This window comes from Citrobacter sp. Cm046 (genome assembly GCF_030333065.1).
In the GTDB taxonomy this organism is placed as follows: Bacteria; Pseudomonadota; Gammaproteobacteria; order Enterobacterales; family Enterobacteriaceae; genus Citrobacter; species Citrobacter murliniae.
In genome coordinates this window covers 173015-230685 of the sequence record NZ_JAOWGP010000044.1, presented here as the reverse complement: position 1 = coordinate 230685, position 57671 = coordinate 173015, and the positions used below count along the sequence as shown (strand labels likewise).

The 57671-nt window shown below is 45.2% G+C and carries 50 protein-coding genes and 5 pseudogenes (2 of these 55 running past the window's edge); 35 read left to right on the top strand and 20 right to left on the bottom strand.

The annotated features are described in order from the left end of the window. Together ychF and OGX98_RS19020 are read left to right on the top strand one after the other, a co-directional pair. A protein-coding gene (gene ychF, locus OGX98_RS19025) for a redox-regulated ATPase YchF (RefSeq protein WP_200011009.1) crosses the window boundary here: on the top strand, nucleotides 1-808 show its 3' portion. 287 nt of this gene lie to the left of the window's left edge; 808 of the gene's 1095 nt are visible here — the last part of the coding sequence; its start codon lies off the left edge, out of view; the stop codon is at nucleotides 806-808. 215 nt (nucleotides 809-1023) lie between these two features. Further along, a complete protein-coding gene (locus OGX98_RS19020; protein ID WP_286595778.1) occupies nucleotides 1024-2217 on the top strand; it encodes a tyrosine-type recombinase/integrase in 1194 nt (397 codons plus the stop codon). 318 nt (nucleotides 2218-2535) lie between these two features. On the opposite strand, the gene OGX98_RS19015 is transcribed toward OGX98_RS19020, so the two are convergent. Beyond that, nucleotides 2536-3417 carry a hypothetical protein gene (locus OGX98_RS19015; protein ID WP_286595777.1) on the bottom strand — a complete coding sequence of 294 codons (882 nt, stop codon included), beginning with the start codon at nucleotides 3415-3417 and terminating at the stop codon, nucleotides 2536-2538. A 281-nt stretch (nucleotides 3418-3698) separates the two neighbouring features. After that, a complete protein-coding gene (locus OGX98_RS19010) occupies nucleotides 3699-4307 on the bottom strand; it encodes an alpha/beta fold hydrolase (RefSeq protein WP_286595776.1) in 609 nt (202 codons plus the stop codon). Nucleotides 4308-4776: 469 nt separating this feature from the next. Here OGX98_RS19010 and OGX98_RS19005 point away from each other — a divergent pair, with 469 nt between their 5' ends. Continuing rightward, the gene (locus OGX98_RS19005) at nucleotides 4777-7266 is read left to right on the top strand and encodes a hypothetical protein (RefSeq protein ID WP_160873321.1); all 2490 of its coding nucleotides are present in this window, start codon (nucleotides 4777-4779) and stop codon (nucleotides 7264-7266) included. 404 nt (nucleotides 7267-7670) lie between these two features. Beyond that, nucleotides 7671-9023: a hypothetical protein gene (locus OGX98_RS19000; RefSeq protein ID WP_160873320.1), complete on the top strand. Its 1353-nt coding sequence runs from the start codon at nucleotides 7671-7673 to the stop codon at nucleotides 9021-9023. Between the two features lie 457 nt (nucleotides 9024-9480). Here OGX98_RS19000 and OGX98_RS18995 read toward each other — a convergent pair whose 3' ends face one another. Continuing rightward, complete coding sequence (locus OGX98_RS18995; RefSeq protein WP_286595775.1) at nucleotides 9481-10953, bottom strand: hypothetical protein; 1473 nt, start codon at nucleotides 10951-10953, stop codon at nucleotides 9481-9483. 1046 nt (nucleotides 10954-11999) lie between these two features. Between OGX98_RS18995 and OGX98_RS18990 the strand changes: the two genes are divergently transcribed. Together OGX98_RS18990 and OGX98_RS18985 are read left to right on the top strand one after the other, a co-directional pair. Further along, complete coding sequence (locus tag OGX98_RS18990) at nucleotides 12000-12452, top strand: hypothetical protein (RefSeq protein ID WP_160873318.1); 453 nt, start codon at nucleotides 12000-12002, stop codon at nucleotides 12450-12452. 70 nt (nucleotides 12453-12522) lie between these two features. Beyond that, nucleotides 12523-13665: a restriction endonuclease gene (locus OGX98_RS18985; protein WP_160873331.1), complete on the top strand. Its 1143-nt coding sequence runs from the start codon at nucleotides 12523-12525 to the stop codon at nucleotides 13663-13665. 55 nt (nucleotides 13666-13720) lie between these two features. Here the strand turns inward: OGX98_RS18985 and OGX98_RS18980 are convergent, their stop codons facing one another. The 4 genes from OGX98_RS18980 to OGX98_RS18965 all read right to left on the bottom strand — a co-directional run bounded on the left by OGX98_RS18980 (nucleotide 13721) and on the right by OGX98_RS18965 (nucleotide 16610). Beyond that, the gene (locus OGX98_RS18980; RefSeq protein WP_286595773.1) at nucleotides 13721-14182 is read right to left on the bottom strand and encodes a hypothetical protein; all 462 of its coding nucleotides are present in this window, start codon (nucleotides 14180-14182) and stop codon (nucleotides 13721-13723) included. A gap of 8 nt (nucleotides 14183-14190) precedes the next feature. Then, the gene (locus OGX98_RS18975; RefSeq protein WP_286595772.1) at nucleotides 14191-15408 is read right to left on the bottom strand and encodes a DUF927 domain-containing protein; all 1218 of its coding nucleotides are present in this window, start codon (nucleotides 15406-15408) and stop codon (nucleotides 14191-14193) included. Between the two features lie 165 nt (nucleotides 15409-15573). Further along, a complete protein-coding gene (locus OGX98_RS18970; RefSeq protein ID WP_286595770.1) occupies nucleotides 15574-16362 on the bottom strand; it encodes a hypothetical protein in 789 nt (262 codons plus the stop codon). A 53-nt stretch (nucleotides 16363-16415) separates the two neighbouring features. Continuing rightward, complete coding sequence (locus OGX98_RS18965; protein WP_160873316.1) at nucleotides 16416-16610, bottom strand: helix-turn-helix transcriptional regulator; 195 nt, start codon at nucleotides 16608-16610, stop codon at nucleotides 16416-16418. A 232-nt stretch (nucleotides 16611-16842) separates the two neighbouring features. On the opposite strand from OGX98_RS18965, the gene OGX98_RS18960 reads away from it, so the two are divergent. After that, the gene (locus tag OGX98_RS18960) at nucleotides 16843-17457 is read left to right on the top strand and encodes a hypothetical protein (protein ID WP_286595767.1); all 615 of its coding nucleotides are present in this window, start codon (nucleotides 16843-16845) and stop codon (nucleotides 17455-17457) included. Between the two features lie 243 nt (nucleotides 17458-17700). Here the strand turns inward: OGX98_RS18960 and OGX98_RS18955 are convergent, their stop codons facing one another. Then, on the bottom strand, nucleotides 17701-18498 hold the full coding sequence (locus tag OGX98_RS18955; protein ID WP_146106770.1) for a phytanoyl-CoA dioxygenase family protein: 798 nt from the start codon (nucleotides 18496-18498) through the stop codon (nucleotides 17701-17703). A gap of 167 nt (nucleotides 18499-18665) precedes the next feature. Between OGX98_RS18955 and OGX98_RS18950 the strand changes: the two genes are divergently transcribed. Beyond that, nucleotides 18666-19727, top strand: coding sequence for a 2OG-Fe(II) oxygenase (locus tag OGX98_RS18950; protein WP_162897454.1), 1062 nt, complete (start codon nucleotides 18666-18668; stop codon nucleotides 19725-19727). Nucleotides 19728-19752: 25 nt separating this feature from the next. On the opposite strand, the gene OGX98_RS18945 is transcribed toward OGX98_RS18950, so the two are convergent. The 4 genes and pseudogenes from OGX98_RS18945 to OGX98_RS18930 all read right to left on the bottom strand — a co-directional run. Further along, nucleotides 19753-21315, bottom strand: coding sequence for a DUF4135 domain-containing protein (locus OGX98_RS18945; protein ID WP_162897455.1), 1563 nt, complete (start codon nucleotides 21313-21315; stop codon nucleotides 19753-19755). Nucleotides 21316-21988: 673 nt separating this feature from the next. Next, complete coding sequence (locus tag OGX98_RS18940) at nucleotides 21989-22387, bottom strand: hypothetical protein (RefSeq protein ID WP_146106769.1); 399 nt, start codon at nucleotides 22385-22387, stop codon at nucleotides 21989-21991. A 193-nt stretch (nucleotides 22388-22580) separates the two neighbouring features. Continuing rightward, nucleotides 22581-22834 (bottom strand): annotated as a pseudogene (locus OGX98_RS18935) (integrase); the annotation flags it as partial. Beyond that, a pseudogene (locus OGX98_RS18930) lies at nucleotides 22824-23348 on the bottom strand (tyrosine-type recombinase/integrase); the annotation flags it as partial. The pseudogenes OGX98_RS18930 and OGX98_RS18935, both read right to left, overlap by 11 nt. Before the next feature lie 170 nt (nucleotides 23349-23518). On the opposite strand from OGX98_RS18930, the pseudogene OGX98_RS18925 reads away from it, so the two are divergent. Together OGX98_RS18925 and OGX98_RS18920 are read left to right on the top strand one after the other, a co-directional pair. Continuing rightward, nucleotides 23519-24186, top strand: a pseudogene (locus OGX98_RS18925) (tyrosine-type recombinase/integrase); the annotation flags it as partial. Nucleotides 24187-24611: 425 nt separating this feature from the next. Next, nucleotides 24612-24794, top strand: coding sequence for a hypothetical protein (locus tag OGX98_RS18920; protein ID WP_087653034.1), 183 nt, complete (start codon nucleotides 24612-24614; stop codon nucleotides 24792-24794). Between the two features lie 246 nt (nucleotides 24795-25040). On the opposite strand, the gene OGX98_RS18915 is transcribed toward OGX98_RS18920, so the two are convergent. Then, on the bottom strand, nucleotides 25041-26294 hold the full coding sequence (locus OGX98_RS18915) for an MBL fold metallo-hydrolase (protein WP_160873323.1): 1254 nt from the start codon (nucleotides 26292-26294) through the stop codon (nucleotides 25041-25043). An 885-nt stretch (nucleotides 26295-27179) separates the two neighbouring features. On the opposite strand from OGX98_RS18915, the gene OGX98_RS18910 reads away from it, so the two are divergent. Then, nucleotides 27180-27983 (top strand): hypothetical protein, encoded by an 804-nt coding sequence (locus tag OGX98_RS18910; RefSeq protein WP_286595760.1) that lies wholly within the window; start codon nucleotides 27180-27182, stop codon nucleotides 27981-27983. A 272-nt stretch (nucleotides 27984-28255) separates the two neighbouring features. Here OGX98_RS18910 and OGX98_RS18905 read toward each other — a convergent pair whose 3' ends face one another. Then, complete coding sequence (locus tag OGX98_RS18905; RefSeq protein WP_286595757.1) at nucleotides 28256-29881, bottom strand: hypothetical protein; 1626 nt, start codon at nucleotides 29879-29881, stop codon at nucleotides 28256-28258. 107 nt (nucleotides 29882-29988) lie between these two features. Here OGX98_RS18905 and OGX98_RS18900 point away from each other — a divergent pair, with 107 nt between their 5' ends. From OGX98_RS18900 to OGX98_RS18890, 3 genes are all read left to right on the top strand, one after another. Then, on the top strand, nucleotides 29989-30360 hold the full coding sequence (locus OGX98_RS18900) for a hypothetical protein (protein ID WP_111967345.1): 372 nt from the start codon (nucleotides 29989-29991) through the stop codon (nucleotides 30358-30360). Nucleotides 30361-30770: 410 nt separating this feature from the next. Continuing rightward, nucleotides 30771-31181, top strand: coding sequence for a hypothetical protein (locus OGX98_RS18895; protein WP_048221354.1), 411 nt, complete (start codon nucleotides 30771-30773; stop codon nucleotides 31179-31181). A gap of 161 nt (nucleotides 31182-31342) precedes the next feature. Further along, nucleotides 31343-31732 carry a hypothetical protein gene (locus OGX98_RS18890; RefSeq protein ID WP_048221353.1) on the top strand — a complete coding sequence of 130 codons (390 nt, stop codon included), beginning with the start codon at nucleotides 31343-31345 and terminating at the stop codon, nucleotides 31730-31732. A 140-nt stretch (nucleotides 31733-31872) separates the two neighbouring features. Here the strand turns inward: OGX98_RS18890 and OGX98_RS18885 are convergent. Continuing rightward, a pseudogene (locus OGX98_RS18885) lies at nucleotides 31873-32429 on the bottom strand (nucleotidyltransferase family protein). A 580-nt stretch (nucleotides 32430-33009) separates the two neighbouring features. Between OGX98_RS18885 and OGX98_RS18880 the strand changes: the two are divergent. The 5 genes from OGX98_RS18880 (at nucleotide 33010) to OGX98_RS18860 (ending at nucleotide 38199) form a co-directional block, all read left to right on the top strand. Beyond that, entirely contained in the window at nucleotides 33010-33186 is a 177-nt protein-coding gene (locus tag OGX98_RS18880; protein ID WP_286595755.1) for a hypothetical protein, read from the top strand. Between the two features lie 201 nt (nucleotides 33187-33387). Then, on the top strand, nucleotides 33388-35490 hold the full coding sequence (locus tag OGX98_RS18875) for a TonB-dependent receptor (RefSeq protein WP_286595754.1): 2103 nt from the start codon (nucleotides 33388-33390) through the stop codon (nucleotides 35488-35490). Further along, entirely contained in the window at nucleotides 35490-36443 is a 954-nt protein-coding gene (locus OGX98_RS18870; RefSeq protein ID WP_225760985.1) for an ABC transporter substrate-binding protein, read from the top strand. Before OGX98_RS18875 ends, OGX98_RS18870 begins: the two co-directional genes overlap by 1 nt. Continuing rightward, complete coding sequence (locus OGX98_RS18865; RefSeq protein WP_200011020.1) at nucleotides 36440-37189, top strand: class I SAM-dependent methyltransferase; 750 nt, start codon at nucleotides 36440-36442, stop codon at nucleotides 37187-37189. The genes OGX98_RS18870 and OGX98_RS18865 overlap by 4 nt, the downstream gene beginning before the upstream one ends. 2 nt (nucleotides 37190-37191) lie before the next feature. Beyond that, on the top strand, nucleotides 37192-38199 hold the full coding sequence (locus OGX98_RS18860; RefSeq protein ID WP_048221349.1) for a FecCD family ABC transporter permease: 1008 nt from the start codon (nucleotides 37192-37194) through the stop codon (nucleotides 38197-38199). A gap of 248 nt (nucleotides 38200-38447) precedes the next feature. On the opposite strand, the gene OGX98_RS18855 is transcribed toward OGX98_RS18860, so the two are convergent. Both OGX98_RS18855 and OGX98_RS18850 read right to left on the bottom strand, forming a co-directional pair. Beyond that, complete coding sequence (locus tag OGX98_RS18855; RefSeq protein WP_052369285.1) at nucleotides 38448-38939, bottom strand: hypothetical protein; 492 nt, start codon at nucleotides 38937-38939, stop codon at nucleotides 38448-38450. Then, nucleotides 38940-39749, bottom strand: a complete 810-nt coding sequence (locus tag OGX98_RS18850; protein ID WP_045443754.1) for a winged helix-turn-helix domain-containing protein — start codon at nucleotides 39747-39749, stop codon at nucleotides 38940-38942. Nucleotides 39750-40163: 414 nt separating this feature from the next. Between OGX98_RS18850 and OGX98_RS18845 the strand changes: the two genes are divergently transcribed. The 4 genes from OGX98_RS18845 to OGX98_RS18830 are packed head-to-tail and all read left to right on the top strand — an operon-like array spanning nucleotide 40164 to nucleotide 45087. After that, a complete protein-coding gene (locus OGX98_RS18845; RefSeq protein WP_286595750.1) occupies nucleotides 40164-40751 on the top strand; it encodes a fimbrial protein in 588 nt (195 codons plus the stop codon). A 53-nt stretch (nucleotides 40752-40804) separates the two neighbouring features. Continuing rightward, nucleotides 40805-41500, top strand: a complete 696-nt coding sequence (locus OGX98_RS18840) for a fimbrial biogenesis chaperone (RefSeq protein WP_045443760.1) — start codon at nucleotides 40805-40807, stop codon at nucleotides 41498-41500. 15 nt (nucleotides 41501-41515) lie between these two features. Beyond that, nucleotides 41516-44008 (top strand): fimbria/pilus outer membrane usher protein, encoded by a 2493-nt coding sequence (locus tag OGX98_RS18835; protein WP_286595748.1) that lies wholly within the window; start codon nucleotides 41516-41518, stop codon nucleotides 44006-44008. A gap of 14 nt (nucleotides 44009-44022) precedes the next feature. Then, nucleotides 44023-45087 (top strand): fimbrial protein, encoded by a 1065-nt coding sequence (locus OGX98_RS18830; RefSeq protein WP_286595882.1) that lies wholly within the window; start codon nucleotides 44023-44025, stop codon nucleotides 45085-45087. 91 nt (nucleotides 45088-45178) lie between these two features. Here OGX98_RS18830 and OGX98_RS18825 read toward each other — a convergent pair whose 3' ends face one another. Further along, nucleotides 45179-45631: a hypothetical protein gene (locus OGX98_RS18825; protein ID WP_286595746.1), complete on the bottom strand. Its 453-nt coding sequence runs from the start codon at nucleotides 45629-45631 to the stop codon at nucleotides 45179-45181. Between the two features lie 55 nt (nucleotides 45632-45686). Here OGX98_RS18825 and hyaA point away from each other — a divergent pair, with 55 nt between their 5' ends. The 9 genes and pseudogenes from hyaA (at nucleotide 45687) to cbdX (ending at nucleotide 54083) form a co-directional block, all read left to right on the top strand. After that, the gene (hyaA, locus tag OGX98_RS18820; protein ID WP_045449661.1) at nucleotides 45687-46808 is read left to right on the top strand and encodes a hydrogenase 1 small subunit; all 1122 of its coding nucleotides are present in this window, start codon (nucleotides 45687-45689) and stop codon (nucleotides 46806-46808) included. Then, the gene (hyaB, locus tag OGX98_RS18815) at nucleotides 46805-48598 is read left to right on the top strand and encodes a Ni/Fe-hydrogenase large subunit (protein ID WP_286595744.1); all 1794 of its coding nucleotides are present in this window, start codon (nucleotides 46805-46807) and stop codon (nucleotides 48596-48598) included. Before hyaA ends, hyaB begins: the two co-directional genes overlap by 4 nt. A gap of 77 nt (nucleotides 48599-48675) precedes the next feature. Continuing rightward, nucleotides 48676-49350, top strand: coding sequence for a Ni/Fe-hydrogenase b-type cytochrome subunit (gene hyaC, locus OGX98_RS18810; RefSeq protein ID WP_286595743.1), 675 nt, complete (start codon nucleotides 48676-48678; stop codon nucleotides 49348-49350). Continuing rightward, nucleotides 49347-49940 (top strand): hydrogenase 1 maturation protease, encoded by a 594-nt coding sequence (hyaD, locus tag OGX98_RS18805; protein ID WP_286595741.1) that lies wholly within the window; start codon nucleotides 49347-49349, stop codon nucleotides 49938-49940. The genes hyaC and hyaD overlap by 4 nt, the downstream gene beginning before the upstream one ends. Then, nucleotides 49934-50338 (top strand): hydrogenase-1 operon protein HyaE, encoded by a 405-nt coding sequence (hyaE, locus tag OGX98_RS18800; RefSeq protein ID WP_286595740.1) that lies wholly within the window; start codon nucleotides 49934-49936, stop codon nucleotides 50336-50338. The genes hyaD and hyaE overlap by 7 nt, the downstream gene beginning before the upstream one ends. Next, a complete protein-coding gene (locus OGX98_RS18795; RefSeq protein ID WP_286595739.1) occupies nucleotides 50335-51192 on the top strand; it encodes a hydrogenase expression/formation protein in 858 nt (285 codons plus the stop codon). The genes hyaE and OGX98_RS18795 overlap by 4 nt, the downstream gene beginning before the upstream one ends. 100 nt (nucleotides 51193-51292) lie before the next feature. Next, a complete protein-coding gene (gene appC / locus OGX98_RS18790) occupies nucleotides 51293-52837 on the top strand; it encodes a cytochrome bd-II oxidase subunit 1 (protein WP_286595738.1) in 1545 nt (514 codons plus the stop codon). An 11-nt stretch (nucleotides 52838-52848) separates the two neighbouring features. After that, nucleotides 52849-53981: pseudogene (appB, locus tag OGX98_RS18785) on the top strand (cytochrome d ubiquinol oxidase subunit II). 12 nt (nucleotides 53982-53993) lie between these two features. Further along, nucleotides 53994-54083 (top strand): cytochrome bd-II oxidase subunit CbdX, encoded by a 90-nt coding sequence (cbdX, locus tag OGX98_RS18780; RefSeq protein ID WP_286595737.1) that lies wholly within the window; start codon nucleotides 53994-53996, stop codon nucleotides 54081-54083. A gap of 126 nt (nucleotides 54084-54209) precedes the next feature. On the opposite strand, the gene OGX98_RS18775 is transcribed toward cbdX, so the two are convergent. After that, nucleotides 54210-54413 carry a 2-hydroxymuconate tautomerase family protein gene (locus OGX98_RS18775; protein ID WP_045443799.1) on the bottom strand — a complete coding sequence of 68 codons (204 nt, stop codon included), beginning with the start codon at nucleotides 54411-54413 and terminating at the stop codon, nucleotides 54210-54212. 103 nt (nucleotides 54414-54516) lie between these two features. Beyond that, nucleotides 54517-55707: an MFS transporter gene (locus OGX98_RS18770; protein WP_225760997.1), complete on the bottom strand. Its 1191-nt coding sequence runs from the start codon at nucleotides 55705-55707 to the stop codon at nucleotides 54517-54519. A 108-nt stretch (nucleotides 55708-55815) separates the two neighbouring features. On the opposite strand from OGX98_RS18770, the gene OGX98_RS18765 reads away from it, so the two are divergent. From OGX98_RS18765 to OGX98_RS18755, 3 genes are all read left to right on the top strand, one after another. After that, nucleotides 55816-56688 carry a LysR substrate-binding domain-containing protein gene (locus OGX98_RS18765; protein WP_045443805.1) on the top strand — a complete coding sequence of 291 codons (873 nt, stop codon included), beginning with the start codon at nucleotides 55816-55818 and terminating at the stop codon, nucleotides 56686-56688. A 266-nt stretch (nucleotides 56689-56954) separates the two neighbouring features. Next, nucleotides 56955-57485 (top strand): Csu type fimbrial protein, encoded by a 531-nt coding sequence (locus tag OGX98_RS18760; RefSeq protein ID WP_045443808.1) that lies wholly within the window; start codon nucleotides 56955-56957, stop codon nucleotides 57483-57485. Nucleotides 57486-57499: 14 nt separating this feature from the next. Further along, nucleotides 57500-57671, top strand: the 5' portion of a protein-coding gene (locus OGX98_RS18755) for a fimbrial biogenesis chaperone (protein WP_045443811.1). Its footprint extends 551 nt past the window's final position; only the first 172 of its 723 coding nucleotides appear in the window; the start codon lies at nucleotides 57500-57502; the stop codon falls past the right edge of the window.

The window sequence follows — 57671 nt, the reverse complement described above, 5'->3', positions numbered from 1 at the left end:
AACCGAAGCTATCGGTCACGTAGTTCGCTGCTTCGAAAACGACAACATTATCCATGTTAATAATAAAGTGGATCCGGCTGACGATATCGACGTTATCAACACCGAACTGGCTTTATCCGACCTTGATACCTGTGAGCGCGCTATCCACCGCGTGCAGAAGAAAGCCAAAGGTGGCGACAAAGACGCTAAAGCAGAACTGGCTGCACTGGAAAAATGTCTGCCACAGCTGGAAAACGCCGGTATGTTGCGTGCACTGAAAAACCTGACTGACGAAGACAAAGCGGCTATCAAATACCTGAGCTTCCTGACCCTGAAGCCAACTATGTATATTGCCAACGTCAACGAAGATGGTTTTGAGAACAACCCATATCTCGATAAAGTTCGTGAAATCGCCGCCGCTGAAGGTTCTGTGGTCGTTGCCGTTTGTGCTGCAGTTGAATCCGATATCGCAGAACTTGACGATGCCGATCGTGACGAATTTATGGCAGAGCTGGGTCTGGAAGAACCGGGCCTGAACCGCGTGATCCGTGCCGGTTACGAACTACTTAACTTGCAGACCTACTTCACCGCTGGTGTGAAAGAAGTCCGCGCATGGACAATCCCTGTTGGTGCCACCGCGCCACAGGCTGCCGGTAAAATCCATACCGACTTCGAGAAAGGCTTTATCCGCGCACAAACCATCGCGTTTGAAGATTTCATCACCTACAAGGGTGAGCAAGGCGCGAAAGAAGCCGGTAAAATGCGTGCAGAAGGTAAAGATTACATCGTTAAAGATGGCGACGTAATGAACTTCCTGTTCAACGTCTAAAATAAAATTTGTTGTCTCGTGAGGTTTCATCGAATCTCATGAAAATCACAAAACACTATAAAATCCACGCAATTGCGTGGATTTTTCATTTCATAATGTCTCAACTCATCTCGTAAAAACGCTGTCAAAAATGAGTACATTGATGAGTACAACATTCTTCCATCTTCATTTTAAGTGAGTACAATAGCGGTATAAGAAATAGACAAGGACTCGCTATGCTCACTGATACGCAATGCCGCACTGCTAAGCCGAAAGAAAAACTCTATCGACTCAATGACTTCAATGGTCTCTACCTCGAAGTGAAACCCAACGGCAAAAAGGCATGGCGCTATCGGTTTAAACTCAACGGCAAATCCAGCATGTTCGCGTTGGGTGAGTACCCAACGGTCAAACTTGCCGAAGCTCGCGAAAAATGTGAGCAAGCGCGTAAACAAGTCGCGAATGGAGTTAGCCCGACACAGGCTCGCCAGTTAGATAAGATCCGCAAGGTCAACGACGCATCCAACACCTTTGAGCTGATCGCTAAAGAGTGGTTGCAGATGAAAGACTGGGCCGAAATCACCAAAACGCGGCGACTGGATATGCTTGAACGTGTGGTTTTTCCCGCCATCGGTAAGCTCCCTGTCAGAGAGATCACTCCACACCATATACTTAAAATTCTTCAGGAAACCGCTAAACGAGGAGCACCAACAGTTGCCGCTGAAGCCCGACGTACCATTTCATCGGTTTTCGAGTTGGCAGTAGCAACGCTTAGAGCTGACAGCGATCCTGTCTGGCCTGTACGCAAGGCGCTTCCGGCGAATAAGACACAGCACAAACAGGCATTGAACCCACAGCAAATCGGGAAGCTATTAAGCTGTTTTGATAACAGTCGCGGCTCATATCAGGTTAACTATTGCATGTGGCTAATGTGGTGGACGCTGGCGCGGCCAGCCGAAGCCACCGAGGCTGAATGGGCAGAATTCGATCTCGATAATGCGCTATGGACCATTCCGGCGACGCGCATGAAAGCTCGTAGGGAACATGTTATTCCCCTCCCCTCTCAAGCCGTCAACATGCTCAAAACGCTACAGAGATTAACCGGGCATCGACAGCACCTTTTTCCGGGACGAGATAACCCACGTGGTCCGATGACATCACACTCGCTGCGTCAGCTACTTAAAAGCCTCGGCTGGAGCGGAACTTATAGTCCACATGCAACCAGAACTACAGGAAGTACCCGTTTAAACGAGATGGGCTATCGGCCTGATGCTATCGAGGCTCAGCTTGCGCACGCTGATACCAACAATGTTCGCCGCACTTACAACCATGCGACGTATCTTGATGAGCGTAAAGTGATGATGCAGGAATGGGCTGATAAGCTTGATGGATGGGTAAGCAGCACTGACATCAGTGTTGATGTTTCATAAACGCTGATGCATTGGTGTTTTATTATTGATTAATATAGATATTTATTGAAATTTAATTCAAATCTACAATTCAACCTATAGTATATGCAAACAGCGCATACCAGATGCCCATAGTTTTCGGGATCTTTATTCATGGCGCATCGCCAGATACTTACAAGCCCTATAAGAACCCCCTTCCCACTTAATGCCCTACAAAAAATCTTTCTGTGTACAGCATGTAAGCTCTACGAACGTCTGCTGGGTGCCAGGAACGGAAGTTGGAGTGCCAGAGACTCCCTAAAAGTTGATGGTTCGTTTTGCAGGGATACTTACAAATGGTCAGTTCCAGTATTCATATTTCGCCGTCATTACTGCGTTATGTTTGTCTACATACTGTTTACCTGTCCGATCAGTTGGGGTGATTGTGATATCTATATTGGCATGTGTGCATTCTCCATGTGAGTTCCACTCCTCGCAGGTGGTCAGATTTTTTTCGATGGTGAAATACGTCTGGGTCTTGCTCAGGGTCAACTCACGGCCCTCGTTATCATAGCCATACTCTTCTATGGTTGAGGGTGATTGGGTTTTGAACAGGCGATGATTGCCATCATAACTATATACAATCGTATTATTATCTATCGCCATACTTCCTTTGCTTGCCGCGCTTGCCAGTAATCCTGATGAATTGAAGGCGTAGTCGATTGTGCCCACTACGGTTTTGTCTTTATCTTCAGGTTTTGTGGCCGCGATAACCGAACGATTAACTGCACGGCTGATAATTCCTTTATCGTTAAGCAGGTACATTCCCTCAAGAGTCTGCCGATATGCCTGCGTGGTTTTCTGACTGTTTTTATCGGCTATGACGCCGTTTGAGTCCACCTGGATGCGCCAGCCAAATTCCGTTTTATTCAACTGAATTTCAGAGGTTGCCGTGAAAACTGTTTTCTGGCCTGTTGAGGTTTTGACCTCTTTCATACGGCCGCCAATTAATTCACCGCATTGACTGAAGTTGCTTTGAACCGATGTGCGGAGATACCCGTCAGGACTATCAATAGTGATTGATACAGATTTGGGAATTTCAGTTCTTGTCGGCTCGCTCAGAAGGATGAAGTTGTTCAGTTTGTTTTTAGCGAAGGTTTCCGCAGTGCATTGTGCTGCATAAGTCTGAAATGTGCAGAGGGATAAGAGAGTAATTAACAGTTTTTTATTATTGAATGACATTATTTGTTGTCCTCATGAACCGATCAGTTATCCAGATTTGGTTACGTTGGCGAAGTTTTGTTTCATCGGCTGCTTGTCTGGTTTGGCTCACTTGTCAATCAGTGGCTTCACTGTAATCTGGCTATATGCTTTGTACAATAAGGTCGCTCCTCGCTCACAGCGGACCTTCAACTCAGTTAGCTTGCCCGCTTCGTGCCAACAGCGGACGTAGCCTGCACGCTCTCTTTTTTATTAAAATCGACTTTAAATCGGCATAGGGATCGTACGATATATTGCTCTATTCAATTAGATAAACAATGCTTAAAGGCCGAGCGTACGTTTTCATATAGCACAGGTGTGAGCATTAAATTTTCCCAAATATTATTATGTCCAGCCTCGGGAATGATCAGAAGTTGCTTTTGACAACAGCATGATGCAGAAGACAGCAGTTTTTCTGGTATTTCTGAGGGGATGATTGCATCATTTTCGGCAGCAATAACCAGTAAATTCCCGTTAAACTCAGCAGCTATGTCCCATGCATCTGTATGTTCCCAGCTCCGGTGTTTGCGTATGATTGCAGAAAAATCAGGACCAAACTTAATCTTATATGCAGGTGTTGAGTAGACACCGGGAACCATGAGGATGAGAGATTGGAACTGAATCGCTTTACTAAGCTGAAGTGCATTGTAGGCTCCCATACTGACGCCCATACAACCTGTAAGCACCAGTCCCTGGGAAGCAATCACCGCCTCTGCTTGCATCGTGCGATTAAAAAGAGAAGATTCGTGAATGTCCCCCCCAGTCTCACCATGACCTAAAAAGTCAAATATCGTCGTTCCAAAGCCTAAGGTATCCAGAAGATTTCGGTATTTGTAGAAAACGGTCCGATCTTTACCGCCGCCATGAAGCATAAGGACATGTCCATTGCATCCAAATGTGCTTTCAGCGTGAATCATTTTGCCATGAAACGGGACCTGGAAATAGTGACTAGAAATCATCTGCGTATGTGTTTTTGGAGTAACGATTTATTCGTTGTATCAAACCCGATCTCACCATGCAATGTCAGATTGAATCGCCACTGCTTTGGTCGACCTCTTGCCCAATCGATGTGCATCGGTATCTTCCGCTTCTCGCTCAAAGCGGACATTCAACTTCGTTAACACGTCCGCTCCGTGCCGGAAGCGGGCGTTATTAACTGAACGTAGATTTAATTTTAGGCGTAGATCAATAGCCTCTTTTTCCACAAAACATAATGCTTAAACCATTTTTAAACGGGAGGTAAATCAAAGTAGAATGCTGGTAAACGCTCAGTTACGCGGTGCGTGACAAATCGGTTATACAACCTCAAAGTGAACGTACTACATTCTGACAGGAAGAATTATGGCTCATATCAGCGCCGTCGTAACCCTACGACCAATTCGATTCGCATTCCTCGTTAAACCTAATGACAGTAAACGGTTATTGGAAATCTTCCAAATAAACACATGCCTTTGGGGTGGTAAATTTAACCCTATCATTCCAATTTTTGGGCATGTGCCTAAATGGTGGGATAGGGATGACTACAAACCTGAGAGCGCTTTGCAGATCGTCAATGGCTATCTTGATGCTTTCGAACCTGATTTCCTTGTAGAAGCTGAAGCAGGGCTGGCTAAAGGGTTTGGCTATGACCCAGACCGAGTACTGCAACTTTCAGCCATGCTAAGGCGATCTGATGAACTACGGGATCAAGCTGGGCTTGATGTCTTCGATCTATATAAAGATCTGTATAAGAAACAATTTCAATTCGTGCGTCGACATGAGCACAATATCGTGGAACTACTACCTCGGACGAATGCATTGAAGTCGTTTTGTGCTTGCCTATCCGGCAGCTTCCCTGAGGATGAAGACCTTAAATATTTTGGCCAAGGGTTCTGTGATGCTTTTGATCCCAAACAGGTTGAATTATCCCCAGAAGTTCTAGTAGACCTGTACAAGGATGGATTTAATTCAGCACTACAAATCGGTCACTCGAATATTGAGGTTAATTATCATGACAATGCGGATCCAACGCTCTTTGTCATGGATGCACATGACTCGCGCGATCTTATTGACTTCTGGAACCTTCGCGCCATGCGGAAATATGTCCGACCAATTCCAGTCCAATGGATTGATGCGCTTTCCCCATACTGCAGAGAATACATTGAACATTGCCATCGTCCCGTTCGAGGGAATCAATTTGGCTTAATGAATCATGCTACTGTAATGTTCGCAAGATCTATCCCTACTGCGAATATCGAACAACTTTACGCCGACTATTTGCGGGTTAATCAAGATGAGGCAAATAGGCGTCAAGATTGGTATCCACCGATTTGGCGACCATCATCTGGTTTTACAGTTCGCACTACTCGACCTACTCTATCATGTGCAGAAAAAAAGTTTGACACACAAATCGAAGGTGACCGAACCGAAGTTCGATTTGATTATCTCCATCCAGAATTCACTGAAAGATATGGTGCTAATGATGCTCGCTGGGTGAACGTCGTGAAATTAAAAAATTGGGCAAATACCAGTCGGGCTGCAACCGTTTATCCATGTAATTACAGGTCACCCAAAATACCACGTTTCCAGTCAATACAAAGGAGCATCTTATCTACAACTGAAGGTTTTGTTGTATTTTGCCGTTTCCATAATATGTCTGATCTCTGGCGTTTGAGTGACGGCACAACTGCGATAAGTGAATGGCTAAAAAACAATGGAGTTGAAAGCCAAATCTCCGATGCAGGACAAGCTACACAGCAAATCATTAATACGCTCGGAGGTTTCAGGGGAATTAGTAGTTTTGCCCATGCAGAGATAGTGAAACTTCTCAATAAAATTTCTCGACGCCCTATTTCACCCTCAATTCAACACCAAGAATTTCAGAACAAAATTAATAATGTGGTGAAGGGGGATATATGGCGAAATAAAAATGCTGAAACTTTAGTTGAGCTTGGTGCTGTTGAGCTTGGCTTGGAGTTGAAGTGTGCAAAATGCTCTACTTGGGGATGGCACGCGCTACGCGAACTGGATCTTGTAGTAGCATGTGGCCTTTGTCTAAATAAGTTTAGCTTTCCAATGATCGATCCAAGTTCGAGTCAATTGTCCCGTTGGGCTTACAGGTTGATAGGCCCCTTTGCACTTCCCGATTATGCTCGTGGGGGATACGCCGCATCCCTAACGCTAAGATTTCTCGCCAACATATTTGGAAATCATGATACCACTATTACATGGTCAACCGGCCAAATACTGACATTGGCCCCAAAGCAACATATTGAAGCTGACCTAATACTCTGGCACCGACGCAAAATTTTCAATGAGCTGGATCACCACGCAGAACTCGTATTTGGAGAGGCAAAAAGCTTTAGGGGAGAGAATTCCGAAGAGAAAAAAGCGGTTGCTGATGCATTTGAAGTTGAAGATGTAGAAAGAATGAAACAACTTGCTATCCGCTTCCCTGGCGCGATTTTGGTTTTTGCAACCATGAAGCAGGCAGGAGATCTTTCCCCGGCTGAAATTCAGCGGATTAAAAAACTCGCGTCTTGGGGGCGTGAATACATCCGCGAGCGCCGACAAACAAGGGCTCCCGTAATACTCTTAACTGGTCTAGAGCTGTTCGCGCCATATTCGCTTTCTCAAGCCTGGGATGCTGCAGGTGGCCGCCATGCTGAAATGGGAAAAGGACACTTCGGCTATACAGATAATCTTCGCGTTCTGGCCGATATGACACAGCAGTTATACCTTAACATGCCGGCATATAGCGAATGGTTACGAGCAAAGTGGGAAAAAAGAAATCAGCGTCGTCAAGTGCGACAAGCTGCTGCGGTGCCAGCACGAGATGCTGGAGATCATTAATGTAATCCAAGAGTGCGGAAAACCGGATGCTAAATCCTCCGGTTTTCCACATGAGCACAATGTCTGCTCCTTGCTCACAGCAGACCTTCAGCTCAGTTATCTTGTCCGCTGTGTGCCACAAGAAGACATTGATTTTGTTAGGCTTGCTCAGAACTGTACTTTGTAAACAATAAAATTCATTCAAAATAAAATATGGGGCATATATCTTTGTAGGTTCGTTGGGATAAATTACCACCTTATATCGCCATGTTTTAAATCATAAAATATCATTGAAATCCAATTCATCTAGCCACTACATTTCTTTTTTATCTGTTGCCTCGTTGTTCTCGCCTGTTGATTATTGTTTTTCATAAAAATAATAATTATAATTAGCCATAATTTAAATATTATACAGGAGGGGTAAGATGTCATATCATCAGCTAAAAAAAACCAGAAAAAACATCCTTGCATCTGCAGATGTTTCTGGTTCCTATGATTTTTGGACAACGATAATATGCTTGGACTCTATATCCAGCCCAACAATAAAGAAAATTGAATCATTATGTGATAAATACCATTCTGAATTTAATGACTCTAAAAACATACCAATTGATGATTTCAAAAGTGTCATTGATGTCAAATCCTTAGCAAGGCATGAATTTACACATTATATTGACTGCACATCAACTCTATGGGGGTTTAAATATTTAAAGTTATTATCCTCAGCGTATGCATGCAATACTGATATCTATCAAAATACAGATGAAGAAAACTTCCACATTGCTAAAAGCCTTGAACACTTTTTAAGGTTTATTCGACTTCCGAAATATTTTACTGAATTAGGTTCAGCAGACGGAGGCAATTGTTTATGGAGGTATACAGAAACAATTGGACATAGATTTACTCCGACAGGGATGGTATCAGATCATCCTATTTTATTTATGAGATTCATGGACGAAAATCTTCAATTAATAGTCAGATCACCTATTTCTATATTGTCAATTCTTGAGTGTTCAGCAATGGCTCAGGAGGTTCTATTTAAAATGCACTCTCTCAAAAGTCGTTCTACTTTTGCTGAATATAAAGTTGAATTAGCACAATATGAAATAGAACTTAAGAAATATTTCTATGATAAGTCGCTCACTGAATATTCAGCTTGTGCACATCTCATTGCATCTAAACTTAAAATAAATTCAATTTTCGAAGTGTTTGAATTATGCTCGCTTCTGTGTCGTTTTGTACTCAATACATCAGATGAGATATATGATTTAATCCTCAAAAGGTGCAACTTTGCTGAGATTCTAAATATACCAGTCGGTCATGAATTTGAAAAAAGATTTAGAAAAGGCTTTGAATATCGAGAACCGGGATTTCTTTTGTATTTGTTATGCAAAACCTTTCAAAATGATTATGATTTTAGTATATCAGCCACATCAATATATAAAGGTTATTTAAAACTTGGCGTAACAAAGCTAGAATTTATGAATAGTGTCTCTGATGAAAAAATTAAACTCATGGAATATTTAACACTTTCTTCAGAATCATATATTTTAAAAATAGCGGTTAGAGGCCTTGAAAACTCTGAATTAATCAAAGATGAATCATTTATTCTTCCATTCGATTCAATGGAATTGCCTCCGGTATATTTAGGCGATGCAACTATCTATGATTTTTTCCAAACGAACATCACAAAGAATCCTGATTATGATCTGGAAGAATTATATTTAAGATTACACAAAGGACAGAGTTGGGTGGAACGTTTTATTGAAGCTTGCTAACTGCATCCTATAACCTAATTATAGGTTTATTATGTAAAAAACCATCTGTAAGCTAGGTGGTTTTTATTGATTCGTGGGATTGCAATCTAAAATTCCTAAAAATAAATCTCAATTTTTAAGCCAGATAAGTAGAATATTGCAAATCTGTTACTCACCATCTTTATATAATCCAGATTACGTTCAAAAATAAAGGATAAAGTAAATATGTAAATCCCACTCAACCGGGGCACTCATTTTTAGAAATCGTCCACTAGACTGATTATATCTTGGATTAGCCCCTATTTGAGTAATACGCTGTGTGTTCGTTAAGACCTTGCCGACTATAAGAACAATTATGAACTTCCGCTTCTCGCTCAGAGCAGACGTTCCTTGTATCTGGTTATGTTGACCCTTGGGCAAGAGGTCATCACACTGAGTTTATCAACCGGTGATGAGCCTTAGCTAACTGATTGGCCCTTTAATGTTTTTTCTCAATCAAAAGATATGGATGAGACCAGCCAGTAACCTCTTCATATGAAACAAACCCATCATGCTCCAGTGCGCATACCCCCGTGTGGCTGATGACGTAATCGTATACAGCCCGGCTTTCCAGGCCCTGTAGCATGTGCGACAACAACTTCCGGCGCATCACATCCGACTTCCAGCGTTTACGTGATGCCATATCTTTGTAGGTGATATTGAAGGGCTGGCCTACCGCGTTGGTAACGCATTTCCCGTAACGATTGGTTTTTGCTATGCCTTCGTAATGATCCAGCAGTAAAGCCAGATCTCGCCTCAGGGGTTTCAGAAGGTGCTTCCAGCGTTTCAATACTCGCTTTGCTTCTACCTTACCTAACTCACGGTTCAACAAGCGTCTTGTGCTGGATTTAAGCGATAGCGTAACGAACCCGGCGTTGAATACGCTGGAAAACCTGAATTGCTTTACCAGTTCTTCAGCAATACGCAATATTCGGCAGATATAGCCCGTTTCTAGCAACTCCAGCGACCTGGCCGAAATGCCAATACTCAACAACTCATGTCGTAGTATCTCAAGCTGGCATCCCTTGATGTCATAGTTCACACCACGTGCCAGACACGCCCACTTCATTTTAGACGGCAGACTTTGGAAGCCCGTACCAGCCTCAAAGGATCTTCCGCCAATGTACGCGGTTTTATATGATTGCCTGTTAGAAACCGTTAACGACGATTCCTTCACCAGCTCCACGCCTGTTTCAGCCAGTCGCGACAGGAAGTTGAAAATGAAAATTTTGTTCTTCTTCGTGGGATTCTCGTTATAGTAATCCAGCAATGCATCCAGATTGATTTCAAGCGGCTCAAGGTTGTTCCACACACTCACTACCCGTTCCCTGAAGGCAGCGTTAGGGATATCGCGTCTAGACTGTTTATGTTTAGCATGCTGCCCATGGTCGATTGCGACTCCAATCATTTCATCTAATGAGTAACTTTTACGCTTGGTGAAAATGTCAGTCAGATAATGGTAACGATCCTGGCGGCTAAGGTATGCCTCTCTGTCGTTGCCAAACAACTTACGCAGAAAACGTTGAGAAACAGCATATTCCCGGCATAAATGGTTAGTATTTGAATACCCGGTTAGCTTGATAATTCCCTCGCTTGCCAGCGCCTCCATTGCACGCTCATAGGCTGGCCCACTTTTCTTAAATACGCCGGGAAGTTTCTCTCTACCCAGCTCAAACGGTACTGGCACAGAATAAGACCATTTTTTATTCGCCTTGATCTTTGCTTTCTTCTTATTCTTACGACTACAGGTAGCCACACATATAACATGCTGAAGGAATACTGCTATATTGCGATAAAATGGACGCCGTAAACTTGGCACACCATTATAAGGGACGCTGAAAACTACCGTCTTGAAATAATCCAGCGTTGAATCTGTCACAAGGATATTGTTGTGTGTAATATATGGTTTCATAATTCACCTGTATATATAGGCAGAGCACCATGCCCTGACCCCATTTATTTACAACTGAATTACTCAAATCTTGTGTGAACCCAACAAGGTTCAGATGCTAGATAATGATCATAATATTGGAGGCTGGAGCCTCATGATAGCTGATACTGGATAATGGCTATAGTATGTAATGATATATATACAATAATATAGAGATAGAGTGTATACAGAGCATAATAGATACGTCTATATACCTTGTAGACGTAAATAGCGATTAAATATCAGCTTAGCCAGAATGGGATTAGCGGATACGTAAAACGTTACCGGTTATTAAGCGGTGCAACTCCCTCCCGGTGATATTCAATAGCGGTCATAGGCGCATGTACACATTCTGGAATTTGATCTTTTGAAACCTCAACTTTGCTCAAAACCGCCGATCCTTGCAATTGTCAGAGTCAAGGAAAACCATAGGCGGTTTCCTCCTACCATTGTACGAGGTGCGGATCTGACCCAAAAAGATACCGGTAGTTAGTCGGTCTACCACGCCAAAATCCGGCGACGTTGGGCGGTCTGGAAGAGTGTTTTTTTGCAGATCTCTCATTTCGGTTCTGCCTGCTAGCCAATCAATCAGCGAAGTAACTGGCCTGTGAATCTGCCGGACTGGTCACCATACAACAGACTGATGACGAAGCGGAATACAGCCCCCCTTGCTTATGGCCGAATTGCTGGTGAAGAACCGCAACCCGGCTCAGCGCTGAATGCAGAATTGCACAGTCAGAGACCAGGCTCGCCCACGAAGCCGCAATCACTCAATCACTTTTCCATAGCGCCAAATGTTTTCATCATGGTTAGCCTGCCAGTGCTGAGTAGTGTTGATCACCCATTTTCAGCAACTAGGCGAGTTAACGCATCTACATACCTTCCCGATATCCTCTTTGAACGATTTCAGCGAAAAGTTCATCAACAAACCTTGTTGCGATTATGGGTATTCAGCGACAGAATGGTCATCACAATCGATCCGCATTTCAACAGATTTCGATCACTTACAACGTAAGGTTAAGAGGCTTATGAATACCGATTTGATGCCCAATTTCTGGAAGCTGTCACATGGCTGGAAGGAGTTCTCATTCCTGGATATGGTCGAATGTATTGATGAAAAGCTCGTCTACATTCACCGCACGACCGCTGGTAAAGGGCAGTCTTCCATCAGCCAGGCAGAGGAGTTTTTAAACGCTCCGATTGGTGATTACTTCTACCTGACCCACGGTAATCAGGGTGTATACCTGCTTGGTCAGTTCACTGGCCCGGTTAACTACTTCACTAAACACAGTGATGGTTGGATGGACAGGCCATTCCGGCTGATTCACAAAGCCAATGCCAGAGAGGCGTATTATGGTGTCGAGAAATGGTGGACACCTAATCACAACTCTACCTTTGTTAAGGTTCCGCACCACGAATATGATTTATTTGAAGAACTGATATTGACGCCCTATTTCAATATTAACCTAAAAGATTTTTAGATAAATCTCAAGGATGATTCCCCAAGAAGAAAATCACTAAGCAATCAATGTAAAATAATAAGGGATAATGATGATTTATCAATGCTATTCATGTTCTAGAACAACCTTCGAAACAAGTTGTCCGTGGTGCTCTCCAGAGGTATCTGGAACATTTCGGCAAATGACACCATTAGATCCATCCTATTACCCTGATTTCCAGTACCAGTCTAAAGGCATCATAAAAGATTTATTTGGTAAGAAGAAAGAGCAGTCTCAACTCAATGCCCTACTTGAAAATGTTCTTTTGAAATATGCTACACTGAAAGACCCCTATTTTACTAATTTCATTCACACATCAAGATTTTCGTATAACAATCAGGATAGCAACAGTAACATAAATAGTGAACGCAATAGTGATTATTCAGAGATCAGATTATTCCAGGAAGTACTGATTAGAAAAGGGTTCAACGAACTGGAGCAGTTACCATCATTGTTAGATAAGCTATTGCTGACAACTTCATTCAACTCTACTTATTCAGGGTTTGCCCGTGAGGTTAAGCGCCATATCAAGCCAACCCTTACCGAGACATTAAAATCATGGATAGAAGAGGCCGGTACAACTTATCGTGCAGATCTTTCGTTATTCCTGTATTACCTTTGGAGTAATAAGATTCAGTACCCTGCTATAGCATATAACGAGCAGGCAGAAAGTACACCAGGCACATCATTATTATCATTTGACTCTATCGAAAAATTCCTTGCTATCTGTGAGAGTATATATTTTGATATTTTAGTGGACAGATTAGCTAGCCGCCTTGAACATTTTAATCCAAACAAATTTGTCACAATGTATCTTGTCGATGCAATGGATGGGTTCCAGTTTGAGGCCTTTCTGGTTGAAATATTCCAGACTATAGGATATGACGTTAAAGAAACAAAGAAAACACAGGATCAGGGGGCAGATTTATTCGTTACCCGCTTCGGGAAGAATATGGTTATACAGGCAAAAAATTATTCTGGCTCAGTTGGCAATTCTGCAGTGCAGCAGGCAATTTCAGCAAAAGCATTTTATGGGTGTGATGAAGCAATGGTTGTGACAAACTCTTACTTCACCCGATCCGCTAAGGAATTAGCTGATTCCGCAATGGTTCGTTTGATTGATAGAAAAGAACTTCAAAACTATCTGGATGATTACAATCAGAAAATAATTGAAGATTTCCAGTCAGAATCATGAGGTAAAAATGGAGTGGTTGTAAGCCACTCCATTCAACCCTTATCAGGCCGTAAAACTATTGTGTCATAAACTTATCAAGATTTTTGCAAATAAAACAATAGCGACGGCCAACCTGCTTACGTTTATAAATAATCTGAATGGTACTGTACTCCTTTTTCACATCGGATAATAAAACCCCTTGTTTTGTTAATAATGTCAGAATGCCCTTACGCTGAGATTTCAGCAAGCAGTTATGTACCAGATCCTTATCAACTGCATATACCGTACATCCTTTAACTTTGTGGATAATGACCGGTGCCTTTTTAATCGCCGTTTGGGTTATGCGATCATTTCCAATCAGATTTAAAAGATCATCCTTTTTGAAAAAATCAATAATTGCATCAAACGAACGACCTAATGGTGACTTCATTACCTCAGGTTCAGATAAAACCACCCCAAGGGAGTCCAGGTAGCAGGTTGAGATCCCCTTCATAACATCCTGCTTTGTAAAGGGTAAAACACCATATTTCACAGCCATGGAACCTGCTACATAAGCGATGGCAAAACGTTTGGCGAACGTACCTGAATGCCGGAGTTACGATCGACCTGATGCTTGTTGAGGAAGAACTCAATGCCTTTTTCGAGCTTCCGTTTCACACTCTCACGATCATCCTGAATATCCGCTACCAGGCGCTTGAGAAAGGCAGGTTTGGCACTGCCGTAATATCGGTGAGTTGCATCCTTGATCGCATGAACAAGTTCATTGCTAGAATTAATACCATCTGGCAGTGATTCAAAGATCCCCATTTCAGCACCAGCATCTGCATTAACGTCGATTACACGCACATTTTCGCCTTCAAGGCGCTCAACGTTCCCGGAAGCAGCAAGTTGTTGAAGGCTGCACTCACCCGTACTGAAAATACTTACCTGCCATTCAGCAACTTTGTTCTCATACATTGCAGAGCGTGTTTTCCCTTTCCCTCCTGAAAGCGTATACACACGGTTTTGCATAATCTTAGCAGCTGCCAGTACGTCTTTATCTAACAACTTCGACTCATCAAGAACCAGGTAGCTGTCGTTATGGGCCACGGCAATCTCCTCAAGCCCCTTATCCGTATTGTTCCACAGTACGACAACATCTTTAGGTGATCCTGCTAATGATGCAAGCATGTAGGCACTGGACGTTTTTCCTATACTACTCATCCCCCACAAATGAAACCCGCCCCCTTCCATACCTGAAAGCTTAAGGAGAAAACCTGAAAATCCACAACACAGAGCCAACATAATACGCGAGCTATGTAGCGCATATGGAGCGACATTCATTTTCCATAATTTTAATGTCTCCTGTTTATCCTCGACTGGTAAATGATTTTTAGCACCAGGATGCAGTACAGGCTTATCCCCTTTAACTTTGCCAATAGCTATATCGTTAACACGCAAATAAACATCACCATAAAAACCTGGCTTATAGCACAGTGTGATTATTTTATCGGTTTCCTTAATTACTTCTTGATGAGCTTGAATCCAGTATTCTTTAGTCACATTGGGATTATGCCCACACTTTAATAACGTTTTCTTTAACTCTAATACACTGACAAGTGCCTTGGCTGGTACAAGCACACGGGTCGACTCCATCTCTTTGAAATCAGTGATTTTAATAAGTCGGTATGCAACTGGACATAATTCTGAAATTTTTGTACGAGCCAACAATGTAACAAGTAACTTTTCTTCTTTATTATTCAATATCTCTTTATATTCTTTCATTTATAGTTCCTTATCGTATTTAAAGATCACATCATAGCTGCAGTAATAAACATCAGAATTAAGGCGTGAGAGTTCCCCTGTATGATTTCTCACACACCTCTATTATTTTAATTAAAATTGCAGAAATAGTTTACAGCTGATACATATCGCTAATAGATCATGACATTATTTTAATATCAAATGGTCACCATACTTCCTTACTTTATACATAAAGGTTAATGTCTGTATTCCCTGCTTATCCATCATAACTAAAGAATGAGCATGCTGTTTTGGGCGTAATCTGCGTTTTATTGTCCGACGCTTAGGTTTAATACTTTTATTGTTGATAAATATAAGCTTGTTTTCTTTATACGATTCAACGCGCCACCATATAGCCTTGAACAAGTAACTTATTTGTTTCTCCGGGTTGTCTATTCCTGTATCAAACATTGGTCTGGAAATGACACTCTTTCTGGCCGACATATTGCGCTTGTTTTTCATTCTGTTCCGAAGTTTATTTAATGCCTCCTCTTCATTGAAAGTGATTAAGTGAAAATGAGGTAGCCACAATCCAGTGTCTGTGTGGTAATCCATTTCGAAACCACCAATCACCATATACCTGAATCCACATTCTTTTAACCACCGCCGGAGACGTGCAATCAGTGCATCTGGCGACCATATGCGTGCTTCTGCATCTGTGAATGCATCCTGGTAGAAAATCAATGTCACATTGCGCCACTTGTCTGTCTTGCTGCATAAGCGCAGAACTTCACGGGTCATCTGCAACCGGTATTCCCTGCGGCATTCCGGGCATGCTGCGCTGTTACAGGGGTATTTCGGGTTGCATTCCGTTAATTTTGCATAGAGCGCTTTGTAACGAGCTCCGGTATATGTGGATAAACTGGCTATCCTGAACTCCCTTTCCTTCCTTGCCTGCTCTGGTGTTTCAAAGCCCGGTATGGACAATGCCAGCATCTCGAGTTCCTGCGACAGTCATGCCAACGGGGTTCGCTTGTTCAATATCAACATCATTCCTCTTTTTTTGATGGCCTCTCATTAATCCATTTATAAATATCCTCCTCATACCATGCAACAGCGCGACCGCCTGTTACTGACACCTGATGCGGAAAATTATTGTTAGCGAGCATTCTGTATAATGTCGCACGGGACATTGCACATAATTTTGTCACTTCATCTATTTTAATTAAACGGCCTTTGTTCATAAGTCCTCCTGCGTTTCGTTGAGAATATAATAGCGGCCTGAACGATGCTTGCAATAGGCCATTCTAGCCCACAAATTAATGTGCTTCTCACCCTTTTATCAATTGATGAGTAAAGATTGCTTTAAACATGAAGATGGATTATTTATGTGAGAAGCATATGAATAATTTTTACGCACTTACAAAAATAAGATAATATTTTAATCTACCAAAAACATAAATCACGGAATTTAAAATGGAAAATGTTACGTCATATATTAATATTCAGGATATTGATGAAAAAATAGTTAAACATTCGGAAGATCCGACTGAAGGAACTCATACCAAGAAGACAAGAAAATCCCGAAATGCCCGTTACAAGAGTAAAACAGAGTCAATCCATGAGAAATCGGGGTTCACAACGCTAAAGCTGCGTGTCGGGCAGGATGTCATGCAAAAGCTGGAGGAAATCTACCGAGATCATCGGGGCTATGAACTGAATGAAACCCGTAAAGATCTGGATGCCCTCAGCAAAGTCGTCAGCTACTGCGTGAGTAAGTTCTATAAGGAAATGTATTTGCAGAAAAAAAAGGGCTCATTGCCTGACATTCTCCCAGCAAAGACGCCGCGCGCGCAGGAACTGTACGATCTGCATCAGGCTGTTGCCTACAGGGCCTTGTCAGGTTTGCCCCATCAGCTAATTGCCATCGAGATGCAAAACGACAGATACCAGTCTCCCGCGAATATCATTGCCAGTCGGCGGGGTTCACGCAAAATGCCATTACCTTGGGATGTTTCTCAGGTTGATGATCTGCTTAACATTCAGTGGGTTAATAGAGAAATCGAGGCATTAAATAAAAAGGGGATTTAACTTTCCCAATTATCTGGTGTTTCATCACGACTGATTTGAGCGTGTCAGGAAATTGGTTTTGTAAACAAGTGATTGGTATAGGGTTACCACAGAACGGGGCATGTTACTGCAACAGGGTTACCAAAACCGAAACCTCGGTAATACTTTGGTTTTCATGTCCTCATCACGATAGTCAACAACTGGTGGCGATAGCTATACTCAGTTTGGCAGTGCTATTTAGTATTTAGCCAGTGAGCATCAACCTTACGATGTCCCTGCTGTTATCCACGACTCGACTGGGTGCATAAATATCGCTGTACTACCAGTAGAGCGATTATCAACGTTGGGTGCTCCATAACCATCGACCATGTCTCTCTTATATACTAATCTAAATTGCAAAGCATATCTGTCTAATCCAGAAGAATTACGTGTAGTTCCATGCAAATGAGCTGCCGAAAATAAAAGATTGTCTCCTGCGGCAGCAGAAAATTTATACCTAGAACCAAGAATATTTTCCAATGGGACAGGATGGGAATTGGTGCATGTTTTAGGGTCGATTTCAACATTTAAGTTGAATGTGTCAGATGAGTTCACGATTGGTGAACCAAAGTAGTCGGGATAAAACTCGAACGACTTAGATTCATCAACATCATAAATTGGTATCCACACATTGATCTGGCACTGTGGCTCTCCATACCAAGTGTCTCGATGAGCACCATACATTAAAACAGGTAAAGGTTCGTCCATGGATAGATTCGGTACACAACGAATTCGAGGAGTATCTAATATAATACTATAGGGATCAATCCCAATTTCAGAAATTACAGCGACGCTGCATCTTCTAACAAAACAGCTTTGAAAAATTTTTTTTGAAAAATTATCTATACGTCTCATCACCTCATCCCCCCCTAGTGAAAAAGATGCGACTTCGGGCGAAGAGGACTCAGGGAAAAGTTCATAAAGGTTACTTTTTATTATGGAATTTAGTAACTTTGAAGATGTACCACCTTTAAAGATGGGTAGATCGCCTTTGTATATGTCATGCTTATTGAAAACATTCATTTGCTTCTCCAAATTCATCTGGATTAACAAAAAATTAGGCCTACGTATAGAAGTGATATCGCCATTTTTAATGATAGAGTACATTCTTGATTTTCACAAACAGCAAGCTAAGCTTATGTTGTAAGGTATTGGCCTCATGTCCCTATTAAATAAAAATGGAGAGAGTTATGATACCGAGTTATGTAGTTAAAGAATATGATACCGCTCAAGAACTTTACGCAAAACATGATTTTGCGGGAGCAGCAAAGATTTGCTTTAATCTATTAACAGGAAATAGTAATTCTGAGGATCTCAATTATTTCATGTCAGCAATAGCTAGACAGCGGGGAAATCTCCATGCCGCTTTACACTCTGCTTTCAAAGCCCACCTTATAAATAATAATAGTGTTAAAAACCTAATTGCTCTTTCTGAAATTTCATATGATATGGGAGATTATGAACAAGCGCTAATCTTCGTGGAGGCGGCTAAAAAAATAGATAGCGGACATTTAAGAGTTATAGCAATTCAGGTTAGAATTAATTTAAAACTGAAACTCATAGATGTGGCCGAAACTTACCTCGCCGAGTATGAGAAGAGGGACGTAGCACAGAGTGAAAAAGACCACCTACGACTAGAATTTGAATTGCAAAAAACATGGCTGCTTACAGCCTGTAAAGAGCAGCAGTTATTGAACAAGACTGATGAGATGTTTAAAATTGTTAGCGATTGTCTTTCCACTAACGAAAAGAATTATCTTATTGTAAAAGCCCAGTCGAGTAAACTACTTCGAGGCACAATAATCGGCCATGACCAGTTAGCCTCTATTAGTACAGAAACTAGAAGAGCAAACATCCTATCCTTAAATATTACGCCTGAATCAAAAAAGATCTACGAGAGTGTTTATACCGCGGTCCTAAAGACAAGCACCGACTTGGGGGTAAAGCTCTCAGGCCCGGCTGGGCCACTTCAACTTACAGAGTACCTATCAACAGAGTTGGGATTCTACGATTGGCACATAGATACTGGGATTGGCGCATATAAAAAAAGAGCAATTTCAATTTCAATTCTGCTCAGCAATAGTAATGACTTTACCGGAGGGGAATTAATATTGTTAATTGATGGAAAATTGAAACCTATGCAGTTATCAGCAGGAGATGCAGTTATTTTTAAATCAAACACTCAACATTGCGTGAGTGAAGTAAGAAATGGTATTCGGTACTCGTTAGTAGGTTGGTTTGATGTTGCTTAAAATAATTATTCGACATATTGTTCAATCAGCCTCGTCCTAATATTATTTTGGTTAAATCACAAATAAGGTCATCCAAAGGCTCCAGAAAGTAAGAACCAGGTCGAATCCTTTCCTGAAAGGCCGAAATAGCGCTTTTTTGGAAATAATCATCACAGATCATTGTCGAACCAGAATACAGAGAGCATTCATCGACTTTAGCGTGAAACATTGGCACATCACCGACATAAATGCTATTCATTTCGGCGGAGATAACATCGCAGTTATTCTCATGAAGCATAAAACTAGAATCTTCAAGATTAGATGGAAAAATGTTTTTTTGAATTAAACCATTTCTAATCAGAATATATTCTTTTGTTGGTCTTAAAAACACACGCGATTCAAATGTGTTATCAATCATATCAATCAATGATGCTCCACTTGTTTTAGATAACCAACGACGAAGGAAGGAATGAGACTCCATAAAACCATTTAGAAAGTACTCAATATATTTTAACCCATTTACTACCACACCTACTTCATCATATAAAGCGTTTCCCCTGATGTTATTACGATGGGTGATTCTGCTCAATATTCTCATTCCAGATAAATTATTTCTGCATATCACTTTCTCAGTGTATTTAGTAATAATAGTTCTCATGTGAAAACCGGATATATCATCTGAAATGACATTATTATTATCGTATGTATAGAGACCTACCAGACCGGTCCTTAGTATTTCCCATATTCTCGATTGATTTTGCGATGTGTTCGGTTGAAGTATACCCTCAGCATCAATAACGATAGGCCCGCCGTGATCAGAAAATATATTTTCATGATGAAGATCTGTCATTCCAAACAACCAAGAAAGGCATAACAGTGATCCAGCATAATAATGATACTGCTCTGCATCAATCTTTGATGCTTGCCTACTCCGAACCAAACCTACAGACCAAGTATAATCCGGGCGGCTTATAACCTCTAACGTATTTAAATTAGCAGGAAAACCCTCCGAGATAACAAGTCCAATAAATTCGCTTAAGAGTTTTTCCGCTTGACCATTTCTAGGCTTATAATACAAAACAGTATTTTCAATCACTATTTTTGCGACTGTCTTCCCCTCACCATGCGAATCAGATAGCCCACTAGCAATCTCATTTATCACCATGCAAGGAGTGTTTTTGTTAGTTTTTTTTATAAATTTTTCAATTACATAGCGATCAACAAAAATATGTTCGAGAATCAAACGTAATGAATCAACCCAGTATTTAGCCCGCTTCAATAAATGTGTAGTTAGTCGATCGTAATCAAGCTGAGATATCTGGATTTGCAATGGTTCTATACTTTCCATTGATCCTAGGGAAAATTTATTTAGAAGAATATCTTGACGATCAATCTTAGAACTCAACGCCAGAATGCATATATCTTCAAGCTCAAAACAAAGATTTAGTACACTATTATAGATTGCATCATCAAAGATTACAAAACACTTTTTTGCTTTAGTAAATGAAGTGCTGAAAAGTAATTCGCTTACTGCTTCTTTGACGATGTGTTCGTACACAAAAGAGAACGCATGACTCTGAAAATCAAAAGACTGCAATCTATTGTTCATCCCCTTCCCCTTTCTACTGCCTTTAAGACAAAAATAGATAATCTGCACCTTAAAAAACTGAGACAAGCTATAATTAAAGATGACACATCCATGCATTACATGGGAGTTTAAAAATGACCATATCAAAAAGTGATGTTTTTTTTCCCGTAGTGTTGGAAAATTTCCTTAGTGAACATCATTGCAAATTATTAACTCGTTGGATGCTACGTGAAGCTATTCATACAAGAAGACCAAAGGGAGATTCCCAAGTTTCAAAATGTATTTCGTTTCCCCAGCCAATCTTTCAAGAGGGACTATTACACCAGTATGGCTCTAAGCTGTCGTCAACTCTAAACTTGCAACTGAGCCCATCTTATGTGTATGCGAGACTTTACCTCTATGGGGCCTTTTTACCAAAGCATACTGATAGAAAAGAATGTGAGTTGACCGTATCTATTTGCCTTGATAGTTCGACCAAACGCAGTTGGCCATTATATATAGAAATTTGCCCTGGCAAAATTTTAGAGGTTTTACTCGCGACTAATTCAGCCGTTGTTTTTGACGGCAGAAGATTTTCGCACTGGAGAAACCAACTAGAGCAGGATTGGAACTCTCAACTTTTCCTGCACTACTACATCAAATAGTGAAGGTGCTGATACCGCTCGTTGCACCAGCACTCTGACAAAAATGAAATTTAATCACCTGGCGTGCTGGGATTACAAGGTGCGCTAGGTCCACGAATGGTTGATCCCGGAGTACTAGGATAGCAAGGTTGATTGGGCCCGCGCGTAATGTCTCCGGGAGTACTAGGATTACATACTGGCGTACCTGGAGTAGCCTCAGGACTAGTATTGTGAGAAATGACGCTCATCTGTTGAATGTCCACTTCACTTATCCAAACACCATCATCTAAATCAGACCATATAGAAGCACACACATATGCTTCGTCAAAAGATAATTTCAAGTTTTTTTCAACTGCCATTTCTTGTATTAATTGAGCAATTATTTCTCGGGCCCTAGATAAAAATTGCTCTTTAAACAATAAATCAGATTTAAGTAGCTGGGAGATTTTTTCGGCATCTTGTAAAGACATAGATTTCTCCACAAAAATTTTGATTGTAAAAATGTTAGCGAAAGGCAGCCTTGTTACCATTCAACTTTAGCTCAACCTAACGTTCTTGCAAATTTTAGACTTTGTAACGTCCCGTTTCACTCGTAGCGTTTAACGAACATTCAACTTTGTCTTCCTTAGACATTTCTACCGAGCCACTAATTAAACAATCCCAGTGAGCTTTGATAGCCTCATTCCCCGCCAGTTCGTCCGGTGGAACGTCATCGCATTCTATCGATTGCTGAATCAACATTTAGCGGTAAGGCTGAACAACGCGCTTAGGGAGGTTTGCTACAATTTCCATCACTTGCTTAATGTCCTGCTTGGTGTATACCGTTACATCAGTTTCCCCCACAAAACAGTTAGCAACACTTCCATTTATCGCCCATTTGCCATTGAGATCAATTTCGTCCAGTTATCACCAGCATCGCAACCTCTGTGATGCTTTAGCTTTCATGTCATCATCACGATAGTCATAGCGCGTCGTCGTGGATATGTTGCTGTGACCTGCCAACTGGCGGACGGTGTTGATATCCACGCCCTGCTCCAGTAAACGGGTGATGAAGGTGCGCCGCATATCATGCGGGGTAAAACGTGCTATGCCTGCCGTTTGCTGTAACTCAGCCAGGATACCCGTTAACCCGGTTGTTGTCAGAGGTTTGGTGGCGGTCTTCCCGTTGCGCTGAATACGGCTGAACAGTGCGTTTTCAGCTTCGTTTGCGCTGACTTTAACCCATGCGCGGATGGCCTTATCCACTGCATCCGCCACATGAATTTCACGGTATTTACGCCCCTTCCCCTGCCTCACCGTCAGGATGCCATTGTCATAGTCCCGGCGCTCAAGTTTGACCAGTTCCCCGGCCCGCAGGCCTGTTCCGCAAAGTGTCAGCACAATGGCGGTATCACGACAGCGCCGTACCGTCTGCGGATGCTGTTTTGCAGCCTAAATAAAATTGGTTGTCTCATGAGGTTTCGCTGAATCTCATAAAAATCGCAAAAAACCATAAAATCCACGCAATTGCGTGGATTTTTCTTTTCATAACGTCTCAATTCATCTCGTAGCAACGCAGTCAAAAATGAGTGCGCGGATGAGTACAACATTCTTCCATCTTCATCCTTGAAATTCTTCAGGAAACAGCTAAACGGGGAGCCCCGACAGTTGCTGAGGAAGCTCGCCGCACCGTTTCATCAATTTTCGAGTTGGCAGTCGCGACGCCTGGAGCTGATAGCGATCCCGTCTGGCCTGCGCGCAAGCCCCTTCCTGCTAATAAAACACAAACAGGCATTAAACCCACAGCAAATCGGGAGATTATTGAGCTGTTTTGACAATAGTCATGGCTCGTACCAGGTTAACTATTGCATGTGGTTAATGTGGTGGACACTTGCGCGTCCCGCTGAAGCTACCGAAGCAGAATGGGCAGAATCGATCTTGATAGCGCCCTGTGGACCATTCCGGCAGCGCGAATGAAAGTTTGTAGAGAACACGGTATTCCCCTGCCCTCCCAAGATGTCAAAAAGCTCAGAACACTACAGGGATTAACCGGGCATCGGCAGCACCTTTTTCCGGGCAGGGATAATCTGCTAAGCCCAATGACATCGCACTCTCTGTGTCGGCTACTTAAAAGCCTCGGCTGGAGTGGTACCTATATACCAGAACTACAGGAAGAACACGTTTAAACGAGATGGGCTATCAACCCGACGCTATAGAGGTCCAACTTGCGTTCGCTGATACCAACAATGTTCGTCGCACATACAACCATGTAACTTATCTCGATGAGTGAAAGGTTATGATGCAGGAATGGGCTGATAAGCTGGGCAAAGGGGTAGCAGGATTCGAGTAGAACTTATTGCACTTAGTAAACCTCGAGGATTGAACTCCTTCCTCAATGTCCGCTTTGTGCCAGATATAGTCATTCGAACCCTGAGGGTTACACTTTTAAGTAATTCTGACCTGCTCCCCATTGATTAATACAGCTTTATACTCGTGATGAGGCTAATGGCGTTGGTGATGAGTGTAACTGTCCGTTCCTCGCTGATTGCAACCATTCACTGTACTTGATGAAGATGAAACCGTGCTCAGCCTGATTCAGGGTAAATCCGGTAAAGACCCCAGCATCGGTCCTATACCTAGCAACTATCTCGCGGTTGATCCCGCCACTTCGCAAAAGACTTTGTCGCTGACCTCCCGGCCGCACAGGCTAATTACATGGCCATTTCTCAGGTCCCCATGGTAGCCAGCATCGGTACAACAAAAATTACCGCTCCCGCATGGAAGAAAGAACAGGTTTACGGCATGGTGGCAACTAAGAATCGCATGATTAATCAGGACTCAGAACGCGCTCACGCAAAAGTCACTGAGATCCGCGGCAACCATGCCGTCTATGTCTAACCATCGGCAGCCGTTGCAAAAGCAATAGACCAAGCAGCTCAGGGTTACTGAGACAGTCCAACAGTGACCTTTACCCTCCAGGGCAACCGTCGCACCGAAAAGCATTTCCTGGCGACCAGCGTTACAGGAGACTGCCACTCGAATAAAGGGAGAATCCGAGAAGGCTTAAGTAAATATCGGCTGACTGTGCGGCATCCTGGTAAGCAGATGGTGAGATTTGAGCAATCATATCGGCCCCGTCTTTCGCTACAGCCTGTAGCGGATAATCACGCCCTGAGTACGGTCTGCGCAATGCACCCTGGAGCTGCTGAGGTCAGCCTGCACGTCAGGATGAGGATGATGTTTCGAACCTGATGCACAATGTACAAATTGCGTAGGGGCCAGTAGCACTGCGTTACCAGGCTCCCACGAATGCTGAGAACCGTGATGAGGGACCTGCATCAAACCAATTCGGTTCCATCGTTGCGCCCCCAGATGGTGCTGAATATCTGAAATCACTGCCGCAGTAAGATGAATATCGCCGGTGCACAGCGTGGCGGGCCGGAGAGTTCTTCTCCACCTGAAACGACAAAAGTGGCGATCACTGCCTATGCAGCAAATACTGAATTGTTGGCTTACGGGGGCGGCATACATACACAATGAGATGTTATTTTTTGCTTTGCCGGAATGACCAAAATGGTACTCATACCGATCCTTGAGTGTTTTTCTCCAGTTCGCTGGCATACCTGACAACGGCTGATGCAGGTTAGTACTCATAATGGTGTTCTGAATATCCTTTTTTACATCCGACAAGAGCCAGCCTGAGTGTTTCGCATACCACTGCCCGCATCGGTGTTCAATCAGTCCCAATTCGGAAAAGTCTTTTTCCGCATTATAAAAGACAAACTCAAAGTCACCATTTACAGCCGGGATGGAGTGGTTATGGGGGAGGATTCGTATGCTTGTATTACCGGACAAAGAAGACCCAAAAGAAAAGTAATTTTCACTGAATTGCCCTGGTTCATCCTCCTGAAACTCCCTTGAGTTCGGCTCAGGCTCCTCATTGCCTGAGGGGACTGGTGTTGCATCCGGTCCCCTCCGAATGAGTACAACTTCCTCAACACGAACATCAAAATTTCTTGATGCCAGCCATTGTACTGGATTGAGTTGTAACATGGCTGTGGATGGTGATGAGCCCTTCTTGCCTAGGACAGAAATTTCCCGAACGGACTGAGCCCATTCTGAGTATGGCAGAACCAAGGTCTTGACAGAGCAGTGCCGAAGAAGTGTTTCAACGCCATTAACATGATCATTATCGAAGTGTGAGAGCACCAGCATGTCAAGAGACACGAGCTTCCGGGGTAATGCGCTCAATACGCGGTTAAGGGTTGTCTTGCTTGTTGCGCCACAATCATAAACCCATTGGAAAGACTCTCCTGTACCTAGGTGACGAAGAGAGCCCGTCTTAAAGGTACCCGTTCCGACAGGGTGGAACTTCTGAATAACCATCATTGATGTCATTTTCTTCCCTTAAATTGAGATGCCTTCCTGTGAAACGCACCTGTTCCATTAGTGATATTGGAAGATTATCGGCAGTTAACCGTCATAATTGAATGCTGTTTGAAGAACTAGCGTCAGCAAGAGTGAAAATTCTCCTGCAGTAGCTTAGCCAACATACCCCAGTTGCATGACATGTTCCCAATTGTTTGACTCACGGCATTGCTAGCAAGAACCATGGATACTCAATGACAAACGTCTGCTGTTCGCTCTGAGCAGACATGTCTGCCCCCTGATCGACTCTTTCGTGCCATGAGCAGACATTGCAGGCATCACAATATGTTAATCAACGGGTAGCTGGTCAGTGCTACATTATGAGGCGTTAATGGCTTGAATTGATGCACTGATAGCACGTGTCGCAGAACTAGTGTCAAGAAATCCGAGGGGGCCAGAAATAGTGCAATCATTATATTTAATGGTATTACTAAACATATATATGTGTGCGGTGCTAAGTTAGTAAAGGAAATAACTGACCATTCATTTTCAAGCAGTATGCTTTATAGAGGCTTGACGATTTCTTGATGCAAAAAGTTAACTACTTTCGTGATCTCTGATATAATGAGACAGACACGCACACTGACGAACAAACTGTTCTCTTTATTGACAAATTCAAATGGTGAAACTTTGATTAAGAGCAAAAATGAAATTATCGAAGGGTTGGGATTGGATACGTTAAATATCAATGAGCATGAAGGCAACAATTTCGAAGTATACAAGTATTTCGAAGGTGAATTTGAGAAACTTATCAGTACAAATGCTTAACTCTATGGGATAGAACCTGTCATTTTTTATATAGATAACTCTACGACATGTAACGCTTTTGCTACAAAACGTAATGGTTATAATATTATGGGAATCACTAAAGGTTATCCTATTCTTATTGGAAATAAATTCAAGAAAGACTTTTTTGATAGTTTAATATTTGCTGCATTTTTAAATAATGAAAGTGTTTCAGATGGCTTTGCATCGTTATATAAAAACGAAAACTTCTCATTTAGTAAGTTCATGCTTGATTGCTCAATTCACTTTACGTTCCATCATGAATTTCGTCATTTACTCCAGTTTAATGCAATCAAAGATAAAACAGACAATCATCTTACAGAGAATTGTTTTGAACGACCTTTCGATCTTAAAAAACATATTCTAGAATACGATGCTGATAAAAGTGCCGCTAACAAAGTTGTGCTATATGCTGCAAGTATTCTTAGAAAGTTTGGCTTTCGAACTGATGGTGAGTTTTTAGCATTAATATATTGTGCATTAGGTAGTTTATTTATTACTAGAGTGTTGTTCAATTATGGCTTAGTTGGGCAATGGCAAGAACCTCTTAAACCTAACCCGATGGAATTTTATACCAAAAAGAACTGGCATCCTCATCCCACGATTAGAGCACTCAACTTGCTGGATAGCTTCAATGTGTTTATTTCAGATGGGTATCCTCATCTGAAAATTGAAACTCAAAAATTGATAACAAATAGTATGGGGATTACGAAGTTGTACCTAGATAAATTATTACCAAATGTGGATACAGCAGGCTTGATCTTTGGGGATATGTTCTCAGAAATAGAGAAATCTAATGAATACAATAACTACTTACATAATGAAGCTTTGAGTGACCCGATAATACAACAACTGATTGATAAGTCACTATGAATTGCAACTGTTTCTGTAGTCACTTTCGTGAGAGCAGACCATAAAAGTGACTACTTCCGCTCTTCGCTCAAACCGATCTGTTATTCCTGCTTAAGAAACATGCTTAACATAGGATATTTTCCATTTTCCAAGCTGACCCCATCTTTACCAATATTTAGGGATTGGATGTAGTGATGCTGAGATGAATTTCAGTGGCCGCATAAAATCCTGTCATTAAATTTCCAAATAATAAGCAGTTGATTGCCACAAAAGGGGAATATAAAATCGCGCATTTACTGACTACCTAATGCTAGAACCAGTTCTTTGCAGCGGGGATCGCGCTGAAATCTCATGATCGTGTCATCAAGGTTTAACCCCGCCAGGAAATAAAGATCTTCCAGTATCTCAACCGCATCGCTATAGGTTAACCGCTTGGTGAAAGGCAGGGCATGTTGCGTACGTAGGATGTTTTTACTCAACCCTTTTTTAAAAGTGGGGAATAACTCCGTTGTGGTGCTGCGATTGTCTTCGCAGACAGTCAGCGCCACTTGCATTATTTCCGTCAGTTTCTGTAACGGGTCGACCTGATGGTTGACATGGTGCAGGTTAAACTCCCTGAACAGGCGTAATAGCATTTGCTCGTTGTCATCCAGCCGGGAAAAAAATGTGAATCCTTTTTCACTCTTTAACGACAGGAAGAATATCTCATCAGGAAGCGTCATTATCAACTGCGAGACATCATTATCAAATTGATTATGCTGCATTTTTCTTTCTATCGCCCAATACAGGACAATTTTATGTAATAGGTTGTAGGCGCGGAAACGCCCCGTATGCACCTGTTCAGCAATCTGTTCAAACTTCTGGCTGAAGTGAAATGCCGTTTCTAAATCACCATGTTCAATATAATGATGCATTAACCAGTAATGCATAAATCCATGACCCAGCAGGGACAAATCGGAGGCGAAAATCTCGATTTCAAACAGGAAGTCATCGAGTGCTTCGATTTCCGGCCACTCTGCATCGACGCCAAACTCTGCGGCGACATCCAAAATACCCGGATAAAGCGATTGCAGGTTAGGAACAATATGCTCATCCAGCGCTAATAACAGCTCATGCCCCGTCCACTGGAAGAAACTCGTGCTGTGATCCTGCAGTAAAACAGCCGCGATACGGTTATGCAGGACCATTAAATCACTGGCTGGGTTCTGGCTACATGCCTGCAACAGCTCACTAATCTGCAAAAGATATTCACTTTTCCCTTCCTCTTCGAGACGCCTGATGATCATCACCGCGTTATAACGGGCAGAGACCGCCGCCAGAATTTGTTCGTGTTGTGGATGTGATAAAGCCTGCAGCTCCAAGTCAAGGATCGCCAGATTGTTGTTAATCACCCTCCGGCTTTGAATGTTATCGCCACGAATATTGTTTACCGCCTGCGTGAACTGCGGCACCTTCACTTCATATTGGGATTTTATGGCCTCTTTTGCCCAACGAGCACGTTCCGCGGGCGCTTCCTGCACGTCCCAACTCAGCAATAACGTGCCGATATGATGGATGGCATAAGGCTGATTGTGTTCGTTGCGAAAATGGTAGAGCAGCGCGGCAAGCATCGGTCCGAAAACACACTGCCAGTAAACCTCCAACGCCCTAGCCGGTTCCAGATCGGTTTCATAGGCGGCTTCATTCAGCGTGCAGAAAAAACGCTGCACGTTGCCAAGATAATTTTTTAAGCCCGCATGTTCCTCATGCACAAGGTAAGAAAGCAGACGTGGCGTCATTGTAGCGTAGGACAACTGATGCCTGGGCAGCGTACGGTGATCTTTGTATGCCAGCTTTTCATGACGCGGCAGCTTCTGTGCCACATCCAGAGAGTCATATAGCGCGGCAATAATTTCTAGCATGCTAGGTGGTTTGAACATCGCTTACCCCAATTTCGCGGCAGACGCATCGGCCCAGATGGATAAAACTACCACTATAAAGCGAGGCGCCAATAAAGGCATTTTCTTTCAGTCAATAAGGAGTGAACATGAATAATAAAATTGACAGCATTGTGGTCAGTGGCCAGATGGTTCGCGATGAATTTCATACTGCAGTAGGGGCGATTCGCGTCTATCGCCGCGATGACCGCGCGGGCAAGCAAGCGCGCTGGGGCGGTCATACCAACTGGGGCTATTCGGGTTACTACCTTGCCAGCATCTACGACGGTGAACGCTGGCGTAAGCTGCAGTTCAATAAGCTGGTGCCTTACGAAGACCGTTCGTATGAACGTTCGGTGGAGTGCCCGCGCCTGGAAGCGTATCTGAGTGACGTTATTGCGCGTTGGCGTGGGTTGGTAGCACGCTACGATGCGACCAGCAAAAGTTTCCGCATTCTGCCCATTGAACTGAATATTGATTAACGTGAGCAGGGAGGATTTAGTTAACCGCCCTGGTTTTCCGCGAGAGTATGTATTGTTCCCCGCTGCGGCGGGGATTTGTTCTTGAGGCTTCTGCCTGTCGCATCTTTTTCATAACCACCATACCCTTTCCCCTGTTTAAGCTATGGAGTTGAAAGCATTGTCGTGCTTGTTTTGCATGTGACCTGCTCCCAGTTGATCAAGACGGTGCGATATAAGTAATGCCTTGCGAACTTCCGTTCCTCGCTCACTACAGACCTTGCTGAGCATGAATTTGTTCTGTGTCTAGGTGCGGAAATGGCTTACAACAATCTGTGTAGTTCAACGGGGAACGGGCCATTCCATTGACCTGAACACTTAGTACTGTAGGATTGCTAATTATCTTTCTGATTCACCATTAACAAGGAAAAGGTATGTTCGGATTCTTTAGAAAGAAAAGACCTGAAACTGAGCCCGGACAGGGTTCCTCAATCACGGCAAAACAGTTTATTGCGCTGACGCTGAGTGATGAAAAGCTGTCTATGCCTGTCTATCTCCCGGGGATCCGTAACGAAGATGATTGTGAGGATATTGGGCTAGGTCCTCTCATTTATATCTGGAATGTGGATCGTGTTGCTGGCACGTTCAGCCTCTCTGTTAACGGTAAAGCGATTGGCCACCTCCTTGAGCCATTTGTGCCCCGAGATAACCCTGCGTATGTTGAAATCCGTGATGAGGCAATGAAGGTTATCGCTGAAGTATCTACTCAGTCCGTGCTGACAACCATAGAGAAAACTGGTCTCATGCCTGATCTTTTATTTGCTTACCATGCTGAGGACGCATAGCAGGAACCAAGCTGACAGTCAGGCAGAGCTTGAGATTACGCTAGGGACTAAGTTAATCAGTCCTTTCATCGCAACGCTAAATTAGCGTCAAGAAACGCTTTAGGTTGCCGAAATGTACATTTAGCGTAATTCCTGAAAATAAACAAAATGGATTGATCCGTATGAAGAAACTCTTACTTCTTTTTCCGCTGGTGTTTACTGCACCGGTACAGGCTTCTGAAGTCACGGTAGGTCAGGTTTGCAAGGCTGCTTCTGCTGCGATGTTTGGACGTGACCATAAGATCATGCAACTGGATAAAGTCGAATCAGGTATTGCCTACGTACATTATATCCGACAGAACGATAGCACCCGTTGGGCAATTAAGTGCAAACTTATAGGTGATCAAGTTATGTGGGCATCTGACAATCCTGACAGTACCGGTCGCTGGCGTGATGATCCTGCAGACAGTACAGTCAAATATGCTATTGATGGTAAAAAAATAATTATTACCGAGCTCTACAGTGACGGTTCCAGTACCACGAACTCTTATCCCTTGAAGCAGCTAAAGTGACTATGACCTGCTCTCCGTTGATTACGACACCTCAAGGTAAGTCATGTAGTTGTGGGAGTTGCGAACTTCCGCTCCTCGCTCACATCGGACTGTCAATCATACAATCGAACTGCAATAGCCGGGATATCTGCGTATAGAGGTTATAAGGAAACGATGAGCTGTAATCTGGGATAACGTTCCAACCATTGCTTTGTAGTGACCCGTTGTTTGAAAGAGTCCAACTTTTCACGTTCAAATGCAGGAGTCGGTCGTAAACGCAGTTCAAATAAGTCAGAAAGTCCATAAGGCGCAGTGATATCGAGACCTTCCTTCCCCAATCTGACAGCCACGGCCGTAGCTGTTTCAGGCCAGTGCAGTAAAGCATTTCCTGTTGAGGTATAGGGATGATCACCATTACGTTGAGCATTCTGGCTTGATTCTTCACTGACCAGTATAACGAAGGTAATTGTTGCCTAAGCCTGTCTTCAAGGAAGCGATCATGGTCTGGGCTACAGTGCTCACAGTCAAACCAGACGACATCTACATCACCAGAAATTGGACTTAGCCCATATCCATGTAAGTGATCCCAAACAGCGTCTCGTACAAATCCCGCTCCGATCCAACCATCATTGAGTTCCAGTGCTCGAACTGCATATAGGATCTTCATTCTTACAGGGTCATCTGACAATATTTTCTGCAATGACGTTTGGTATTCCATTCGTATCCCCCTGTTGGAAACAATAACCCACTGGTGGAAATATTATCAGCATCCTCCTGTCCATGTCCGCTCCTCGCTGTGAGTTCAACGGGTCGATGCAACGCTATCCTTAATCAAGGGGGACGTTGCCATGAAACGAAGAACTCGGATTAACTACACGTCAGAGCAGAAAGCGATTATCTGGGACAGACATAAACAAGCCTGCATTACTACGGACTGACGCTATTAGATCTTCTATTTTTCCTCCATATGGTGCCGGGATTAAGACCGGTATGGCATTTCATTGCACGGGGGAATGTCTGTTGAGATTCGTAACCCTATTGAACAGCAATATCAATGACAGATGCTCCTTTCTTAATCAGATCAATTTCAGCATGGTCCAGACGGACAATTTTGATATATCAGTGAAGAGTCATAGCTGTGTACTGTTTGAATAACCACTGAAGATAGATGCCAGAGCAAAAGCCAGCCCTTCTTGCAGCGATTTCAATATCCCTATTTTTGGCTGAGCTGCGATTTATCCAGCAAATAAGTTCAGTGGTAACCTCCCGTTGGTATCCGTTGTCGTATGGCATGCTGTTTGCCAGAACTCAAGCAAAGTACCGTTGCACTCGCATACTTTGAAATCCCTCTGGAAACCGCACGCTACGGGCAACGAAAAGCGAAGGGTTTGGGCAATACAACGTTTCTCAACCCGGCGCCGACTCGCAATTTACGCGGCATCGCCCTGAGTGCCTTTGATAATCTGACGACATAGCTACCGACGATCAGGCTGTTACAGACGCAACCTACCCGTTCTAACTCTCCTGGCAGGGGAAGTAATACCACTGAAACGCATTCCGTCATGGAACCATTTGGCATGCCATGCAGTTTTTTTCGACTTAAACCACTTAGGGTGATTCTTTTTATTACGAATAATGTTATGTTATAACATAACTTAAAAAATAGAAGAAGATTTATGAAATTCACACCCTCCCTTATCGCACTTAGCGTTTTTGCCAGTCTTTCATCCTTCGCTCATGCCGCTGAAGAAACACTGGTGGTTACGGCCACCAGCAATGGCAGCAGTTTTTCCGAGCAGACGGATTCCAAACTGCTTGCCGTAGGCTCCGGCTCCCGTCTGGGTTTAACCGACAAACAGACGCCACGCCATACGGAAACCATCAGCCAAGAAACCCTGAAGAAGAAAGGCAAACGCACCCTGACTGAAGTGGTGGAAACAGCGCCAGGTCTGTCGGGCACCAGTTCCCCTACTCTGTCTAACTCGGTATCCCTGCGCGGTTTCTCCGGTGTGTCCTGGCTGCTGAATGGCGTAGCCGTTCCAGGCAGTACCATCCAGATTGCCGATCCGGCGCACTATGAAAACGTCGATATCCTCTACGGCACGAGTTCTGTGCTGAACGGGCTTAGTAATGCAGGCGGCAGCGTAAACCTGATTTCCCGCAAGGCCTCCTTCATACCGCAGCCTGTTGAAGTGGATTATGGCTATTCCAGCCATAACAGCCATCGCGCCCATGTAGGCGCAGGCGGTACTCTGGTAGACGGTCTGGCCGCTGGCCGTGTGGATGTGAGCGCATCCAATACCGGAACTCAGGTCGAAAAAGAACGCAGCCGTCCAGAACGCGTGACGGCCAACCTGCTGCTGACTCCGACCGACACCACCGAGGTTACGCTTGATCTTGACCGCAGCCTGACCGACCAGCACAACCCGTATTTTGGTACGCCGGTAATTGATGGCAAAATCGATAAAGGCTTGCGTCATGTGAACTACAACAACATTCAGGACGCATTCATCCGCAGCCAGGCCACCTCTATCCAGTCCACCCAGACCTGGCGCGCCACGGAATACCTAACCTTTGATAACCAGTTTTACTATTACAAAGGCTTCCGCGAGTGGCAGAACGCCGAGCGCTATTTCCAGTCGAAGACGCAGGCAGCAGGCACCACCACCCGCGATTCCTACGGCGCAATCGCGCACGATGACAAGCTGGCGGGCAACCGCACCATGGTGACCTGGGATCACTCCATCGCCTCCATGGATAACCGTGTGACCGCAGGCGTGGACTTCAGCAAGCGTGAATTCCAGTATTACTCGAACGGCTTCCCTGGTGGTGAAGATGTATCCCTGACTAACCCGGCCTCTAACACCTTCCGCGCTGGCGCGGGTGGCAAGATGCGCGCCCCAGTTCGTCACATTATCCAGAACCAGTACGCCCTGTTGCTGGAAGACAACCTTAACGTAACGGATTCCGTCGCCCTGCTTACCCAGTTCCGCTACACCAATATGGATATGCACTGGAACTACCAGCAGGCGGGGAAAGTCATCGACCGTGGTTATAATTTCATGAGTGTGGGCGTGGGCCCGAGCTGGGCTATCAACGATGACTGGACGGTGTACGCAAACTACTCCACCGGGAAAGAACCTGGCAGCGATATCTTCTTTATCAGCCCGGAACAGACATCCCTGCCGCTCACCGATGTTCGCCAGTATGAAGCAGGCGTGAAGGGTGCTTTCTGGGATAAACGCGGCGAAATGAAACTGTCCGTTTACGATCTCCAGAAAACCAACCTCTACCAGCAATCTGCTACGCAAGCAGGCGTATGGAACGCGGTCGGCAAACAGACCTCACGCGGTGTTGAGTTAAGCGGCGCAATGAAGCCAGTTGATAGCGTCACGCTTGCCGGTAATGTGGCGTACACCCACGCCCGCTTTGATGAGTTCAAGCAAGGCACTAAAGACCTGTCTGGCAACCAGCCGCGCTACGTACCAGAATGGACGGCCAACCTGTTTGGGCGCTACATGCCGACCGAGAAACTGGGCTTAGACGCGCAACTCCACTACGTGGGGAGCAGCTACAACGATGATGCGAACACCAACAAGATGAGTGATTACACCACCGTTGATCTGGGCGCTGATTACGAGCTGGTGAAAGATGTTGTGGTGGGCACCCGCGTGCGCAACCTGACCGATCGCTTCTACACCTGGCAGCGCACCTACGCAGGCCAGGAAATGATCGCACCAGGCCGTACCTATGAAGCCTACGTGAACATGAATTTCTGATGCGTCGTCTCGCCATTCTTCCGCTTCTGGTTGCTTGCAACAGCTTTGCCCATCCGGTAACGCTTGAAAACTGCGGCAAGCGCTGGACGTTCGCACACCCACCGAAACGGGCTATCGCCTACATGCCGACCGCGATAGAAAACATGCTCGCTCTGCATCTGGGGGATTCCATCATCAGCGCGGTGGGGTATCGGCCAGATGAAGATACCGCGCCGTCGCCCTGGGCTGCTCCACTAAAAGCCCAGCTCTATGACGCGGCCTGGTCTGGCGAGGCGCTGTTAGCCTCCCGGCCGGACTTTATCTACTCAGGGAGCTATTACTGGTTTAACAGCCCTGAAACCGCTAACCGCGAACGCCTGGAGGAATGGCGAATCGGGAGCTGGCTTATCGAAAGCATGTGCAACGGGCTGCAAGGTGCAACCCCTGCCCCCGTCACCTTCGAGGGGATTTACGATGAGCTGCGCAATCTCGCCCGTATCTATGACGTTGCCCCCCGCGCTGACGCTCTGATAACCAGGCTGAAAGCGCAGGTAGCTGCCGATACTCGCGTGAAGCTCCCGCCCAAAACACTGATGTGGTGGTACTCCAATACCGCCACGCCTTATGTGGCAGGCGGTTACGGTGCATCCGAACTGCTTACGCAGACCATTGGCAGTAAAAACATCTTTGATGGTTATCGTGAGCTGTGGCCCGCGATGAACTGGGAAGTAATAGCGGTTCTCGATCCTGATTTTCTGGTGCTGGGCGACTTAAACCGTGGCGGCCCAGGTGACAGCGCCAAAAGCAAAATTGAGTTTCTGGAGCACAACCCGCTTACGGCCAGCATGAAAGCCGTCAAAGCAAGGCACTACATCATCTTGCCAGGCTACGACATGGACGCTTCTGCGCGTTCTGTACTGGCCTTGCATCGACTTGTCACGCAAATGCAGTCTTTTACCAAGGAACCACAATGACTTTTCCAGCCCGCGATTTACTGAATAACTGGGATCAGCAACAAAACGCCTACATCGCGCACCGCGAAGAACGTTTCACCGCCGCTCTCGATGTACTGGCAATGACCTTTGGTGATGATTTTCACGTTGTCGATGTGGCCTGTGGCCCAGGCTCCTTTAGCCTGCGCCTGTTAAACCGCTTCCCGAACGCTCGGGTGACGGCCATCGATCTTGATCCACTGCTGCTGACCCTGGCAAAAGAAGCCATGATCGAGCACAAAGACCGCATCCAGTTCATTCACGCTGATATCGCGCTACCGACCTGTTTTGATTCCGTTGAAGGAAAACCGCAGGCCATGGTATCCAGTACGGCCATTCACTGGCTGTTACCGGAACAGCAGACTGTGCTTTACCGCAATATCTATCACACTCTGGATCAGGGCGGCCTGTTCATGAATGCCGACCACCAGCGTTTTGATAACCGCAACCCACGCCAGAAACTGATGGCGCAAATGCACGATGAGCTGACGCAGGAACAAGGCTGGGCGGCGGGCGCGCAGGACTGGGATACCTGGTTTGAAACAGCAACCCGCCACCCTGAACTTGCCGAAAAAATGGATGAACGTACCGCTATCTTTGCTGGCCGTCCGATGCCGCTGCCGACGCCGATAGAATTCCAGCTCGCCATGCTGCGTCAGGCAGGCTTTGACGAGACTGGTACCGTCTGGCAGTTCCTGGATGATTACGTTATCGCTGGCTGGAAATAACCATGCTACGTTCCTCCGTCATCCGTGTTTTGATTCTGGTGCCAGCGTTACTGCTAGTGCTGTGTGTTGCCATTAAATTCGGCCCTGTCACCTTCTCACTTGATGAGGTGGTGAACGCCGTGATGGCGGGCTACTGGCATAGCGATACGGAAGGAACACTGCACCAGCGGATTGTATGGTCACTGCGATTGCCCCGCGCCCTGCTGGCCACGCTGGCAGGCGCATCCCTGGCGCTGGCTGGAACCGTGCTTCAGTCGCTGACGCGCAACCCACTGGCTGATCCATGGGTGCTGGGTATTTCCTCCGGCGCTGGCGCTGGGGCGGTGCTTGTTATCGCGCTCGGTCTCAGTGTGGGCTGGGCGGCTGTCCCGGCAGGGGCATTTTGTGGTGCGGTGCTGGCCTTTGTGCTGGTGCTGTCGATGGCGGGAAAATCCCTTTCCGGTTCCTCCAGCCGCTTCATCCTGACAGGCGTGGCCGTCACGCAACTGCTGTCGGCGCTCACCTCGCTTATCACGCTCTGGAAGACCGACGCGGATACCACCCGTGGGGTAATGTTCTGGCTGCTGGGCAGTTTCGCTCAGGCAAGCTGGATGCAGGTGCTGTTATGTGCGCTGGTGCTGCTGCCTGTCGGTCTTTTCTGCTGGTGGCGCGCCGTGGAGCTGGATGTTATGACCTTCGGGAGCATTACCGCGCAATCCCTGGGTGTGGAAGTCGGCCAGATCAAACTGGTAATGTTCTGCCTGCTTACGCTGCTGACGGGGGTTGTCGTCGCCTGCTGTGGCGCTATCGGGTTCATCGGCCTGACCGTCCCGCATATCGCACGGATGCTTATCGGCCATCGGCATCGGACGCTGCTGCCTGCAGCCATACTGTCGGGGGCTATCTTCGCCGTACTGGCCGATACACTGGCACGCACGATACTTGCCCCACGTGAATTACCCGTGGGGATCTTAACCGCGCTTTTAGGCGTCCCTGTCTTCTTGTTCCTGATATCCAGAACGACCAAATAGCAATGTGGTGATCCTGTACTCGCTGACGCTATTCCAGCCGCAAGATCGGTGGCGTATCTAACACCTTCGAGTTTATAGTCAGAGAGTGGGCGCAGATGAAAAACGATAAAGAGTCATTTTCCCCAGCATCGGCATAAGGGATTAAATCTCTAAGGAAATCATTTAAACTTTGGTTAGCTAACTACAGCAACTCAAACAACTGCAATTATCCGTGATGGAAATCTCCGTATTGAAACGGCTAATAAAATTCACGAATACATATCAACGCAAACCATAACAGGTAGTACAAGTCCCTGGATAAGCCTCACCTGCCCCTTGATCTGAAAGACAGAGAAGAAGTTTGTACCTCCAAGTACCATTTCATTTAACATAACCTCAGGCGCTAAATCCTCTGGAGTTTTAGTCATTTTCACATCCGTTATATTAAAAATATTTGAACCAACGACCTTATCTACACTAACCTGATAATCTCTATTAATCAGATAACTTTCCCCCTTCTGAGTCATTATTCCTTTATGAATGATAGTAACAGCGCCAGAACTATTAAAGATAAAAAAAGATGTCACACGGATCTCTGCATCTTCACCAGATGAATCAGCTTTACGTACAACGACATCTGATTGACACCGAAAATCATCAAGATGATGTTCATCCCGGATAAAGTAATAAAAAATCACACAACCAGTGGCAATCAACATAATTATGACAAATATTATCTTTAACAACTTATCAGTCATCATCTAAGTTCCTGTCATGTTCCTGTAAGATATACAATTTTTATAATCGTCGGCCTCTTTATTCCAATAGCATACACCTAAAAAAACAATTTCAATCTGGTGTTGTCCAAAGTTTGAATAGTAGACATCAGCACCGGGTAATTGACAATTGACATGCTCATCAACAATCATATTTCGTATCCTGTCCAGATAATGATTTACTGGCTCAACTTTGTTTTTTCCAACAAAATAAACTGCACACTCACTAATTTTACCGAGAAAATGTTGATGAATACCTTCTGAATACGGGTGCGGGTAATCGTCTTTTCGAATTAGTAGCAAAAATGTAGTTATCCCTATAAAAATACTGATAAAAAACACCCTCAACTTCCATACATGCTGTCGTGAAAATTGAGAACAAAAATGCCAACGGGTATTCATGAGGAAAATTTTATTGCGGGGTGTTTTTTCTGCCACCTGTTTTTGACTATCAGAAACTCTCAGTGTGTGATGATCAATATTCGCCTCAAGACAGAAACCCTTGCCTCGGATGGTCCTTATCAGCATGGGGTCACATCCGAGATAACGAAACGCTTTTCTTATTTCACTTACAGCTACATTCAGACTCACTGAAGAACCTGTGAATCCATGATCTTCCCACACTTTCTTTATCAAATCTTCACGTTCTACTACGTGTCCATTATTAATGATTAATACGTATAATAATCTTGCACCTTGGTTAGATAAATGAATCGATGATTCTTCCTCACCATTAATCATAATAATTCCGCTATCGACTTCGTAAAGCATTGTAAGATCAATGAGGTACTTCATAAGTATCCTTACGAGCTAGTACATAAGAGAAATAATACCCACAAAATATTATGCGTCAAGTAAAGCCAACTAATTAACCGCAATGAAGTTATATATCCTGGGTAATTAAGAATTATTAAATGATTATTATGCATAGATATATCAGGCGTAGTAGATAGTAAAAATAATTCAGCCCAGCAAAGAAGATTATAATGTCGTTTATCGCCATTAATCAGTATAATGTTTTGATATGTGTCTTTTTGTTGCATGATACTCACGTTGAAGCAGAGTCGTTTCATCGACATACATATACCTCTGATGTTTCTGATTAGAAAACTTTAGTCACGTATTTAATTCAATGGTAAATCTGTGCGAAAGAATCAACTCCCCCGCTACATACCCATATTATTTGATATCAATCAAACGGAGTTTATTATGATTAAAAAGGTCATGATCGTATCTGCATTTGCAGCAGTTACCACTTCAGCAAGTACGATTGCTGCCGACGATACTGCTGGTGGCGTTATCAACTTTAGTGGTGCTATTACAGATACAACTTGTACAATTAATGGAGGTAAAAGTGCTGACTTTACTGTAGCGCTCTCTCCTATTACAATTACGGAAGCAGGAAATACTGTAGGCCTTATCAACAAAAATAAAAAGTCATTTTCAATGACATTCTCTGATTGTACACCAGCAGTTAGTACCTCAGGCATCCATTTTTTGAAAATTCATTTCTTTTCTGCTGATAATATTTCAACTGATGGGAAATATTTATTAAATAACTCCGTCAACGAAAACGACCCAAGCGTTGCACGTAATGTTGGCTTCTCACTTGTAGAGCCGGGTGCTACCGCACCAATTATTCTAAACCAACCATATACAACCTCGATTACAGAAGCCGCAAAATTATCTGACGAAGAGACACTCACTCTGGATGTTTACTACTATAAGACAAATACCACTGCCGCCACTGTGGGGGCATTAAGTTCGAACGTTACTTATACCATTTCATACCTGTAAGTCTCACCCATTCAGACTCTGCAAAAGCAGAGTCTGAATTAAAGGTTATAATCATGCTTAAAGCAACTTTACTGACTGTGTTTTTTCTAAGCATTAGCAATACACATGCTAATATAGTGATCAATGGCACGCGAATTCTTTATCCTGAAAAGAGTAAAGAAGTTATCGTTCAATTAATTAATAATGGCGATGCTCCTTCTTTAGTTCAATCATGGATTGATGATGGGAACATAAAATCAACCCCAGAAACTGCAAATGTTCCCTTTCTGCTTTCCCCCCCAGTAATAAAGGTTAACCCTAATAATGGTCAACATCTTCGCATCAAAAAGATACCGGCGAATCTGCCGACAGATCGTGAATCCGTTTTCTTTCTCAATGTACTGGATATTCCACCGACCCCTGAAAACTTACATGGTCAGAATACAATACAACTTGCTATCAAGACTCGTATCAAACTATTTTATCGCCCTGCCGCTTTAAATGGTTCTGTGGATAGTGCATTGTCCAGGCTAAAATTTATCGCAGAACATAAGCAGCTACGTATCATTAATGAAAGTCCTTTTAATATTACTATCGCTAATATTGAAAATATTCAAAAAGATAAATTACTGAATGAGCCGTTGATGATTTCGCCATTTGCACATGAAATCACCTTAACAACAAAAACTATCAACCCGGGTCAAAAATACTGGATTATGTATGTTGATGACCTGGGGGCATATAAACGCCACACTATCACCAGTCAGTGATAGGAATGTTTCATCATGCAAATTACACAAAACAAGTTTTATCTATTGGTTATATGTCCGCTTCTATTTTCGTACAGATCGAGCGCCCTGACTTTCGATACTTCTATACTTGCTGGAGCATCTGGCAAGTCTGATCTTTCTCGCTTTTATGAAAATAATGAAATGCCAGTTGGTAAACATCCATTAAATATCTACGTAAATGGTAACTGGAAAGGCTGCTATGATGTCATATACGGAAAAGAACGAGATGATATCCGTCTCGACTGGAAAGATTCACAACTACTAGGAATTAATACTCAAAATATCCCTACACCTGCAACTGAATCCGCTCAGGTGCAATTGCATGATTTGGTACAGGGAGGACGTATTGAAACGGATCCAGGTTCGTTAAGTGTAAAACTTACTGTTCCTCAGGCCGCGATAATTCGTACAGAAGAAGGCTATGTTGCCCCACAATTTTGGGATGAAGGTATCTCTGCAATAACACTTTCATACAACATGACCTACTACAACACGCAAACTAAAACACCCCCAAAAGCCAACAATGATGATTTCTACGCTGGTCTTAATTCCGGGGTTAATCTGCTCGGTTGGCAATTTCGTGATAACAGCACATGGAGTAAGCGCACCAGTAACGAAGGCCAGTGGGAAAATAATACCCGTTACTTTCGCAAACCCATTGCCGGACTGAAATCAAATCTGACTTTCGGTGATTTCTATACACCCGGTGATCTCTTTGACTCCCTTAGGATCCGAGGGTTTTCAATTAATTCTGAGATGAAAATGCGGCCTAATTCTCAACAAGGTTTTTCTCCAGTGATACATGGTATCGCGCAGACTAACGCTCTCGTTAAAGTAATCCAAAGCGGCAATATCATTTACCAGGAGAATGTACCACCGGGCCAATTTTCCCTGGACAGTATTCAGCCAACAGGTTCCGCAGGAGATCTCCTGGTGGTCATTCGTGAAGCCGATGGGACAGAGCAATCTTTCACAGTGCCTTTTTCATCTGTGCCTGGCATGCTAAAAGCAGGGGTAACTCAATACGGTATTATCGCAGGGAAAGTTAACCAGACCACTATTGATACCACTCCCTCTTTTGTTCAGGGGACTTTCAGTTATGGCATCAATAACCTAATTACGGGTTACACCGGGGCGATCATTAGTGATAACTACCAGGCAAGTTTGTTCGGTTCTGGCTGGAACCTTCCTTTCGGCGCAGTTTCAATAGATGTTACCCACGCAAACACTAAGCTAGAGAATGCTACAAATAGTGGGCAAAGCTACAGGATATCCTACAGCAAATTTATCGATTCCACTGCCACAAACTTTACTGTGGCGGCTTATCATTATTCAACTAAAGGATATTATAGTTTCAACGATGCACTTTATTCACATGAGAGTTATCATCTTCTGAAAATAAGCCATGAAGACTATGCAGATAATGTTTATAATGCAACAGATATGCCTTTTAATACTAAAGAGGCAACATACACTACACGTCCTAAAAATACATTTACGCTCAACTTAAACCAGCGTTTGACTGACTCATGGGGGACTATATTTTTATCGGGTACACAGAGCGATTACTGGGATTCAGGACAAAAAAAACTCGAATATCAAATGGGATATTCAAATTCGTTAGGAAAAAGCAGCTATTCCATCTCTTCCAGCCGCGTAAGGGATATCCAAGGGAAAGAAGAAACACGTATGTATGCTTCATTAAGTTTGCCATTTTCATTATTTGAAGAAACAGCCTGGATAAGTTCCAGTGTTTCTGCCAGTGATACACATTATGAACAAAGCAACATTAGTATAAGCGGGACCGCAATGGCTTCTAACCGGTTAACTTATTCCCTGTCCGAAAGCCACTCAAATAATGGTGATAATATGGCGAGTCTTAATGCCACATACAGGTCCAACTATTCTACCCTGGGGACATCATACAGCAAATCAGCAAATTTTCGGCAGTCAGGTATGAGCAGTCGAGGAAGCATTGTAGCGTTCCCATGGAGTATTCTCACCTCGAATGAAATAAGCAATACGATGACTATCGTAGAAGCACCTGCAGCCTCTGGGTTAATGATAAATGGTGATGAAAGCATCATTACAAACAATAATGGCCTGGCACTTGTACCTTATGCTACGCCTTATCGCAAAAATTCAATTACGTTAGCAGAAACAGACACCCATTCAGGAGCAGAAATAATAGGAAATATGGCAAATAGCGCACCATACGATGGTGCAATTAACTATCTATATTTTGAAACAGATAAGCGTCAAACATGGGAACTTCACGCAACACGGTCTGATGCTTCTCCCCTACCTTTCGGTACTGAAGTCTTTAATGAAGAGAATATCTCTGTTGGTTATGTCGGCCAGGCAAGCATGCTTTATTTGCGTGCAGAACATCCACCAAAACGCCTGAGAGTCAGGATGCGTGATAGTTACTGTGACATAACATATCCCGTATTCAGTTTGAATTCACCTACTGCTATTTGTAAATAAAAACAGGATCGATAATAATGAAGTGGCTCCTTCTCATGTTGTTCGCTTTTGTCAGCAGCACTAGCTACGCTACCTGCTCCGGTAATGGTATAAGCTATGCCGCCCCCATAAATGTCGATTTATCAGACAAACTAAGCACAGCTACGCCAGAATGGACGGGGACGTTCACTACTCAGTATGCTGGCACTTTTAACTGTACAACATATAATAGTGATTTTGCGTATACTCCGATACTCTCAAATAACATAAAATACGCAACCATTCTTGGATTCAACAATAATAAACACATGATACTTGCAGAAATAACGAGTACTCATTCAACAGTTACTTTGAAATCGAATGGATTGCACTCTGCTTCAGAGTTGAATACCCGTTTCAACGTACGATTTTCGCTGGTAAACCAGGGAGGAATGGCTATCACAGGAGAAACAGTGAAACTTTATGATGTTTTGTTTGTGAGTGATCTTAGTGGATTGTCCTTTTCAGAAATCATATTATGGCCATTAAATCAGGTACAAAAAATATTCACATGGCTATTCAACGGTTTCAGGTGGCCATATGATACGCGCGACATGTTTGGTCAACCCATGATAATTAAATACTCACCGAAACAAACTACTTGTTCATTTATTAATGCTGGGTTGACGGTCAGTCTCCCTACCCTGGGAGTAAACCAGATTAACTCTTCAAACCAGCCCGGATTAACACCTTTTATATTGAATATGCGATGTCAGGATATAAGCATAGCTGGCACTTCAGACCGGGCAATCGAAATGTTTTTGTCAAGCAATACGTTACACTCCTCTGATAATTCAGTACTCGTGGACAACAGCGCATCTGGAATAAAAGGCATTGGATTGCGTTTGACTCTACAGAGTAAACCGCAAACACCAGTTATGATTTCCACCTCAAACACCAGCAGGGGTATGGCAACGCTGCTTTATAATGTTTCGGCTGGACACTCTATAAGCGATAATTTTTCAATTCCAATGACAGTATACTATTACGCATGGGATAAAGAAAACATCACCCAGGGTAAAATAAATACATCCGCCACATTAAATATTATCTATCCATAAAATGAACATTCTAAATTTTATGATAATATTTTTTTAAACTTACTAAAAATAATAACGAAAACATCTCATCACTGAGCGATAACAGGTGGTATCAGTAATATTTTCCTGAAAACTGCATATCAGGTAAAAAGGAGAAGCGCATCCACACATAGAAAAAGTGGAGCGCTACATTGGACCTTGTGTACAAACGTCGTATTACAGTTTTAAAAATCCACGCACTTGCGTGGATTTCTTTGAGACTTGCCAGCCCATCTCCGCTATTACCACTTATCGCTTTTGCCCCGATGGATCCGGTTATGTTTTCTACGGTTAGCTTGTTTGCACCACTTTCATGACCGCAAAGTAGAAAACAGGCACGAATATATCGCAATAAGATATAACCACACCCATTACATTGTTTCTTACCGCTGATCGGATACTCTTTTTTCACATTATCTCTGGCGGCGTTTGCCAGTACAGGATGGAGTGCAATCGCGCTGCACATGTGGTGTGCAATGCGATAATTTTCCTTGTCAGTAGAACGTCGGCGGGTTCGCAAATGCACCGTATGCCACTGGTGGAGTGCGGTGCAGAAAGGAGAAGAAACGCGCGTTATGAATATGAATAACGAGGAGACTTTTTATCAAGCCATGCGTCGTAAGGGAGTAAGCCGACGCAGTTTTCTCAAATATTGTAGCCTTGCAGCCACATCGCTGGGTCTCGGTGCCGGAATGACGCCGAAAATAGCCTGGGCACTGGAGAATAAACCCAGAATTCCGGTTGTCTGGATCCATGGCCTGGAATGTACCTGCTGCACCGAATCGTTTATCCGCTCCTCTCACCCTCTCGCCAAAGATGTCATCCTCTCACTGATTTCCCTCGATTATGACGACACCCTGATGGCCGCCGCCGGTACGCAGGCCGAAGAGGTATTTGATGACATCCTCAACCGCTACCACGGCAGATATATATTGGCAGTAGAAGGTAACCCTCCTCTGGGTGAGCAAGGCATGTTCTGCATCAGCGGCGGACGCCCATTTATCGAGAAATTAAAGAGAGCCGCGGCGGGAGCCAGCGCGATTATCGCCTGGGGAACCTGCGCTTCCTGGGGCTGCGTTCAGGCGGCCCGGCCTAATCCAACCCAGGCGACACCTATCGATAAAGTGATCACCGACAAACCGATCGTCAAGGTCCCCGGTTGCCCCCCCATCCCGGATGTCATGAGCGCCATCATTACTTATATGGTGACCTTTGATCGTCTGCCTGACCTGGATCGTCTGGGACGCCCACTCATGTTTTATGGCCAGCGCATTCACGACAAATGTTACCGCCGCGCGCATTTTGATGCCGGTGAGTTCGTCGAGAGTTGGGATGATGACGCCGCCCGTAAAGGATACTGCCTGTACAAAATGGGCTGTAAAGGGCCAACCACCTATAACGCCTGTTCTACCACCCGCTGGAATGGTGGTGTCTCCTTCCCGATCCAGTCTGGTCACGGTTGTCTGGGATGTTCAGAGAACGGTTTCTGGGATCGCGGTTCGTTCTATAGCCGTGTGGTCGATATTCCACAGATGGGTACTCACTCTACCGCCGATACCGTGGGTCTCACCGCCCTCGGTGTCGTAGCCGCAAGTGTGGGCGTGCATGCTGTCGCCAGCGCCGTGAATCAACACAACCGACATAAACAGCAATTAGCAGAAGCCGGACAACAGCAGTCAGACAAAGAGGACAAACAGGCATGAGTAACCAGTATCAAACCCAGGGATATACAGTAAATAATGCCGGTCGTCGTCTGGTTGTAGACCCAATTACCCGTATCGAAGGACACATGCGATGCGAGGTAAACATTGATGAGCAAAACATCATTACTAATGCAGTTTCCTGCGGCACCATGTTTCGGGGCCTGGAGATTATTCTTCAGGGACGAGACCCGCGTGACGCCTGGGCGTTTGTCGAACGTATTTGCGGAGTATGTACCGGCGTACATGCGCTTGCATCGGTCTATGCCATTGAAGATGCCATTGGCATCAAAGTGCCCGATAACGCCAACATCATTCGTAACATCATGCTGGCCACACTGTGGTGCCATGACCACCTGGTGCACTTTTATCAGTTAGCCGGAATGGACTGGATTGACGTCCTGAACGCCCTGAAAGCCGATCCGCGCGCAACATCACAACTGGCACAGAGTCTCTCTTCGTGGCCGATGTCATCACCCGGCTACTTCTTTGACGTACAAAACCGTCTGAAGAAATTTGTCGAAGGTGGTCAGTTGGGGATCTTCCGTAACGGTTATTGGGGACACCCTCAGTACAAACTGTCGCCGGAGGCCAACCTGATGGGTTTTGCCCACTATCTGGAAGCCCTCGATTTTCAACGAGAGATTATCAAAATCCATACCGTGTTTGGCGGTAAGAATCCCCATCCTAACTGGATTGTCGGCGGCATGCCGTGCGCTATCAACATCGATCAGAGCGGCGCGGTAGGCGCTGTCGATATGGAACGTCTCAACCTGGTTCAGTCGATCATCACCCGCACGGCCGACTTCATCAACAATGTGATGGTCCCTGACGCACTGGCCATCGGCCAGTTCAATAAGGCGTGGAGTCAAATTGGTACCGGACTGTCTGATAAATGCGTATTGAGCTACGGCGCTTTCCCGGACATCGCTAACGACTTCAGCCAGAAGAGTCTGCTGATGCCTGGTGGCGCTGTCATTAATGGCGATTTTAAAAACGTGATGCCAGTAGATCTGGCCGATCAGCAACAGATTCAGGAATTCGTAGATCACGCCTGGTATCGTTACCCTGACGATCAACAAGGCCGCCATCCGTTCGAAGGTATCACAGAGCCCTGGTATAACCCGGGCGACGTCAAAGGCAGTGATATTCATATCCAGCAACTCAACGAGCAAGAACGCTATTCCTGGATCAAAGCGCCTCGCTGGCGTGGCCACGCCATGGAAGTTGGACCGTTAGCGCGCACGCTGATTGCCTACCACAAAGGAGATGCCGCCACGATTGAATCAGTAGATCGAATGATGTCCGCGCTCAACCTGCCATTATCGGGTATTCAGTCAACGCTGGGTCGCATCCTGTGTCGCGCACATGAAGCACAGTGGGCCGTGAGTAAACTGCAATACTTCTTCGACAAACTGATGACCAACCTGAAAAACGGCAATCTGGCTACTGCCAATACCGATAAGTGGGAACCTGCAAGCTGGCCGCAACACTGTCGCGGTATCGGTTTTACCGAAGCGCCTCGCGGTGCATTAGGGCACTGGGCGTCGATTCGCGATCATAAGATCGATCTGTATCAGTGTGTGGTTCCGACAACCTGGAATGCCAGTCCGCGCGACCCCAAAGGACAAATTGGTGCCTACGAAGCGGCATTGATGGGAACCCGGATGGCAATCCCGGATCAACCACTGGAGATCCTGCGAACTTTGCACAGTTTCGATCCCTGTCTGGCTTGTTCAACCCACGTACTCGGCGACGACGGCAGCGAACTCATCTCAGTCCAGGTACGCTAAGCGTTAAGGAAAGGAACGATGACTGGAACGACACCCAAAGCGTCGGGGAGGCGCGTGACACCGCCGTCAGCCACTATGTGTTCGAAGCACCTGTGCGCTTGTGGCACTGGCTTACGGTGGGCTGCATGTTGGTTTTGATGGTGACGGGATACTTTATTGGCCGCCCTTTACCGTCCGTCAGTGGTGAGGCCACCTATCTGTTCTATATGGGAGACATCCGGCTGGTGCATTTCGCTGCCGCGATGCTGTTCACGGTGATACTGCTGGGGCGCATCTACTGGGCCTTCGTTGGTAACCGTTATTCACGAGAACTGTTTGTGGTACCGGTCTGGCGCCGCAGTTGGTGGCTGGGGGCATTTTCGGTGGTGCGCTGGTATCTGTTTCTGGAAAAAAAACCGGGGGATGATATCGGACATAACCCTGTCGCACAGGCAGCGATGTTCGGTTACTTCCTGTTATCGGTTTTTATGATCCTCACCGGTTTTGCCCTATACAGCGAGCATAGCCAGTACGCCATCTTTACCCCCTTCAACTATGTGACGGCATTTTTCTACTGGGCTGGTGGTAACTCTATCGACATTCACAGCTGGCACCGGTTAGGAATGTGGCTCATTGCTGCCTTCATCACCGGACATGTGTATATGGCAATCCGCGAGGACATCATGTCTGACGATACCGTCATCTCAACCATGATCAACGGCTACCGTAGCCACAAATTTCCCCGACGTCAGCACGACAAGGAGGCGTCATGAGTGAGCCAAACGTCATTGTGATGGGCCTGGGCAACTTGTTGTGGGCAGACGAAGGATTTGGCATTCGTGTCGCTGAACGCCTGTACGCCCATTACCACTGGCCGGAATACGTGGAGATCGTTGACGGTGGCACTCAGGGATTGAACCTTCTGGGTTACGTTGAGAGTGCCAGCCATTTGTTGCTGCTTGACGCCATCGACTACGGACTCGCACCAGGCACCCTGCAAACCTACGCCGGTCAAAAAGTTCCCAGTTACCTCAGCGCAAAAAAGATGAGCCTGCACCAGAACAGCTTTTCCGAGGTGCTTGCCCTGGCTGATATTCGCGGTCATCTGCCCTCGCACATTGCTTTGGTCGGGCTGCAACCGGCACAACTGGACGAATATGGTGGGAGTCTGACCGACATCGCGCGCGCTCAGCTACTGGCTGCGGAGCAAGCCTCACTTAGGCAACTGGCTGCATGGGGCATTGTGCCAGAAGCAAACGAAGAAGCGCGTTGCCTTAACTATGAATGCCTGTCGATGGAAAACTATGAAGGTATACGCATCCGCCAGTACCGGATGACGCTGGAGGAACAAGAGAAGTGTTGAATGACAACCCGTTTTCTGCGCTATGGCAACGGATGCTGGCCCGTGGCTGGCAGCCGCTGAACGCGTCTGAACTGGACACCTGGATAGAACGTGTTAGTGATGGCGTCGTACTGCTCAGTAGCGATCCCCGCCGCACACCGGAAGTCAGCGATAACCCGGTGATGATGGCCGAATTACTCCGTGAGTTTCCCCTGTTTGACTGGCACATAGCCATGGCTGACCTGGAACAAAGTGAAGCAATTGGCGATCGTTTCGGCGTATTTCGTTTCCCTGCCACCCTGGTGTTTACCCGCAGGGAACTACGCGGCATCCTCAGCGGCATCCACCCATGGGCCGATCTGCTTTCCCTGATGCGCCCACTGGTTGAAGAACACGTTCCAGCGGAGTCAGAAAAATGAGCGATTCCTTTTTCCATCTGCTGGGGCCGGGGACACAACCAGACGATGACAGTTTTACTATGAATCCATTGCCTCTCACCTGCCAGGTAAACAGCGCCCCCAGCATGGCGGCGCTGGAAAGCTGCCAGCATAGCCCGACGGTGATGGCATTGTTAGCCGAACTGCGCAAACAACTCACCCGGCGCATCCCTGCCAAAGAGGAAGTCCTCGGGTGGGATTTATCCGCACTAAATGCAGACGATCTCACGTTTCTCAATACATTGCTGGGTGAAGGAGAAGTTTCAGCACGTATTCAGCATGCAGACGGCAGCGAGAGCGAGATCCAGGAGTCAATTTTCTGTGGTATCTGGCGGATACGTCGCCAGTCCAGCAATCAGCAATGGGAAGAGCGACTGGAAGCGGGTAGCGCCCCTCTGGTGCTGTGGCAGGCGGCAACACTGAATACATTGCCGGACGATACCCTGCTGCCACCGCCAGTCGACGGGTTGATGAACGGCCTGACGCTGGCCCAGGAATTACTGGCACACGTTCGCAACCCGGCAACGCAACCCCACAGTATCAATCTCACCCAACTCCCGATTAGCGACGCTGACCGTCTGTTCCTCACACGCTTATGCGGCCAGGGCCACATCCAGATCCGCACTGTTGGTTACGGTGAAAGCCAAATCGATGCCACGGCATTACGCCATGTCTGGCATGTCCGCTGTCTGGATACTCTCAAGGGGACCCTGCTCGATAGTTACGAAATCTGTCCGTTGCCTGAACTGGTGCAGGCCGCGCCGGAAGATCTGCTCGACTCACTCCAGCGCCTGAACGAAGTCTGCGGCTGGCTGGAAGGACCTCCACATTTTTAAGGTCCGTTACCTGGGCCAGTTGCATTTTCTGTTGCTGGTCTGACGCAGTTTGTCTTTCCCATTATTTCCATTCATCTGATTATTGCCTACAGGAGTTCGCATGTGGGATGTCATTGACTTATCGCGCTGGCAATTTGCTCTGACCGCGCTTTATCATTTCCTGTTTGTCCCCCTGACACTGGGGTTGATCTTTTTACTGGCCATCATGGAAACCCTCTACGTGGTGACGGGCAAAACAATCTACCGCGATATGACGCGTTTCTGGGGTAAGTTATTCGGCATTAACTTTGCTTTGGGAGTGGCGACCGGCCTGACCATGGAGTTTCAGTTCGGCACTAACTGGTCACTCTATTCCAACTATGTGGGCGATATTTTCGGTGCCCCGCTGGCGATGGAGGCCCTGCTGGCCTTCTTTCTTGAATCCACTTTCGTGGGATTGTTCTTTTTCGGCTGGCATCGCTTAACCAAATATCAGCACCTGCTGGTGACCTGGCTGGTCGCGTTTGGCTCCAATATCTCGGCGCTGTGGATCCTCAATGCCAACGGCTGGATGCAATACCCGACAGGCGCGCACTTCAATATAGATACACTCCGCATGGAGATGAGCAGCTTTAGCGATCTAGTCTTCAACCCCGTCAGCCAGGTGAAATTTGTGCATACCGTGATGTCCGGTTATGTAACTGGCGCTATGTTTGTTATGTCTATCAGCGCCTGGTATCTGTTGCGTGGTCGCAATCGCGAGTTTGCCCTTCGCTCCTTCGCGGTTAGCTCAGTATTCGGCACACTGGCTATCCTCGGCGCTCTGCAACTGGGTGACAGCTCTGCCTATGAGGTTGCCCGGCTCCAGCCGGTAAAACTGGCAGCAATGGAAGGCGAGTGGCAAACCGAACCTGCGCCTGCCCCATTTCATGTGATCGCCTGGCCACAACAGGAACAAGAGCGTAATGCCTTTGCCGTGAAGATACCGGCACTGCTTGGCATTCTGGCTACCCACTCGTTAGATACGCCGGTTCCAGGGTTGAAGAATCTGATGGCGGAGACGTTACCCCGATTGCAACGTGGCCGGGTTGCGTGGCTGCTGATGCAGAAAATTGCCAATGGGGACCGCACACCTCAGGTGCTCAGCGCTTTCCACCGAGTAGAAAATGATTTGGGTTATGGCATCCTGCTGGCGAATTATGCCCCCAACATGAACAATGTCACACCAGATCAATATCAGGCAGCGCAACGCGGCGCAATACCGCAGGTAGCACCTGTATTCTGGAGTTTTCGCATCATGGTGGGATGCGGCTCCGCTCTGCTGCTGGTAATGGCGATTGCACTGATACAGACCTTACGCATGCGCATCGACCAACATCGCTGGGTGCTGCGTATGACGCTCTGGAGCCTGCCGTTACCGTGGATCGCCATTGAAGCAGGCTGGTTTATGACCGAGTTTGGCCGACAACCGTGGGCGATTCAGGACATTCTACCGACCTGGTACGCTCATTCAGCCCTGACCGCAGGTCAACTGGCCTTCTCTATGGGACTGATCCTTACGCTTTACACCCTGTTTTTAATTGCTGAAGTCTATCTGATGCAGAAGTACGCACGTCTTGGGCCGAGTGCGATGCAGAATCAACAACCGATGCAACAACAGGGATAAAGGAGACAATCATGTTGGATTATGAAACGTTACGGCTCATTTGGTGGCTGCTGATAGGCATCATTCTGGTAGCATTTATGGTCACTGACGGATTTGATATGGGAGTGGGATGCCTGTTACCACTGATCGCACGTAACGATGACGAACGTCGGGTGTTGATCAATAGCGTCGGTGCGCACTGGGAAGGTAACCAGGTGTGGCTCATTCTGGCAGGCGGTGCATTATTCGCCGCCTGGCCACGTGTCTATGCCGCCGCGTTTTCGGGGTTTTACGTAGCGATGATTCTGGTGCTGTGTGCTCTCTTCTTTCGTCCGTTGGCCTTTGACTATCGCGGTAAGATTGTTAATAGTCGCTGGCGCGCCTTGTGGGACACCGGATTGGTTATAGGGAGTCTGGTGCCCCTGTTATCTTCGGCGTTGCGTTTGGCAATCTGTTCCTCGGGGTTCCATTTGCCTTTACGTCGCAGCTTCATGTGGAATACTTTGGCTCCTTCTGGCAGTTACTCTCGCCCTTTGCTCTGCTGTGCGGCGCATTAAGTCTGATGCTGGTGATCCTGCAAGGGAGCGTGTGGTTGCAGCTGAAGACCGATGGCATTATTCGCCAACGGGCGCTGCCTGCCACCAGCCGCAGCGCAATGCTGGTAGTGCTCTGTTTCCTGTTAGCCGGATACTGGCTATGGGCGGGTATTAATGGCTTTGTACTGCTCAGCCAAAATGCTAATGGCCCTTCCAACCCGCTGCTAAAGGCCGTGACGATATTACCTGGTGCCTGGATGAATAACTTCATGCATACGCCGCTTCTGCTGATTATTCCGCTGCTTGGCATGCTTTTTCCGATGCTCACACTCTATGCCTGCACCCACCGTCGGATTGTCTGGGGATTCCTGTTTTCTTCACTGACCCAGGCCTGTGTGATCTTCACTGCCGGAATAACTCTGTTTCCGTTTGTGATGCCATCAAGCACGCACCCACTTTCCAGTCTGACGGTGTGGGATAGCACCTCCAGTCAAATGACGCTCAGTATTATGCTGATTATTGTGTTGATTTTTCTGCCGATCGTCCTGCTCTACACCTTGTGGAGTTATTACAAGATGTTGGGGCGAATTAATTCAGAAACTCTCCGCCGCCATCATGAACTTTACTAGGAGGTCAGTATCATGTGGTATTTATTTTGGTTCGTCAGCATTGTGCTGATGTGCTCGTTGTCTACGCTGGCCCTGGTATGGCTTGAATCTCGTCAGAAATAGATTTTAACCGGAGGGAGTGATACGCAACCTCCGGTTTATTTTATTGGTAATTGCAAAATATCCATTGTTAAGTCATGTGTAACATCAGAAGTGAAGAGTTTGCGCTCCTCACTACCAGCCAACATGTTACTTACTGATTTTACGGAGTTCTGTCACGGGCACGCCGCCAATACCCCAGTTATCTGTGTCAACCTCATCAATAACGACAATAGTTGTACTTGGATTTTTATTGAGCACATCGACCAACAATTGGGTAACCCCTTCCATCAACATTTTCTTTTGTTTATCTGTAGCACCTTCTTTCGTGATCTTTATATTTACGTAAGGCATGTTAACTCCTGTGAATTATATAAGTAACTATAACCAATTTCGGCTACATTATTTAATAGCGAACACCAACATGGCAATGCTATTTATTAGCAAACACTCTGTTTCATTTTTTACTAAAACTATCTAAGTATTTAACTTTTTCGTGCTGGAAATAGCTAATTCCTGCTGCGGCAAATAATGAACCTGCGCCCAAAAGAATCGATAGCGTCATCCCATTTTTGCTGGCCTGAAGCGCACTCACCATTAACGGTCCGGCGACTTGCCCGATGCCGTAGGTAAGCGTCACCAGCCCCAGCATGTTTATCTTACCTGGTGCTTTAATCTTTTTCGCCAGTGGCATGACCAGGGAACTTGTTCCCATAAATGTTGCACCAAAGCCAATACAACTTAAGGTCAATAGCCAGGGAGAATTTATGAATGATGCCAATACGACACAACTCGCCTGCATAATTAAGTTAACAGTCAGGCAAGGCAAGATATTCCACTGACGGGCAGCCCATAACCAACCGTAACACCCGGGGATAACCGCAAGACCAACAATCGACCATATATGATTTGCCAGAAAGTCATTTCCCATCCCTTGCGCCATTAACGGTAAATATGTAGCCACAATGATGTAACCAAAACCGGCCAGTCCATACAATAGTGCCAAATTCCACCATTGAATATCAGGCACTGACGTAGCGATCATTTTTTCGGGTGCGATAATATTTTTATTTTTTGGTAGCAAAATAATCAATACTACGAATAACATTGCAGATATAAACGCAGCACCTGACCATAAAAATTTTGAGTTTGCCGCGTAAGCAACACCGGCAATAACATATTCGTTACCAATAAAAATGCCTGCTCCGACACCGGCAAACAAGGAGGCGATGACAAAGGGATTGTGGGTATGCTGCAGGATAAGCATTGATCCAAATATCATCATGCCCGCACTCGCCACTCCAGCCATAAATCTGATGCATAAAACGATCTCAGGCGACGTCACAATGGCCATGAAATAAATAAGTATTCCGGTGGCGAGCGCAGCTGCCAGTAACATTCCCCTGAGATGATTCGCCCCGTTAAATATACCGAACGAGAAAAGAAGGCTTCCGACCAGGTATCCCGCATAGTTTGCGCTGGCAATCAGTGACAACTGCGAAAATGTGAAAATACCCTCATGCAGCATGACCGGAAGCATAGGTGTATATAAAAAACGCCCTATTCCCATTCCTAATGTTAGTACGATCATGCCGAATACAGCTGTACTCACTTGACGATGACCAGCAACGCTGTGCTCAAGATCCATTTTTTGGACTCAATATGCTAACCAAACTTAATTGTTATCTTACGTGATAAAATGATAATAAAAAGTTAATATAAATGACAAATGCGTTCACTTTGAGTGACAGTCCCTATGAACAGTACCTCCCTTAACTTGTTTAAAACCGTCGCAGAAACAGGCTCGATATCAGCAGCAGCCCGCAATCTCCACTGCGTTTCCTCCAATGTTACAACCCGTCTTAAGCAGCTGGAGTCAAGCCTTGATGTCTCGTTGTTTATACGTGAGAAAAACCGTCTCCATATCACACCTGAGGGTGAGCTTCTTCTGCGATATGCCAACAAAATTCTGGCACTTTTAGATGAAGCGGAGCTGTCCATGCAGGGGACAAAAGCGGCAGGTCCTTTACGCATAGGCGCAATGGAAACCACAGCAGCCGTACGTCTCCCATCCTTACTGGCAAATTTTCACCGGGAAATGCCTTCCGTTGAGCTGAATTTAAAGACGTCTTCAACAGAAGTGCTGGTACAACAGATCCTCAATAGCGAGCTGGATATTGCTTTCGTTGCTGACCACCATGGCTTACATGCTGAGAATTCGAGGCTGCAATCGCAGGTTTTATGTCAGGAAACGCTTGTACTGGTGACCGCAGCAGAGCACCAGGACGTTACTACAGGATCTGACCTTAAGGTGACAAGACCACTGGTCTTTGTGAAGGGGTGTAATTATCGCGCCAGATTAGGGCAATGGCTGCGACTGCAGAATGTAGATTATGCTGACCCTCTGGAGTTTGGCTCATTTCAGGCTATTCTCGGCTGCGTTAGCGCTGGGATGGGAATTGCACTTTTGCCGGAGAGCATCGTCAGGCAGTATGAAGGCAATTTCCCAATACGTTGGCACAGCATTACGCCAGAGATTGGTAATGTAAACACTGTGATGATCTGGTTGAAAAACCGGGAAGTCAGCCGCGTACTTAATTGCTTCGTATCATTTGTTGCAACGGCTTAATTTATAGATAAAAACCAGGGAATCCGTGAATATAAACACCTCAGACAATGCCTTGTCTGAGGTCCACGGTAGTATATAAAGAGCTTCAATATACTCACGCATTGGTATTATTTTTTTGTCGACCTCATCACCTTTTTCCTAAGTAAAATTCATTAGCTGAACTGGCACAAGACTAATACTTATCCTAGGGTTTAATCATGGCTTCCTGTATCACATTATTGCTTTTTTAAAGCAAAAAATGTGGTTATTTGAAAAAGGTAAAGAATATGGCTCCAGTCATAAGCGCACGCTTAATTCTTTTTTGCACCGCCTTTTCCATTCCTTCAGCAGCAAATGCCGCGACCGCGAATGGCACATTTCAAGTGCTTATGACTATTCAAAAAGCCTGTACCGTCACTACCGGTTCATCTTCAAATATTACTCTTGGGCCAGTTAATACCACTGCGACAAATACCAGCGCCAGTAACACAATTTCCATTAACTGCTCCAAAACTACCCCTTATTTTATTGGTCTGTCACCTTCAGCAGGCAATGGCGGTAATACAACAGGTGCAGGTGCTATGTCCTCTGTTGCTAACGCAGCGACGAACTCAGATAAAGTGCCTTATCAGTTGAATCAAACATCAGCAACTGGACCGGTCTGGGGGAATACTGCAACCACAACGTCTGTGGGAAATGGTGTTGCCTCAATCGGAACCGGACAGGGGCAAAACTTCACCGTTTATGCCACAGCACCAAGCGCCAACTTCACTCCTGACGACTATGCCGACACCGTAACGGTTAACGTTAACTATTAACCTCAGGAAGACAAATGATATTTAAACTGCCTGTTCAGCAGTGCGCCTGCACGTGCCTGCTAGGGTTAGCTATGAGCATAAACACCGCCACGGCAAGCGGACTTCAGATAGCACCTGTTACGTTAACGCTGCAGGCAACGCAAAACGCCGATGGGATCTGGTTAAGCAACGCGGGTGATAGCGTGC

Bases quoted from the DNA above. Each gene is read 5' to 3' on its own strand.
- OGX98_RS18985 (WP_160873331.1), top strand. From the start codon at position 12,523: ATGATTTATCAATGCTATTCATGTTCTAGAACAACCTTCGAAACAAGT.
- OGX98_RS19020 (WP_286595778.1), top strand. From the start codon at position 1,024: ATGCTCACTGATACGCAATGCCGCACTGCTAAGCCGAAAGAAAAACTC.
- OGX98_RS19010 (WP_286595776.1), bottom strand. From the start codon at position 4,307: ATGCTTCATGGCGGCGGTAAAGATCGGACCGTTTTCTACAAATACCGA.
- OGX98_RS18990 (WP_160873318.1), top strand. From the start codon at position 12,000: ATGAATACCGATTTGATGCCCAATTTCTGGAAGCTGTCACATGGCTGG.
- OGX98_RS18955 (WP_146106770.1), bottom strand. From the start codon at position 18,498: ATGAATGTTTTCAATAAGCATGACATATACAAAGGCGATCTACCCATC.
- OGX98_RS18940 (WP_146106769.1), bottom strand. From the start codon at position 22,387: ATGTCTTTACAAGATGCCGAAAAAATCTCCCAGCTACTTAAATCTGAT.
- OGX98_RS18960 (WP_286595767.1), top strand. From the start codon at position 16,843: ATGGAAAATGTTACGTCATATATTAATATTCAGGATATTGATGAAAAA.
- OGX98_RS18860 (WP_048221349.1), top strand. From the start codon at position 37,192: ATGCTACGTTCCTCCGTCATCCGTGTTTTGATTCTGGTGCCAGCGTTA.
- OGX98_RS18795 (WP_286595739.1), top strand. From the start codon at position 50,335: ATGAGCGATTCCTTTTTCCATCTGCTGGGGCCGGGGACACAACCAGAC.
- OGX98_RS18895 (WP_048221354.1), top strand. From the start codon at position 30,771: ATGTTCGGATTCTTTAGAAAGAAAAGACCTGAAACTGAGCCCGGACAG.
- OGX98_RS18865 (WP_200011020.1), top strand. From the start codon at position 36,440: ATGACTTTTCCAGCCCGCGATTTACTGAATAACTGGGATCAGCAACAA.
- hyaD (WP_286595741.1), top strand. From the start codon at position 49,347: ATGAGTGAGCCAAACGTCATTGTGATGGGCCTGGGCAACTTGTTGTGG.
- OGX98_RS18915 (WP_160873323.1), bottom strand. From the start codon at position 26,294: ATGACATCAATGATGGTTATTCAGAAGTTCCACCCTGTCGGAACGGGT.
- hyaA (WP_045449661.1), top strand. From the start codon at position 45,687: ATGAATAACGAGGAGACTTTTTATCAAGCCATGCGTCGTAAGGGAGTA.
- OGX98_RS19000 (WP_160873320.1), top strand. From the start codon at position 7,671: ATGTCATATCATCAGCTAAAAAAAACCAGAAAAAACATCCTTGCATCT.
- OGX98_RS18920 (WP_087653034.1), top strand. From the start codon at position 24,612: ATGGCCATTTCTCAGGTCCCCATGGTAGCCAGCATCGGTACAACAAAA.
- OGX98_RS18890 (WP_048221353.1), top strand. From the start codon at position 31,343: ATGAAGAAACTCTTACTTCTTTTTCCGCTGGTGTTTACTGCACCGGTA.
- OGX98_RS18980 (WP_286595773.1), bottom strand. From the start codon at position 14,182: ATGGCTGTGAAATATGGTGTTTTACCCTTTACAAAGCAGGATGTTATG.
- OGX98_RS18995 (WP_286595775.1), bottom strand. From the start codon at position 10,953: ATGAAACCATATATTACACACAACAATATCCTTGTGACAGATTCAACG.
- OGX98_RS18835 (WP_286595748.1), top strand. From the start codon at position 41,516: ATGCAAATTACACAAAACAAGTTTTATCTATTGGTTATATGTCCGCTT.
- cbdX (WP_286595737.1), top strand. From the start codon at position 53,994: ATGTGGTATTTATTTTGGTTCGTCAGCATTGTGCTGATGTGCTCGTTG.
- OGX98_RS18910 (WP_286595760.1), top strand. From the start codon at position 27,180: ATGGGAATCACTAAAGGTTATCCTATTCTTATTGGAAATAAATTCAAG.
- OGX98_RS18855 (WP_052369285.1), bottom strand. From the start codon at position 38,939: ATGATGACTGATAAGTTGTTAAAGATAATATTTGTCATAATTATGTTG.
- OGX98_RS18840 (WP_045443760.1), top strand. From the start codon at position 40,805: ATGCTTAAAGCAACTTTACTGACTGTGTTTTTTCTAAGCATTAGCAAT.
- OGX98_RS18765 (WP_045443805.1), top strand. From the start codon at position 55,816: ATGAACAGTACCTCCCTTAACTTGTTTAAAACCGTCGCAGAAACAGGC.
- OGX98_RS18945 (WP_162897455.1), bottom strand. From the start codon at position 21,315: ATGAACAATAGATTGCAGTCTTTTGATTTTCAGAGTCATGCGTTCTCT.
- OGX98_RS18900 (WP_111967345.1), top strand. From the start codon at position 29,989: ATGAATAATAAAATTGACAGCATTGTGGTCAGTGGCCAGATGGTTCGC.
- OGX98_RS18975 (WP_286595772.1), bottom strand. From the start codon at position 15,408: ATGAAAGAATATAAAGAGATATTGAATAATAAAGAAGAAAAGTTACTT.
- OGX98_RS18770 (WP_225760997.1), bottom strand. From the start codon at position 55,707: ATGGATCTTGAGCACAGCGTTGCTGGTCATCGTCAAGTGAGTACAGCT.
- OGX98_RS18850 (WP_045443754.1), bottom strand. From the start codon at position 39,749: ATGAAGTACCTCATTGATCTTACAATGCTTTACGAAGTCGATAGCGGA.
- OGX98_RS18970 (WP_286595770.1), bottom strand. From the start codon at position 16,362: ATGCTGGCATTGTCCATACCGGGCTTTGAAACACCAGAGCAGGCAAGG.
- OGX98_RS19015 (WP_286595777.1), bottom strand. From the start codon at position 3,417: ATGTCATTCAATAATAAAAAACTGTTAATTACTCTCTTATCCCTCTGC.
- OGX98_RS18950 (WP_162897454.1), top strand. From the start codon at position 18,666: ATGATACCGAGTTATGTAGTTAAAGAATATGATACCGCTCAAGAACTT.
- OGX98_RS18905 (WP_286595757.1), bottom strand. From the start codon at position 29,881: ATGTTCAAACCACCTAGCATGCTAGAAATTATTGCCGCGCTATATGAC.
- OGX98_RS18760 (WP_045443808.1), top strand. From the start codon at position 56,955: ATGGCTCCAGTCATAAGCGCACGCTTAATTCTTTTTTGCACCGCCTTT.
- hyaB (WP_286595744.1), top strand. From the start codon at position 46,805: ATGAGTAACCAGTATCAAACCCAGGGATATACAGTAAATAATGCCGGT.
- OGX98_RS18965 (WP_160873316.1), bottom strand. From the start codon at position 16,610: ATGAACAAAGGCCGTTTAATTAAAATAGATGAAGTGACAAAATTATGT.
- OGX98_RS19005 (WP_160873321.1), top strand. From the start codon at position 4,777: ATGGCTCATATCAGCGCCGTCGTAACCCTACGACCAATTCGATTCGCA.
- OGX98_RS18870 (WP_225760985.1), top strand. From the start codon at position 35,490: ATGCGTCGTCTCGCCATTCTTCCGCTTCTGGTTGCTTGCAACAGCTTT.
- OGX98_RS18875 (WP_286595754.1), top strand. From the start codon at position 33,388: ATGAAATTCACACCCTCCCTTATCGCACTTAGCGTTTTTGCCAGTCTT.
- appC (WP_286595738.1), top strand. From the start codon at position 51,293: ATGTGGGATGTCATTGACTTATCGCGCTGGCAATTTGCTCTGACCGCG.
- OGX98_RS18845 (WP_286595750.1), top strand. From the start codon at position 40,164: ATGATTAAAAAGGTCATGATCGTATCTGCATTTGCAGCAGTTACCACT.
- OGX98_RS18775 (WP_045443799.1), bottom strand. From the start codon at position 54,413: ATGCCTTACGTAAATATAAAGATCACGAAAGAAGGTGCTACAGATAAA.